The sequence below is a fragment of the Mycolicibacterium arseniciresistens genome (genome assembly GCF_030519285.1).
Taxonomy (GTDB): Bacteria; Actinomycetota; Actinomycetes; order Mycobacteriales; family Mycobacteriaceae; genus Mycobacterium; species Mycobacterium arseniciresistens.
This window is the reverse complement of record NZ_JAUMSQ010000046.1, coordinates 1-44404: the sequence shown is the minus strand read 5'-3', so window position 1 is coordinate 44404 and position 44404 is coordinate 1. Positions and strand designations below refer to the sequence as shown.

The following is a 44404-nucleotide window of genomic DNA, read 5'->3' as shown; positions in this document are numbered from 1 at the left end:
GGACGCGCGCTGGCCGGCCGCGCCGCCGACGCGGTGTTCAGCGCCGAACTCGACCTCGGCGCGGGCATCGAGCACTACCGGCATGTGCAGGATGTGGCCGCGGCGCACGGCCGTCCGCGTGGCGCGGTGCGGATCCTGCCCGGCTTGATCACCACGATCGGCAGCAGCCATGCCGAGGCCGAGCGCCGGTACGACGAGCAGAACGCACTGCTGCCCGACGGGCACGACCTCGACCGGCTGTCGCAGACGCTCGGCGAGGATCTGTCAAGCCTGGACCTCGACGCCCCGGTGCCCGCCCGCATCCTGGCGCCGGTCGGCGATCCCGCGACGTTCGGCGGCTCACTGGGATTCCGTGAATCGGTGGTGCGGCTCATCGACTCCCAGCGGTTGACACTGCGGCAGGCCATCCGCGAATTCAGCGGTGCAGGGCACCGGGTGATCGTCGGCACCCCGGTCGACGTCGCCGACACCATCGAGCGGTGGTTCCTGGCCGGAGCCGCCGACGGGTTCAACCTCATGCCGGACGTCTTCCCCGACGGCCTCGAGGTCTTCGTCGACGAGGTGGTGCCGCTGCTGCGGGCGCGGGGATTGTTCCGCACCGCCTACACCGAGTCGACACTGCGCGAGCGGTTCACCGGGGTGGCGGCGCCCGCGACCGCGACACCTCAGCGAGCGGTCGGCTGAGGCACACGCTCGGGTGGCCAGGTCAGTGCGACGGCAGGCCGAGGCGCTCGAGGTATCCGCGCAGCCGGTGCCTGCCGGACAGTGACTGCGGTCCTGCGAGGCGGCTGAGCACCCGGCCGCTCCAGTCGCCCGGCAGGCCGTACCGCAGGTTGTAGGCGGCGAGCGTCGAATCATATCCGGGCACATGGGAGTCGGCGGATTCCGCGTCGTAGCGCTCCCGGTGCAGCACGGCGCCCTGTGGCAGACGCGGTTTCACCGCTGCCTCCTCCGCCGGGTCTGCGGTCCCGACCGCCAGGCCGAACGCCGCCACCGCGTGCGGCGGCAGGCCGAGCTCCGCCGCCACCTCCTCCGGACGGTTGCGGACGGCCCCGACGAAAACCGTTCCAAGACCCAGTGACTCGGCGGCGACGGCGGCGTTCTGTGCGGCAAGCGCAGTGTCGACGAAGCCGATGACGGTGGTCTCCAGGTAATCCGCACCATCCAGTGGCGCACCGGCACGCTGCGCGATCCGGCGTGCCCGCCCCAGATCGGCGACCCACACCAGGAACAGCGGGGCCTCGTCGATGAACCGCTGGTTGTTCGCCAGCACCGCCAGCCGCGCCTTTCGCTGCGGATCGCGGACCGCGATCACGCTCCACGGCTGCAGGTTCGACGACGTGGGCGCCGACTGCGCAGCCGCGACCAGCGCCGTCAGCTCGTCGTCGGTGACAGGGTCGGGGAGGAACTTTCGCACCGAGCGGTGCGCGAGCTGCACCGCCAGTGTCTCGTTGACGACGCCCAGTGTGAGCTCGGGGTCCCCGTACCTGGCGGTGATGCTCACTAGCGGCCGACGCCCTGAACGGCGGGCGCCTCGGTGCCGAGGTTCTCCGGCCGGATGGACCGGTGCCCGGCGACGCGCGACGCGATGGTGTCGAGCCGGCCCAACTGCTCCGCGGTGAGCTCGACGCCGACCGCACCGACGTTCTCGCGCAGGTACTCGACGTGGCGGGTGCCGGGGATCGGCACCACGTCCTCGCCGCGGGCGAGCAGCCATGCGAGTGCGACCTGCCCGGGCTGCACCCCGATCTCGGCGGCGACCGCGGCGACGGTCCCGGCGAGCGTCAGGTTGTCCTCGAACGCGTCCGCGGCGAACCGGGGATGGCGCAACTGGACACCGCTGACGTCGTCGCGGCTGCGGACCCGGCCGGTCAGCCAGCCACGGCCCAACGGCGAGTAGGGCACGATGCCGATGCCGAGTTCCCTTGCAAGATCGACGATGCCGTCTTCGATGTCCCGGGTGAAGATTGACCACTCGTTCTGCAGCGCCGCGATCGGATGGACAGCGTGCGCCCGGCGAAGGGTCTCGGGCCCGGGTTCGGACAGCCCGATGTGGCGGATCTTGCCGGCCTCGACAAGTTCCTTCAGTGCGCCGACGGTGTCCTCGATGGGCACGGCCGGGTCCACCCGGTGCAGGTAGTACAGGTCGACGTGGTCGACGCCCAGCCGTCGCAGCGAGCCGTCGATGGCGCTGCGGACGTACTCGGGCCTGCCGTCGATCGGGCGGGCATTGGGATTGGTGTCCCGATCCAGGGCGTTGCCGAACTTCGTCGCGATGGTCAACGAACCGCGTCTGCCGCGGATGGCCCGGCCGAGCAGGGTCTCGCTGAACTCTGGGCCGTACACGTCGGCGGTGTCGAACAGAGTGACGCCGAGGTCGATCGCGGCGTCGACCAGATCCCTGGCCTGCTTCTCGTCCTCAACGCCGGCCGAGGTGCGAAAGCTCATGAAGCCGAGGCCGATCGCCGAGACCTGCGGTCCGTCGGCGCCGAGGCGGCGGGTGGTGAGTGTCGCGGTCATGTGGTCGTCCGTCCGTTCGAGGTTGTCAGGATCCGTAGAAGGGTGCGCCGGAGACCAGTTCGGACTCGCGGCCGTCCACGCCTCGCGGCACGTCACCTTCGAGCGTGACGCGGTAGAGAACCCGGTCGTAATCGAGGTGTCCGGCGTCGGCGATGGCCAGGTGCGCGGTCGCCCGGTTGTCCCAGAAGGCGACACTGCCCGGCGCCCAACGGAATCGGACGGTGTACTCGGTGCGGGTCGCCTCCTGCCACAGCAGCGCCAGCAGCGCCTCGCTCTGCGAGGGGGAGAACCCGCGGATCTCCCGGGCGCCGCGGGTGAAGCCCGGACTGACGAACAGCGCCCGCTCACCGGTCACGGGGTGCACCCGGACGGCGGGGTGGTAGGCGACGAGGTTGGCCTCGCGAACCTTGCGGTCCCGCTGGCTACCCGCCACAGCCCGCGGGCTGAACTGGTGCTTGATGTCGAGCCGGTCGACGAGGTCACGCAGCTCGGCAGGCAGGTTTTCATACGCTGCAACGAGATTGGTCCACGCGGTGTCGCCACCGTAGGGCGGTAGGATGTGCGCCCGCAGAATCGAGGCGGCGGGCGGATTCACCAGCGCCGTGACGTCGGTGTGCCAGCTGTTGTCGTACGACGTCCGCTTGCGGCCGAGGTGCCGTTCGTAGCGGCGGCTGTCGATCGGCAGGATCTCGGGGAAACCCTGGGGCGGCTCCTCCTCGTGCGGGTGCGCCGGGGTCACCTTGCCGAACAGCCGGGCGAACGCGATCTGCTCGGCGTGCCCGATCTCCTGGTCGCGGAAGAAGATCACCTTGTAGGTGTGCAGGGCGCCGCGGATCTCGTCGACGACGCCGGGGTCGAGGGGCTCACGCAGGTTGACGCCGCTGATCTCTGCGCCGATGTATCCGGCGAGCGGGACGATGTCGAGACCGATTCCGGTCTCCTTCAGTTCGGTCATCATCCGAGCGTGCGCATCCGGCCGTGTCGGAACAAGGCGGAACGGCTACGGATTACCTGCAGCAGTTCTTAATCCGGCGGGCGCCGTGGGGGGCGCCCCAGGCGTGAACACCGAGAAGTTTCGACCACACTGATTCTTGCGCCGTCGCGCCGAAATCCCAGCCCAGGGCGTCGGGCGGCCCAGACGGCGGGAAGCGCGCCGGTGCCGGGCCCCGACGTCTGCCACCATGACATGCGTGACCTCGGTGAACGACCGCCGCAACGGCTCCGCGTCGGCGCGGTGTTGTCGCTGACTCCGCCCTGTCCAGCCGCCCCTTCACCGCTACGAGGTCCCCGATGCTCGACCTACGCCGGATGATGCTGTTGAACGACCTCGCCGACCTCGGCACGGTGGCCGCTGTCGCCGAACGTCGTCACATCACCAGTTCTGCCGTCTCACAACAACTCCGGGTGCTCGAAGAGGAAGCCGGTGCGACCCTGTTCCGACGGGACGGCCGCACCCTGGGGTTGACCCGCAGCGGTCAGGTGCTGGCCGAGCACGTCCGGCGGGTGGTGGCCGCGGTGGACGAGGCCATGAGTGCGGTCGCCGCGAGCCGTGACCGCGTCTCCGGCCACGTCGCGGTCGCCGCATTCAACATGGGCATCCCGACGCTGGCCGCACCGATGATGCAGCGGATCAGTGCCGAAGAACCCGAGTTGGCCGTGCAGGTGCAGCAGCAAGACAGCGACGCCGCGCTGCGCCTGCTACGCCAGGGCGAGATCGACGTCGCCATCACCTGCCACTACGACTCCGTCGGTCAGCAGATTCCCGGTGGACTCGTCACCGAGGCACTGCTGTTCGAGCCACTCGTGCTGCTGGCGGCCTGTGAAGATCACACCAGGATCCGCACCGGCGGGCTGGCGGCACTCGCCGACGGCCCATGGGTGAGCGGGCCGCGGGATTCCGGACTCGACGCCGCGCTGCGGCGCGCGTGCGAGTCGGCCGGTTTCACCCCACACGTGGAGCATCGGCTCGTCGGCGCCCAGAACATCTGCGACCTGGCCGCGACCGGGACGGCTTCCGCGGTGGTGCCCGCGCTGTCGGTACCGGTGCCGCTACAGCCGCTCGTCGTCGCCGACCTCGATCTTGGTGGACGCACCATCAGCGCAGTCGTCCGCAACGGCAGGCAATACGACCCGAACGTCTCGGCCGTCCTGCGCGCGCTGCGATCGGTCGCCGCCGCCGCCCTGCCCAGCGCTGCCCCGGCCGAGCTCGGCGCCGCGTCGTGACCGTCAATTCAACGCGAAATTCCTGGTGAACCGCCCCATGGCGGCGTAACGTCGGAAGTGACCTGGAGCCCATCCGATCGGTTCTCCCTAGCACCGAGAAGAAGGGCTCCAGGCCCTTGTACGGCGACGGTTGGACGTCTGCGAACGCCCCCCATGGGCCACAATCTCGTATGCGCACCAACAAGGCCGTGTTCATCACCGGCGCCGCGGCGGGAATCGGACGCACCACAGCGCTGACGTTCGCCGCCCGCGGGTACACCGTCGGTGGCTACGACGTCGACGAGACGGGCCTCAAGGCGCTGGCCGACGAGATCGGCGGTCGCGGCGGCACCGTCGTGACCGGTCACCTCGACGTCACCGACCCCGACGAGATGGCGCAGCGGGTGGAGGAGTTCGTCGTCGCCGCCGGCGGACGGCTCGACGTGCTGATCAACAACGCCGGGGTGATGGCGGCCGGGCGCTTCGAGGACATCGACGTCGCGCGTCATCTCAAAGAGATCGACATCAACGCCAAGGGCGTCGTCAACGGCCTGCACGCGGCATTCCCGCACCTGCGCTTCACGCCGGGGGCGACGGTCGTCAACCTCGCGTCGGCCTCGGCGATCTACGGTCAGGCCGAACTCGCCAACTACAGCGCCACCAAGTTCTTCGTCCGCGGCCTGACCGAGGCGCTCGACCTGGAATGGAACCGCTACGGCATCCGGGTGATCGCGATGTGGCCGCTTTACGTGCAGACCGCGATGACCGACGACGTCACCACCGGCACCACCCGGTCACTCGGCATCCGGCTCACCGCCCAGGACATCGCCGACTCCATCGTCGAGGCCGTCGAACCACCGCTGCTGCGGCGGGCGATCCACCAGGTGCACTACGCCGTCGGTTCGCAGACCAAGGTGCTCGCCACCGGCGCACGGTTCTCGCCGGCGTGGCTGACGCGGCTGGTGAACAAGCGGCTGGCGGGCTCCTGAGGTGGAGCCGGCTCAGCAGCGGGTGCGGTCACGCGCGACAACAGGCGGCCGGCACGGCGGCGTCACCCGTGAGTGCGCCGATTCAGCGGAATCCACGATCGGTACCGACCGGCTCTGCGCACCCAAGTTCGTGTAGGGCCGCAGCGCCGGACCATCGACGATCACGCACTGCAACCCGGTCTCGCAGTACGTGTCGGCGACCGCGAACAGCGCCCGGAATGCCGAGACCCCGAGGAACTCGAGCCTGGTCAGATCGAGTATCAGCGGAGTGCGCATGGAGGTGAACCTGCGCAGAGTCGCGGCGACCTGATCGAGATTCGACGCGTCGACCCAGCCCGCCAGCTTCACGACGACCGCAGGACTCGACGCCTGGGTCTCGATCCGCGCACCGCCGCAGCAGAGCACGTGTGCCTGTCGCCGCCGAAGTATCGGACCCGTTCTCATCGCACCGTCGATACTCACCCAGGAGCCTCCTGACCACTCGTCGATGTCTCACACGGCACGACAGCGGGTCGTGAGGTGGGGGCCAACCCGGTGCTGACCATAGGTGGCGCTTTCCCCGACGTCAATTTAGCCGAACGCGGGGGCACAGGCAGGCTGACCGGATGGCGCAGGAATCCAGCTGCGGTGGTGTCCAGGTCTGTGCCACAACGTCATTGAGGATATCCGCCGCCGACGTCACCGGTCTGATCGTTCGCTCACTGACCTGTCCGACCACGATCCGCTTCGCGATCTGGCTACCGCGGCGCCGTTCACGCCGCTGGGTTGGATTCGCGCTGATCGCAACCGGTGTCGACCGCCCGGCGCACAGGTAGGTTGCCAACCCATGAATGAGGACTGGCTCGCCGTCATCGTCGGCCTGGCGCTGCTCGCGCTCGTGCTCGCCGGCGCGATCCCGGGCAGCGTGATCCCGTGACCGAGCAGGCCACCGAGGAGGAGTACGCGGGCGAGGAACGCCGCGACAACCGCGGCATCGGCTACGCCGTCGCCGGTGTGCTCGTGGTGCTGGCGCTGGGCGCCCTGACCCGCTTCTTCGAGGCGCAGGTGCCGCAGTGGGCGGACGGGACTCCGTTCGAGCGTGTCGCCAAGTCCATCGAATTCCCGGTGTACGCCATCGCATTCGGCCTGCTGGGCAATGCGGTGCTGAGCAGGCTGGCACTCCGTGACGCGCTGTCGGCCGGGTTCCGCACCGAGTTCTTCATCAAGACCGGGCTGGTACTGCTCGGCGCGTCGATCAACCTCAAACTCCTCGTCACCGCCGCGGGCCCGGCCATCATCCAGGCCCTGCTGCTGATCTCGATCGTCTTCGGCTTCACCTGGTGGCTCGGCGGCCGGCTCGGGCTGGAGGACAAGCTGCGGGCACTGCTCGCATCGGCCGTGTCGATCTGCGGGGTCAGCGCGGCGATCGCGGCGGCGGGTGCGGTGCAGGCCAAGCGCGAGCAACTCGCCTACGCCGCATCGCTGGTCATCGCCTTCGCGCTGCCGTCGATCTTCCTGCTGCCCTGGCTGGCCGGCGAGTTCGGGCTGTCCGACGCCGTCGCAGGCGCATGGATCGGCGGCAACATCGACACCACGGCCGCGGTGGCGGCCTCCGGTGCGATCGCCGGCGAGGACGCGTTGCAGATCGCCACCATCGTCAAGACCACACAGAACGCGCTCATCGGCATCGTCGCGATCGCCCTGACCGCCTACTTCGCACTCAAGGTCGAACGGCGCAGCGCCGAGGACGCCCGGCCCACCATCGGCCAGTTCTGGGAGCGGTTCCCCAAGTTCGTGCTCGGCTTCATCGCCGCGTCGGTGATCGGCACGCTGTACCTGCAGTGGGGCGGCGACAAGGCCGCCATCACCACGGTCAACGATCTGCGGACCTGGTTCCTGATCTTCGCGTTCGTCGCGATCGGCCTGGAGTTCTCGCTGAAGGGGCTGCGGGAAGCCGGATGGCGGCCGGTCGCGGTGTTCGCCTCGGCCACCGTGGTGAACATCGTCGTCGCGCTCGGCCTTGCGCTGGTGTTGTTCGGCAACTTCGAGGTCGGCTAGCGGTTAGGCTCGGCCGGTGCGCACGGCCTGGTCGAGGCGCGGCTTCCTGGCCTCCGCCGGGGTCGCGACACTGGTGGCCGCGTGCGGCTCCGACAAACCGGGCACCGTCGCGAAGGACGGGTCCGTCACCGTCACCCACGCCTTCGGCGAGACCCGCATCCCGGCCCCGCCCACCCGCGTCGTCAGCGCGGGCCTCACCGAACAGGACGACCTGCTCGCCCTCGGCGTGGTGCCCGTCGCGGTGACCGAGTGGTTCGGTGCGGAACCGTTCGCCGTCTGGCCGTGGGCCCGGCCCCGGCTCGGCGCCGCCCAGCCCGTGGTGCTCAGCCTCGCCGACGGCCTGCAGATCGAGCCGATCGCGGCACTGAAGCCCGACCTCATCGTGGCCACCAACGCCGGGCTCGACGCAGACACCTACACCCGGCTGTCCGAGATCGCACCGACCATCGCGCAGTCCGGACCGGCCGCATTCTTCGAGCCGTGGAAGGAGCAGGCCACCGTCATCGGCCAAGCCGTCTTCAAGGCCGACGACATGGCCGGCCAGATCGGCGCGGTCGACGAGAAGTTCACCGCCGCGGGGCAGAACAATCCCGAGTTCGGCGGCAAGAAGGCCATCCTGCTGCGCGGCACGCTGTACCGCGACAGCGCGCAGGCCACGGTGCCCGGCTGGCGCACCGAGTTCCTCACCGCACTCGGATTCACCGTCCCCGACGTGCCCGCCCTGATCCCGCGCGACCAGATGGCGTCCGTTCTCGACGCCGCGGACGTGCTGATCTGGACCACCGAGAGCGACGAGGAACAGGCCGCCCTGCTGGCCGACCCCGCGGTCGCGGGGCTGTCGGCGACGTCACGCAACCGCCACGTCTTCACCGGGCGGGAACTCGCAGGCGCCATCGCGTTCGCCTCCCCGCTGTCCTACCCGCTGGTCGCCGACCAGCTCCCACCGCGGCTGGCGGCCGCACTGTCCTGAGACACTGTTCGGGTGACCAGCACCGATCTCGACCACCGCGGTTCCGCCAGCATCGGCTCGGCCTACTACCCGACGCTGCTGGCCGTCTTCACCGGACTGGTGCTGATCTCGAACGTGGCCGCCACCAAGGGGGTGGCGTTCGGACCGCTGCTCACCGACGGGGGCTTCCTCGTCTTCCCCCTCACCTACGTCATCGGCGACGTGCTCAGCGAGGTGTACGGCTTCCGTGCGGCGCGCCGCGCGGTGTTCGTCGGCTTCGCGATGCAGGCCCTGGCCGTACTGGTGCTGTGGCTCACGGTGCGGCTGCCCGCCGCCCCCGACTACGCCAACCAGGACGCGCTGGCCAGCACCGTCGCGTCGATCACCGGACTGGCGATCGCCGGCCTCGGCGGATTCCTCGCCGGGCAGATGGTCAACGCCTACCTCGTCGTCTGGATCAAGCAGCGCACCAAGGAGAGCCACCTGTGGGCCCGGCTGCTCGGCTCGACGGTGGTGGGCCAGTTCTGCGACACCCTGGTGTTCTGTGCGATCGCGGCGCCGATCATCGGGTTCGGCAACATGAGTTCCTTCGCCGTGTACGCGGCGCTCGGCTGGCTGTACAAGACCGCGGTCGAGGCGGCGCTGCTGCCCGTCACCTACCGCGTCATCGCCGCCATCAAGCGCCGCGAGCCGACCTACCAGCCGGCCGTATGAGCGAGCGTTAAGGCTCTTCTGGCAACTTGTACAAAGTTCGCCCGCGAGACACTACTCGGCGGTAGCTTGTGCAAATGACAGTGGCAGCAGAGTCATATCAGCGGATGGCCATCGGCACCGTGCACGACTATGGCGATCGAGCACTTTTACTTGACTTCGACGATATCTCTGAGGTTTTGGCGTGGGCCGCCGCGATCCACCACGCCGATCTGCCCGGTGTCCTCGACGTCGTCCCCGGCGCACGCACCGTGCTGGTCACGCTCGCGGGGCCGCGGTACCAGGCCCCCACCCGGCAACGCCTCGCAACACTCCAGCCGGACCGGTCGGAGGTGGCAGCCGACGCTGCCGACCGGCGGGCCGACGTCCTCATCGACGTCGTCTACGACGGCCCCGATCTCGAGGAGGTGGCGCGCCTGACCGGGCTCGACACCGCTGCGGTGGTGGCGGCCCACACCGGCACGCTGTGGCGTGTCGGCTTCAGCGGTTTCGCGCCGGGATTCGCCTACCTCGTCGGCGGGGACGACCGGCTGCACGTACCGCGCCGGAGCGAGCCACGGACCAAGGTGCCCGCCGGGTCGGTCGGCCTGGCCGGCGAGTTCAGCGGCGTCTACCCGCGCCAGTCCCCCGGCGGCTGGCAGTTGATCGGCCGCACCGCCGAGGGTCAGGCCGCGCTCTGGGACATCGACCGCGACGAACCCGCCCTGCTGACGCCGGGCAAGTGGGTCGAGTTCCGGTCCGTCGACTAGGAGGCACGCGATGACCACCACGCTGGAAATCCTGCGAACAGGGCCGCTGGCACTGGTCGAGGACCTGGGCCGGCCCGGCATGTCCCACCTGGGCGTGTCGCGCTCCGGAGCCGCCGACCGCCGCTCCCACACCCTGGCCAACCGCCTGGTGGCCAACCCGAACGACCGGGCGACCGTCGAGATCACCCTCGGCGGCCTCACCGCCAGGGTGCACGGCGGCGACGTCGCCATCGCGGTGACGGGCGCCGACGCCGACCCGTCGGTGAACGGCAAGCCGTTCGGCACCAACAGCATTCACTATGCGCACGACGGCGACGTGATCTCGCTGGGCGTCCCGTACTGCGGCCTGCGCAGCTACCTCGCCGTGCGCGGCGGCATCGACGTCACGCCCGTGCTTGGCTCCCGGAGCTACGACGTGATGTCGGCGATCGGACCGACCCCGCTGCGACCCGGCGACGTGCTGCCGGTCGGCGAGCACACCGCCGACTTCCCCGAGCTGGACCAGGCGCCGGTCGCCGCGATCGACGACGACGTGCTCGAACTGAGGGTCGTGCCCGGCCCGCGTGACGACTGGTTCACCAACCCCGACGTGCTGGTGCGCACCAACTGGCAGGTCACCAAACACAGCGACCGGGTGGGGATCCGGCTCGTCGGCATGCCGCTCGAGTACCGCAACACCGACCGCCAGCTGCCCAGCGAGGGCGCGACCCGTGGTTCGATCCAGGTGCCGCCCAACGGTTTTCCCGTCATCCTCGGACCCGACCATCCGGTGACGGGTGGCTACCCCGTGATCGGCGTGGTGTGTGGCGACGACATCGACAAACTCGCGCAGATCCGGCCGGGCCAGACCCTGCGGCTGCACTGGGCGCGGCCACGCCTGCCGTTCGGCGCCGGGTGAACCGCTGACCCGTGTGCGCCGGCGCGCATCCTGGTAGAACAACTGTGTGCACACCGTGGTCCACACCGCACGCCTGGTCCACACCGCCGACCTCGACGCCGAGACGCGCGACCGCGCCCATCGCATGGTCGTGGACGCCTTCCGCGGCGATCCGGACGGTGACTTCGACGACGACGACTGGGAACACGCGCTCGGCGGGATGCACGCCCTCATCTGGCACCACGGCGCGATCGTCGCCCACGGCGCAGTGGTGCAGCGCAGGCTCATCTACCGCGACACCCCGCTGCGCTGCGGTTACGTCGAAGCGGTCGCGGTGCACGAGGACTGGCGGGGTCGCGGGCTGGGCAGCGCGGTGATGGACGCCGTCGAGCAGGTGATCCGGGGCGCCTACCAGGTCGGCGCGCTGGGTTCCTCGGACTTGGCCCGCGACATGTACGTCTCGCGCGGCTGGCTGCCGTGGCAGGGCCAGACGTCGGCCCTGACGCCGACCGGGACCGTCCGCACGCCCGATGACGACGACGGCGTGTTCGTACTCCCGGTGTCCGTCGAACTGGACCGCTCCGCCGACCTGACCTGCGACTGGCGCGCCGGCGACGTCTGGTGAGCCCGGGGTGACCTCACAGGGCCCGAACCCCCTGGGTGAGTGGAATTTCACGCACGAGTCATCACGGAGCGCTTTCGGGTAACGCAGTGTTCCTAGCGTGTGCGCCATGCCGCATCGCATCACCGACTGGGATCCCGAGGACGTCGTCGCCTGGGAGGCCGGCAACAAGCACATCGCCCGCCGCAACCTGATCTGGTCCGTCGCCGCCGAGCACATCGGCTTCTCGATCTGGTCCATCTGGTCGGTGATGGTGCTGTTCATGCCCGAGAGCGTCTACGGCTTCTCGGCCGGCGACAAATTCCTGCTCGGCGCCACCGCCACCCTCGTCGGCGCCTGCCTGCGCATCCCCTACACGCTGGCCACCTCGACGTTCGGCGGCCGCAACTGGACGGTGTTCTCCGCATTCGTGCTGCTGATCCCCACAGTCGGCACGATGCTGCTGCTGGCCAATCCCGGCCTTCCGCTGTGGCCCTACCTGCTGTGCGCGGCGCTGGCCGGTTTCGGCGGCGGCAACTTCGCCTCCTCGATGACCAACATCAACGCGTTCTACCCCCAGCGGCTCAAGGGCTGGGCGCTCGGGCTCAACGCAGGCGGCGGCAACATCGGCGTGCCGATGATCCAGCTGGTGGGCCTGCTCGTCATCGCCGCCGCAGGCAACCGCCAGCCGTACTGGGTGTGCGCGGTCTACCTGGTGGCGCTGGCGATCGCCGGCATCGGCGCCGCCAGGTACATGGACAACCTCGAGCAACACAAGATCGACTTCACCGCGATGAAAGACATTCTGCGCGAACGTGACACCTGGGTGATCTCGCTGCTCTACATCGGCACCTTCGGCTCGTTCATCGGTTTCGCCTTCGCGTTCGGCCAGGTGCTCCAGATCAACTTCGCCGAGGGCGGGCAGTCGCCGGCGGAGGCCTCGCTGCACGCCGCGCAGATCGCGTTCGTCGGCCCGCTGCTCGGCTCGCTGTCGCGGGTCTACGGCGGCAAGCTCGCCGACCGCATCGGCGGCGGACGGGTCACCCTGGCGGTGTTCGCCGGGATGATCCTGGCCGCCGGGCTGCTGGTGGCGATCAGCACGATGGACGACCACAGCGCCGGCGCGGCCACCGCGACCACCATGGCGGGCTATGTCGTCGGCTTCATCGCACTGTTCCTGCTGTCGGGAGTCGGCAACGGGTCGGTGTACAAGATGATCCCGTCGATCTTCGACGCCAGGAGCCGGTCGCTCGATCTCAGCGAAGCCGACCGGGTGAACTGGTCACGGGCGATGTCGGGCGCGCTGATCGGCTTCGCCGGCGCGGTCGGCGCGCTGGGCGGGGTGGGCATCAACCTCGCGCTGCGCCAGTCCTACCTCAGCAGTGGGTCGGCGACCTCGGCGTTCTGGATCTTCGCGGTGTTCTACGTGGTGGCCTCCGTGGTCACCTGGGCGCGCTACGTGCGGCGTCCCGGCATGGCCGAGATCACCACGGATCGCGACGAGCGACATACCTCGGCAATGGCCGGGTAACCGTCCCGAAACACGAGCTGAATAGACAGAGAGCATGAGTGAGCCTGACTGGGCGCCGCTCACCGGCTTCCGGGTAGCGGTGACCTCCGCCCGCCGAGCCGACGAACTGGCCACGCTACTGCGGCGGCGGGGCGCCACCGTGACGAGTGCGGCCGCCATCACGATGGTGCCGCTGCCCGACGACGACGAGCTGCGCTCGCACACCGAGGCGCTGATCGACGTACCGCCGGACATCGTCATCGCCACCACCGGCATCGGATTCCGCGGCTGGGTCGCGGCCGCCGACGGGTGGGGGCTGGCGAGCGAGCTCATCGCCTCGCTCGGCAAGGCCCGCATCGTCTCCCGCGGACCCAAGGCCACCGGGGCGCTGCGCGCGGCAGGACTGCCCGAGGAGTGGTCCCCGGAGTCGGAATCCTCCCGCGAACTGGTGCACTACCTGGTCGAGGGCGGCATCGCCGGCATGCGCATCGCCGTGCAGCTGCACGGCGCCACCAACGACTGGGACCCCTTCCCCGAGTTCCTCGACGAGTTGCGAGCCGCCGGCGCCGAGGTGGTGCCGATCATGGTGTACCGCTGGTACCCGGCTCCCCGCGACGGCGAGTTCGACCAGTTGGTGGCGGGCATCGCCGACGAGAAGTTCGACGCCGTCAGCTTCACCTCCGCCCCCGCGGTGGCCTCGGTGCTCATGCGGGCCACCGAACTGGGCATCGCCGACCGGGTGCTGTCGGCGCTGCGCACCGACGTGCACGCGATGTGCGTCGGACCCGTCACCGCCCGACCGCTGGTGCGCCTCGGCGTGCCCACCTCCGCGCCGGAACGGATGCGCCTGGGTGCGCTGGCCCGCCACATCACCGACGAGCTGCCACTTCTGCAGTCGCGCACCGTGAAGGTCGCCGGGCACGTGCTGGAGATCCGCGGCACCTGCGTGATGGTCGACGGCGTGGTCAAGTCACTCTCGCCCGCCGCCATGGCGACGATTCGCGCACTGGCACACCGGCCCGGAGACGTGGTGTCGCGCACCGACCTGCTCGACGCCCTGCCCGGCGGCGGCACCGACACCCACGCAGTGGAGACGGCCGTGCTGCGACTGCGAACTGCGTTGGGCGACAAGCACATCGTCTCGACCGTGGTGAAACGCGGGTACCGGCTGGCGGTCGACGAGGGAATGGCGGCAGCCCGGTGAACCCCGCGGCCCACCTGGTGCTGGTGGCGCACGGCACCCGCAAGCAGCGTGGTGTCGCTCTGGTGGGTGACATCGCCGAGCAGGTCGCCGCGACGCTGGGGCGTCGGGTGAACGTCGCGTTCGTCGACGTGCTGGGACCCACGCCGGCCGAGGTCCTCCGGAGGTTGCCCCACGCACCGGCACTCGTGGTGCCCGCGTTCCTGTCGCGGGGTTATCACGTCGGCGTCGACATCCCCGAACACGTGCATGCCAGCGGCCATCCGGACGTGACGGTCACCGACGCGCTGGGGCCCGATCCGCAGCTGATCCGTGTGCTGGCCGACCGCCTCATCGAATCAGGTTGGCAGCATGGCGATTCGGTGGTGCTGGCTGCGGCGGGCACCTCCGACCCTGCGGCGCAACGCGACCTGCACACCACCGCGACGTGGCTGTCGGCGCTGACCGGGTCCCGCGTCGAGCTGGCCTTCGCCGCCACCGGCGAGCCGAGGGTGGCCGACGCGGTCGCCGATCTGCGCCGGCGCGGCCGGCGCCGCGTGGTGGTGGCGTCCTACCTGCTGTCCGAGGGACTGTTCCAGGATCGACTGCGCGCCAGCGGCGCCGACGTCGTGACCGCCCCGCTGGGCACGCACCCGGGGCTGGTGCGCCTGATCGCCAGCCGGTTCCGGCGGGCGCGGGCGACGGTTCCGGCGTAGCGCTCGACCGGGGATGTCAGTTGACGTTGTCGGCGTCCTGCGGGCCGCCCGCGACGAGTAGCCGGGCCACCGACTCGATCGAGTCGTGCTGCTCCTTGGCCATCGCCACGAGCAACGAGTACGCCTGCGCGACGTCGGCGCCGAACTTCTCCATCAACAGCAGCTTCGCCTGGTTGATCACGTCCCTGCGGGCCGACCCGCGACGGGACTGCCCCGTCATCAGCAGCCCGATGTGCCGCGCGAGCAGTTCGGCGGTTCCCTCGAGGCCGTCCTCGAGTCCGCCTGCGTTGTCCGCGTAGAGGTTCAGCGCCGCCCGGACCTCGCCGCCGAGGCACACCGGAACCGCCACCACCGCTCGTACCGGCGTGCTCACCATGGCCTGCCGGGCGAACGCCGGCCACCGGGTGTCGTCGGTCAGGTCGTCGGCGCGGTACGGCCGGCCGTCGTAGGCCGCACTGAGACTCGGGCCCTCGCAGACGCGGCGGGTGATGTTGTCCAGGACGAGCGGATGGCCGTCGGTGGCGGCCATCGACCGGATGAGGATGCCTTCCCCGATACAGGTGATGCCCGCGTGGTCGACAGCCGGCAGCAGGCGCACCGCCAGCATGGTGATGTCACCCAGCCGCTCGGTGTTGGCGCGGCGCTGACCGGTGTCGGCCATGAGCGCGATCGCGTCATCGATGCGCCTGCCGATGTCGCGGCGCTCCAGCGAAGGTTCGTCGACGCATTCACCACCCGGCGACATGCGGCGGAAGTACCCGCGCAGCGCGCAGGCAAACGTCAGACTTGGCGCGACCGTCGCCAGGCCGGTGCGACCTCGACGAACCCGTCTGCGGTGATCCGGGCGCGGTACACCGGCAGGGACGCCGCCGGATCGTCCAGGCAGCTGCCGTCGTCGAACGCGAATGCCTGCTTCTTGATCGGGGACTGCACGGTGGCGCGGCCGGCCCGGTCGCCGACAATGCCGCGCGACATCACCGCGGCGCCCGAGAACGGGTCGATGTTGCCGACGGCTGCCAGCGTTCCGTCGTCCAGCCGGAAGAGTGCGACCTGGGAGCCGTCGGCAAGCAGCACGCCGACGCCCCGGTTCGGGATCAGGTAGTCGTACCGGCAGGCCGGCGTCCAGTCCGCGTCATGCTGCGGATCGCGTTCCCTGCGGTCGTCGATGAGCGTCATGTGGTCTCCTGCATGGGCTTGATCGTGGGCATTCCGATGGACACCGGCACCTTGCGACCGCCGTTCTCGGTGAACTCGACGGTCGGGTCGGGCACGTCCGGCGCGTTGACGAACGACACGAATCGCGACAGCTTGTCCGGGTCCTCGAGGACGCCCTTCCATTCGCAGGCGTAGCCGTCGACGTGGCGGGCGACGGCGTCCTCGAACTCGGCCGCCAGACCCAGCGAGTCCTCGCAGACCACCTCACGCAGGTGGTCCATCCCGCCGTCGAGCGCGTCGACCCACGGCGCGGTGCGCTGCAGCCGGTCGGCCGTGCGGATGTAGAACATCAGGAACCGGTCGATGTAGCGCACCAGGGTCTCGTCGTCGAGGTCTCCGGCGAGCAGTTGCGCGTGCTTGGGTGTCATGCCGCCGTTGCCGCCGACGTAGAGGTTCCATCCCGTCTCGGTGGCGATGACGCCGACGTCTTTGCCGCGCGCCTCCGCGCACTCGCGGGCACAGCCCGACACGCCCATCTTGATCTTGTGCGGGGACCGCAAGCCGCGGTAGCGGAGTTCGAGGTTGATGGCCATCTGCACCGAGTCCTGCTGGCCGTAGCGGCACCAGTCGCTGCCCACGCAGCTCTTCACCGTGCGCAGCGACTTGCCGTAGGCCTGCCCGGACTCCATCCCGCCCTCGACGAGCCTGCGCCAGATGTCGGGCAGCTGATCGACCCGGGCGCCGAACATGTCGATGCGCTGCCCGCCGGTGATCTTGGTGTAAAGGCCGAAGTCGCGGGCGATCTCACCGATCAGGATCAGGTGCTCGGGCGTGATGTCGCCGCCCGGCACCCGCGGCACCACCGAGTAGCTGCCGTTCTTCTGGATGTTGGCCAGGAAGTGGTCGTTGGAGTCCTGCAGCGACGCCTGCTCGCCGTCGAGGATGTGGTCGGAACTCGTCGACGCCAGGATCGAGGCGACCGTGGGTTTGCAGATGTCGCAACCCTTTCCGGTGCCGAAGCGTTCGATCAGGCCGGTGAAGGTGCGGATCGAGGTCGCGGAGACGATCTCGAAGAGCTCACTGCGCGACTGGCTGAAGTGCTCGCACAGCGCCTTGGACTGCTCGACGCCCTCGGCCTCCAGCAGCTGCTTGAGCAGCGGCACGCACGACCCGCACGACGTGCCCGCCTTGGTGCACGCCTTCAGCCCCGCGACGTCGCAGCAGCCGCCGGCGATGGCGCCGCTGATGTCGCCCTTGGTGACGTTGTTGCACGAGCAGATCTGCGCGGCAGGCGGCAGCGCGCCGACACCGAGTTGACCTGCGCCACCCTCGCTTCCGGCCGGTGCGATCAGGGCCATCGGGTCGCCGGGCAGCTCTTCGCCGACCATCGGCCGCAGCACCCCGTAGACCGACGCGTCGCCGACCAGGATCCCGCCGAGCAGCGTCTTGGCGTCGTCGGAGAGCACCAGCTTCGCGTAGGTCTGGTTCACCGCGTCGTTGACGACGACCTCGAGGGACTTCGGGGTGCGGCCCATCGCGTCGCCGAAGCTCGCCACGTCCACGCCGAGCAGCTTGAGCTTGGTGGACAGGTCGGCCTCCGGGAACTCGGCCGCACCGCCGAGCAGTCGGTCGGCGACCACCTCGGCGCTGGTGTAGCCGGGGCCGACGAGTCCGTAGCAGCGGCCCTCGATGGCGGCCACCTCGCCGATCGCGAAGATGGCGGGATCGCGGGTGGCACAGGACAGGTCGGTCAGCACGCCACCGCGCTCGGCGAGCTCCAGCCCGGCGTCGCGGGCCAGTTCGTCGCGCGGCCGCACACCTGCGGCGAAGATGACCACCGCGGCGTCGATGAAGCTCCCGTCGCTCAACGCCACCCGCATCGAGTCGTCCTCGGCGGAGCGCTTCAGCGGCCGGTTGCGCTGCGCCGGCCTGATCGACTCGGTGCCGACGTCGGTGTGCACCGTGATGCCCAGCTCGGTGATCATCCTGCCCAGCAGGGCGCCGCCCGCCTCGTCGAGCTGCTGCGCCATCAACCGCGGCGAGCGCTCCACGACATGGGCGTCCAGGCCGAAACCGCGCAGAGCGTTGGCAGCCTCGAGGCCCAGCAGACCGCCGCCGATCACCACACCCACCGGGGTGCGGCCGGTCTCGCGGGCCCGCACGGCGTCGGCGCGGATCGCGTCGAGGTCGTCGAGTGTGCGGTACACGTGGCAGGCGGGCAGATCGCGGCCGGGCACCGGCGGCACGAACGCGTAGGAGCCCGTCGCGAGCACCAGGGCGTCGTAGCCGATCGTGGCGCCGTCGGCGGTGGTGACCGTCCTGGCGTCCCGGTCGATGGCGGTGACCGGGCTGCCCAGCTTCAGCGTGACGCGGTCGTCGCCGGCGTAGTCGTTGCCGGGCAGCGCCAGCAGCGTGCGGTCCCAGTGTTCGGTGTAGGCGGTCAGCCCGACCCGGTCGTAGGCGGCGTCGGCCTCCTCGGCCACCACGGTGACCTGCCAGGTTCCTGCCTCGTCGCGCGCCCTCAGGGCCTCGACGAACCGGTGTCCGACCATGCCGTGGCCGACGACCACGACGTTCTTCGTTGACGGCATGTCCCGAGGCTAGGGAGCCGATATTGCCGCAATGTCGCCCTGTGTGACGCTGCCATCACGGTGTGCTCACGGGCAGCGGGGCGGGGGTGTGAGCCGCTTCGCCGACAGCCCCGAGTAGCCGCGAAAGCGAAGCCAGGGTCGTGAATCCAAGTGATTCACGACCCTGGCTGCTATCTGGGCGCGATCACTTCCAGCGGTCGAGCAACTCCTTGGCCCGCTTGGCCAGCGCGAACTGCAGGAACGGCCCGAAGCTGATCCGGGCGACGCCGAGCGGACCGAACGACGCCGGGTCGTCCTCGTCGGGCAGCCCGATCGCATTGACCGGCAGCGGCAGCTCTGAGGTGAGCCTGCGCAGCGTGTCCGCGTCGTGGCGGCCCACCGGATAGAGCACGTCGGCGCCCGCCTGCGCGGCCTCGGTCAACCGTGCGACGGCCCGTTCGACGCGGTCGGCGTCATCGCCGTCCTTGCGCAGGAACAGGTCCGTGCGGGCGTTCACGACGACGTGCACACCCGCGTCGTCGGCGGCCTTGCGCAGCGCGCCCACGAGTTCGGCGTGGTCGGCCGACGACCGCAGACGGCCACCCTCGGCGTGCACGGTGTCCTCGATGTTGAGTCCGACCGCGCCCACCCCGAGCAGTCCCTCGATCAGCCGCGTCGGCGCCTCCCCGTAACCGGACTCGATGTCCACCGACACCGGCACGTCGACGGCCTCGGTGATCTGCGCGACCCGGGTCAGCAGTTCATCGAACGTCATGCCCTCGTTGTCGGCCCTGCCGACCGAGTCGGCCACCGGATGGCTGCCCACGGTCAGCGCCGCGAACCCCGCGTCCACGGCCAGCTTCGCCGACCAGGCGTCCCACACCGTCGGCAGGATGACCGGGTCACCTGGGCGGTGCAACGCCAGCAGCGCGTCCGCCCGGGTCTTCAGAATTTGCTTGTCCACCACGAAATCACTCCATCTGACGTGATCTGTCTCACGCCGCAGTCGGTGATGTGGCTAGCATCAATTGCGTAATGTGATTCACGACACCCTTCAGCCCAAGGAGGTCACTTGTCCAGCACAACCGAGTTCAGCGAGCTGCACGAACTCATCGGCGGCCTGCGCCGATGCGTCGCTTCGCTGGCGTCGAAGTACGGCGACTCGCCAGCGATGCGTCGCATCGTCAATGATGCCGAACGCATCCTCAACGACGTCGACCGCCTCGACATCGACGCCGAGGAGCTCGAGCTCGGTCGCGGGGTGAGCCGCCACCACCACATCGGAGAGAAGATCGCCATCCCCGACACCCAGTACGACACCGATTTCTGGCGCGGCGTCGACGACGAGGGTCTCGGCGGCACCCGATGAGCCAGCGCTGGTGACATCTGCCCGCGCACCGCTTGAAACCCACCGCCGCGGGTAACCGCCCGGTTGGTCGACCTCGACAGATCTGCGAAAGGCAACAGTGAGCGCACCCACCGCCGACCGAGACGGCACCGGCGTCTTCTCATCGACACGCGCGGAGATCAAGCAGCGCACGCTGCGCACCGACCGCTGGTGGCAGTCACCGCTCGTCGTCGACCTGGGTTTCGCCGCATTCGTGATCTACGCGACGGTGCGGGCGTTCCTGCAGCGGGACTACTTCGTCCCCGAGTACCACTACCTGACGCCGTTCTACTCACCGTGCATCAGCACCGGCTGCCTGCCCGAGGCGAGCGGTTTCTGGCCGCAGTTCGTGCCGGACTGGCCAATCTTCCCGTACGCGCTGCTGTCGCTGCCGTTCCTGCTGCTGTTCCGGCTGACCTGCTACTACTACCGCGGCGCCTATTACCGGTCGGTGTGGCAGGCGCCAACCGCCTGCGCCGTCGCCGAACCGCACGCCAAGTACACCGGCGAGACCCGCTTCCCGCTGATCATCCAGAACACCCACCGCTACTTCTTCTACATCGCGGCCCTGATCTCGGTGATCAACACCTACGACGCGATCATCGCCTTCCACTCGCCCAGCGGCTTCGGATTCGGCCTGGGCAACATCATTCTCGTGGTCAACGTGGTGATGCTGTGGGTCTACACGATCTCCTGCCACTCCTGCCGCCACGTCGTGGGCGGACGTCTCAAGCACTTCTCGAAACATCCTGTGCGCTACTGGCTCTGGACGAAGGTCAGCGTGCTCAACACCCGGCACAAGCTGTACGCCTGGATCACCCTCGGCACGCTGATGCTCACCGACTTCTACGTCATGCTGGTGGCCAGCGGCACGATCTCGGACCTGAGGTTCATCGGCTGAGATCACCCGACCGACAGCGCAATTCGAGACAACAGGACATGGAAGACGAGTGAGGACACATGGCTGAGGCCGAGCTGGAACGGCACGAGTACGACGTCGTCGTGATCGGTGCCGGTGGCGCAGGACTGCGAGCGGTGATCGAGGCCCGCGAGCGCGGCCTGCGTGTCGCCGTGGTGACCAAGTCGCTGTTCGGCAAGGCGCACACCGTGATGGCCGAAGGCGGCTGCGCGGCGGCGATGAAGAACGCCAACCCCAAGGACACCTGGCAGATCCACTTCGCCGACACCATGCGCGGCGGCAAGTTCCTGAACAACTGGCGGATGGCCGAGCTGCACGCCCAGGAGGCGCCCGACCGGGTGTGGGAGCTGGAGACCTATGGCGCGCTGTTCGACCGCACCAAGGACGGCCGGATCAGCCAGCGCAACTTCGGTGGCCACACCTATCCGCGGCTCGCGCACGTCGGCGACCGCACCGGCCTGGAGATCATTCGCACCCTGCAGCAGAAGATCGTGTCGCTGCAGCAGGAGGACAAGCGCGAACTCGGTGACTACGAGGCCCGCATCCGGGTCTTCCACGAGTGCTCCATCACCGACCTCGTCCTGGACAAGGGGCCGAGCGACGATCCGAGCGCCGAGCACGAGGCGACCGGGGCGCAGGGCAAGAACGAGGGCAGGATCGCCGGCGCGTTCGGCTACTACCGCGAGACCGGGAACTTCGTGCTGTTCGAGGCGCCCGCCGTGGTGCTGGCGACCGGCGGCATCGGCAAGTCGTTCAAGGTGTCGTCGAACTCGTGGGAGTACACCGGTGACGGCCACGCGCTGGCACTGCGGGCGGGTTCGAGCCTGATCAACATGGAGTTCATCCAGTTCCACCCCACCGGCATGGTCTGGCCGCTGTCCGTCAAGGGCATCCTGGTCACCGAGGGCGTGCGCGGCGACGGCGGCGTGCTGAAGAACTCCGAGGGCAAGCGGTTCATGTTCGACTACATCCCGGACGTGTTCAAGGGCCAGTACGCCGAGTCCGAGGAAGAGGCCGACCAGTGGCTCAAGGACAACGACTCGGCCCGCCGCACCCCTGACCTGCTGCCCCGTGACGAGGTGGCCCGTGCCATCAACTCCGAGGTGAAGGCGGGCCGCGGCACGCCACACGGCGGCGTCTACCTCGACATCGCCTCGCGCATGCCGACCGAGGAGATTAAGCGGCGGCTGCCGTCGATGTACCACCAGTTCATCGAGCTGGCCGAGGTCGACATCACCAAGGACGAGATGGAGGTCGGACCGACCTGCCACTACGTGATGGGCGGCATCGAGGTCGACCCGGACACCGGGGGCGCCGCCACCGCCGGGCTGTTCGCCGCCGGTGAGTGCTCCGGCGGCATGCACGGCTCCAACCGTCTGGGCGGCAACTCGCTGTCGGACCTGCTGGTGTTCGGCCGTCGCGCCGGTCTCGGCGCCGCGGACTACGTGCGGGCCCTGTCCGACGAGCGGCCGAAGGTTTCGCAGGAGGCGGTCGACGAGGCCATCAAGATGGCACTGGCCCCGTACGACACCCACGAGAATCCGGAGAACCCGTACACCCTGCACGCCGAGCTGCAGGAGTCGATGAACGACCTGGTGGGCATCATCCGCAAGGAGGACGAGATCCAGTCCGCCCTCGACAAGCTCGACGAGCTGCGCGCCCGCGTGCAGAACGTCACCGTCGAAGGCGGCCGGGCGTTCAACCCCGGCTGGCACCTGGCCATCGACATGCGCAACATGCTGCTGGTCAGCGAGTGCGTGGCCAAGGCGGCAATGCAGCGCACGGAGAGCCGCGGCGGGCACACCCGCGACGACTATCCCGAGATGGACTCCAAGTGGCGCAACACGCTGCTGGTCTGCCGCACCGACGACGTCGCGACCGTGGACAAGATGGTGCCGGGCGTGACGGTGGAGGCCGAGGAGCAGGTGCCGATGCGTGAGGACCTGCTCGGCTGCTTCGAACTGTCCGAGCTGGAGAAGTACTACACCGACGGTGAACTCACCGCGCATCCCGAACGGAAGGGCTAGACATGGCTGCCTACACCGCAAACCTGCGTGTCTGGCGCGGCGACGTCAGCGGCGGTGAGCTGCGCGACTTCCAGGTCGAGGTGAACGAGGGCGAGGTGGTGCTCGACATCATCCACCGCCTGCAGGCCACCCAGACCCCCGACCTCGCCGTGCGCTGGAACTGCAAGGCGGGCAAGTGCGGGTCGTGCTCGGCCGAGATCAACGGCCGGCCGCGACTTCTGTGCATGACCCGGATGTCCACCTTCGGTGAGGACGAGACCGTCACCGTGACGCCCCTGCGGACGTTCCCGGTGATGCGCGACCTCGTCACCGACGTGAACTTCAACTACGAGAAGGCCCGGGAGATCCCGGCGTTCACGCCGCCGAAGGACCTGCAGCCCGGTGAGTACCGGATGCAGCAGGAGGACGTGAACCGCAGCCAGGAGTTCCGCAAGTGCATCGAGTGCTTCCTGTGTCAGAACGTGTGTCACGTGGTGCGCGACCACGAGGAGAATAAGGAGGCGTTCGCCGGGCCGCGGTTCCTGATGCGCATCGCCGAGCTCGACATGCATCCCCTCGACGTCGCCGACCGTCAGAACATGGCGCAGGAGGAGCACGGCCTCGGCTACTGCAACATCACCAAGTGCTGCACCGAGGTGTGCCCCGAGCACATCAAGATCACGGACAACGCGCTGATCCCGATGAAGGAGCGCGTCGCCGACCGCAAGTACGACCCGGTGGTGTGGCTGGGCAACAAGCTGTTCCGGCGGAGTTAGCAGCGCAGTCGTCGCCAGTGTGAAACGTGGGCGGAAATCCTCAGGGATTTCCGCCCACGTTTCACTTTCGCGGCCCACCGCCGGGGACTCATCGGCGTACCCTCGGCAACAGCGGCCAATCAACGACGAAAGGCAGCCAGTCCATGACTCAGATCCACAGCGTCAACGACATTCGCACCGCCATCCGCGAGCTGTCCGCCCGCGCAGCGCTGGCACGCAAAGAGGGCCGGCCCGGCGACGCGGACGAGATCGAGCAGCGGATCCAGCACTACCGCGAGGAACTCGCCGCCCGCCCCTGACGGGCATCAGTCACCCAGCCGCCGGAAGGCGCTGCGGTGGAACACGATCGGCGCCACGTCGTCGTGCACCCGGATGTCGTTGACCCGGAGCACGACAATCGTGTGGTCGCCGGCGGTCACCAGCTGTTCGATGGCGCTCTCCAGCCACACGCTGGTGCCCTCGATGAAGACGGCACCGGTCGCGGTCGAGACGGTCTGCAGGCCCGCGAAGCGGTCACCGGTCTTGGCGGCCAGGGTGCGGGCGGCGGCGTCGTGGGCCTCCCCCAGCACGCTGATCCCCAACGACGGCAGGCCCTTGAGCTTCGGCCAGGTGGTCGAGCTGTTCTGCACGCAGAACGACACCAGCGGCGGATCCAGCGACACCGGCACGAAGGTGCTGGCCGCCAGTCCGACCCGGGCGCCGTCCACCTCGGCGGCGATCGCGATGACACCGGTCGGGAAGTGTCCGAACGCTTCGCGCAGCAAGGCCGGACTCAGGTCTGTGGCGCTCATGTCCTTCCCATCTTCACACAGCGGTCGTCTGTCCATGATGGCCGTCGACGTCGGCGCCGACCACAGTCGCGATCGCCGTGAACACAAGCCCGCGCGACCGCCGCCGCCCAGCGGATCACGGGGGCGGGAGAAGTCGTCGCGCGGCCGGTAACGTGACGCCGACCATGTGGATACCGCTGCTGATGATGGCCGTAGCGGTCAGCCTGGAACCATTCCGGATCGGTATGACGGTGCTGATGGTCAACCGGCCCCGGCCGGGCCTGCAGCTGCTCGCCTTCCTCACCGGCGGGTTCGCGATGGGCATTGCGGTGGGCGTGGTGGTGCTGTTCGTCCTTCGGCCCGCGCTGGGCTCCGCGCACTTCACCCTGCCCCGGGTGCAGATCGCCATCGGCGTCCTGCTGCTGGCCAACGCGGCGCTGGTGACGGCCGGCCTGTGGGGCGGCCGGCGCGACGACGGGGCGCCGGGCCGATTCCGGGGACCGCTGGCGACACGGGCGCGTCAGCTGCTCACCGGCGGTTCGCTGTGGACGGCGGGCGTCGCGGGCCTCGGCATCGCGCTGCCGTCCGTCGACTATGTGGCGGCGCTGGCGCTCATCGTCGCCTCCGGCGCCACCGCCTCAGTCCAGGTCAGTGCCCTGGTGTTGTTCAACGTGGTGGCTTTCGCGCTGGTCGAGATCCCACTGCTGGCCTACGTGGTGGCCCCCGACCGCACCCGCGCCATGCTGGCGGCGCTGTACGACTGGCTGCGCTCTCACGGCCGCCTGGGCGTCGCCGCCCTGCTCGCCCTGGTCGGCTGTGTGTTGGTCGGCGCGGGGATCGCCGGACTGTAGGCCGCTACGGCTTCGGCGGGTTGTTCAGCACGAACTGCGCACCGGACAGCAGCTGCGAGATCGGATCGGTGCCGCCGCCGCCGAACGATGCGTCGGTGGACGGCGCGGTGACCTCCGCGGGGTCGTAGCCGTTGACCGGATCCACCGTGATCGGCGCGGTCGCCGGATCGTTGTTGCGCGAGTATCCGGCGTCGACCATGGGCAGCAGGACACTGTCCAGCCTGTTCAGCGTCGGCTCGTCGACCCCGAGGTACTTGAACGCCATCACCAGCGGCAGATGCTGCTCGGGCACCATGTACGACGTCGTCTTCGCACCCTTGGAGTTGACCGTCGTGCGGATGTTGCGCTCCGGCACCTTGATGTTGCTCGGGTCGGTGAACGCCACGGCGGTGTGGCCGGTCGCGAGACCCGCGATCGCGTTCACCACGCTCATCCAATTGTTGTCCGGCTGATCCGGCCAGTCCGCGATGCTGTCATAGGGCGAGATGAATTGGTGTGTGTCGTACTGACTTTCGACCGGCGCCGGGATGCGGTAGTCCAGTGACGGAACGACGGCGCCGACCGGGAACATCTGGGTCAGGAAGCCCTCGCCGAAGGCGTGCTTGCCCACCGGGTCGCCGAACATCGCGAAGCTGAGCTGATCCCGCGGTGGCGCATTCGGGTCGTTCGCGAGCTGCGCCTGCACCTCGTTGAGCACCATCGCGCCCTCGGACAGGCCCATCACCGTGCCCGGCCCGCCCGCCTTGATGGTCGCGATGGTGTGCGGCGCCCCCACGGTGACCGATTCACCGACGCTGGGACCGTCGAGACCCAGACCGGGCAGGATCTCCTCGCCGACCGCGCCGATCCCCGGGAAGAACCGTTCGAGCGTGTGGCCCTGCACCTGCCCCGCCGGGTAGCGGACGATCTGCTTCTGTTCCTGGTTGTCGGGGAACCACTTCTTGCCGGTGTCCATGATGTATTGGTCGTACGGGATGCCCAGCACGTGTGCGCCACCGAGCGCGTAGCCCTTGCCGGGCGTCCCGATCCCCGGCGGCGAAGGTGAGGTGTCGGGCGCCCCGCGATCGGCCGTCCAGCCGGGCTGCGGTTCTTCGGCCGCCGCGGTACCGGTGCCGCCGAAAACGCCTGTGGCACTTACCGCCATCAACGCAGTGACCGAGACGAGAAGCCTCCGCATTACCACTCCCGCCTCTGCGTGTGCACTGATCCGAACCCTACCTTGTCTTCCATTCGCCCAGGTCAGGCGTCGAGCCGGACGAACTCGTCCTGCCGGTACTGCTCGACGCACGCTGCGCGCCGGATCTTGCCGCTCGTCGTGGTGGGGATCGAGCCGGGAGGCACCAGGACGAGATCCCCGACGTTGAGGCCGTGGGCGTTGGAGATCGCGGAGGTGACGTCGCTCTTGACGTCGCTGAGCCAGTGCCCCGCCTCGACCGTCGACTCGCCGCGCTTCTTCACCTCGATGACGGTGACCAGCTTCTCGGTGCTGTTCACCGGGACCGCGATCGCGGCGACCCGGCCGCCGGTGATCTGTTGCACCGTCGCCTCGATGTCCTCGGGATAGTGGTTGCGCCCCCGGATGATCAGCAGGTCCTTGATGCGGCCGACGATGAAAAGCTGGCCACCGGAGACGAATCCGAGATCGCCGGTTCGCAGCCATGGCCCTTCGACGGTGCCCGGCGACGGGTCGACGATCGTCGCCCCGAAGCAGCGCTGCTCCTCCGGCGGCCTGCTCCAATAGCCGGACGCGACGTTGTCGCCGTGTACCCAGATCTCGCCGACCACGTCCTGCGCGCATTCCCGGTTGGTGTCGACATCGACGATCCGGACCACGGGTGACTGCGGCAGGATGTAGCTCGCCAACGCGGAGCCGGCTCTGGGCGCACACCGCTTGGCACGGCCCGCGGACAGTTCGTCGACGTCGAAGTGCGCGGCGTCCGCCGACTCACTCCAGGTGCCGGTGGCCACGAACACCGTCGCCTCCGCCAGCCCGTACGACGGCCGCAGCATGTGGTCCCGGAAGTCGAAGTGCGCGAACCGGTCTGCGAACCGTTCCAGGGTTGCCGGCTCGACGCGTTCGGCGCCGTTGATGATGCCCACCACCCCGCCGAGGTCGAGTCCGGCGAGGTCGCTGTCCTTGGTCTTGCGGGCGGCCAGGTCGAAGGCGAAGTTGGGCGCCGCGGAGAAGGCACGGGGGTTCTCCGCCAGCGCCCGCAGCCACCGGGACGGCTTCTCCAGGAACGCGACCGGGCTCATCAGCGCACCGGGATAGCCGCTCAGGATGGGGGCGCAGACACCGAGCACCAGACCCATGTCGTGGTAGAAGGGCAACCACGACACGAATGTGCCACCGGTGGCGGCGTTCTGAGCATCGGCGAAGAAGGTGCGCATCAGCTGCTCGAAATTCACCTGCAGGTTGCGGTGGGAGATGATGACACCGGTCGGCAACCGGGTCGAGCCCGAGCTGTACTGCAGGTAGGCCGTGCTGGGATACCCGGCCGCCTCGAGGCCCGGCCCGTCGGCGGCGACGTCGAGATTCAACGCGTCGACCGCGACGATCTTCGGTGCGGTGTCCATCTCGGACTGATCGACGTAGTCGCCGACGTCCTCGGCGGCAGCGGACGTCGTGAGCACGACCGCCGGACTGGTGTCGAGGAAGACCGAACTCACCCGCTCGTGGCTCGAGCCGCGATGCGGCAGCGGCAGCGGCACCGCGACGAGTCCGGCCTGCATGGAGCCCAGGAACGCAAGGATGTACTCCATGCCCTGCGGGGCGAGGATCACCGCCCGGTCACCCACCGAGGCGTGCAGCCGGATCTCGCGCGCTACGTTCATGGTTCGGCGCGAGAGCTGCGACCAGGTCACGGTCTCGGTGATCCCGGACGGGTCCTCGGCGTACTCGGTGAAGGTGAACGCGACGTCGTCGGGCCGCATGCTGGCGCGTCCGTGCAGCATCGACAGGATCGTGGATGCGGGGACATCCGTGCCGCTGAAATCCGTGGGGAGCTTCGTCATCCGTACTCCTGATCGCTCCGCTTCGTTCCGAAGCCTTGCATACATCGTGTGTGTGCGCTCGCCGCCCATGGCTAGGCACTCGGTTCCGGTGTTCGAGACACCGTCGGTTGCGCCGCAATTCGCGACGGCCAGAAGTTCGCCCGTCCCAGCAGTGCGGCGATGGCGGGCACCGTGATGGTGCGCACCACGAACGTGTCCAGCAGGATCCCCACCCCGATCACGAAACCGCCCTGGATGACGATGCCGATGCTGGAGAACAACAGACCGGCCATCGAGGCCGCGAAGATCAGACCCGCCGCGGTGATCACACCACCCGTCGAACCGAGGGTGCGGATGATGCCGTACCGCATGCTGTGTGGAGACTCGTCGCGCATTCGTGACACGAGCAGCATGTTGTAGTCGGCGCCCACCGCGACCAGCACCACGAACGCCAACGGCGGCACGCTCCAGTGCAATTGCTGGTCGAGGAAGAACTGGAACGTCAGCACGCCGACGCCGATCGCCGCGAAGTACGAGATCACCACGGAGCCGACCAGATACAGCGGTGCGACGACGGCGCGCAGCAGCACCATCAGCGTCAACAGCACCACGATGATGGTCGCGGCGATGATGAACCGGATGTCCTGCTGGTAGTAGTCGCGGGTGTCGCGCAGCGCGACCGGATAGCCGCCCATCGAGATGGTGGCGTCGGCGAGCGTGGTGTTCGGCTGGGCGTCCCTGGCGATGTCACCGATCTGGTTGACCTGGTCCATCGCCTCCGAACTGAACGGGTTCAGCTTGGTCTGCACGAGGTACCGCACCGAGCGGCCGTCCGGCGAGACGTACGCCGCGGCGGCCTTCTGGAAGTCCGGCAGACCCAGCACCTCGGCCGGGATGTTGAAGCCCGCCTGCGCCGGGTCCGCGGCGTTGTTCCTCATCGTCAGCAGGAATGTCGACGCCTCGTTGAGTCCGGCGGCGATCACCTTGAGCTGCTTGACCAGTTCGTCCACTCCGCCTGCCACCTCCCGGCTTCCGCCGGCCAGTTGGTTGGCGCCCTGCTGCAGGTCCTTCAGACCCGCCTGCGCACCTCCGGGGGAGTTCAGCCCCATCGCGTTGACCGCCCTGGTGACGTTCGAGAGGGCGCTGTTGAGCTTCTTCACCGTCGCATTGAGGGTCTGCTTGTCGTCGACGCCCTGGAGCTGGTGTGCGAGGTCGTTGATCTGGTCGAGCCTGCCGTCGTTGTTCGCGTCGTTCAGCCGCTGGAACTGGCTGCGGGTGGCGCTGCACGAGGGGTTCGTGTCACAGACCTGGTTGTTCTGCAGCGCGGCGAGGACGGGCCCGATCCAGGCGAACATGTCCCTGACGGCGGCGAAGTTGATGCCCATCGAGTTGGCGAGCACGTTGACGCTCTGCACCAGTTTCGCCGCGACCTCGACGTCGCGCACCAGCTTGTCGCCGCCGTAGTCGGTGCGCACCGAGGAGAACGTGTCGACCAGGCTCTGGATGCTCGGTGCGATCTGGTTGATCTGTCCGCGCACCTCGGCGAGCCTGTCGGCCAGTGTGTCGGCGCCGGCGGTCAGCCGGCCGAGATCGCCGCTGCGCTGGCCGATCTGCGCCGAGCCGTCGGCCAGCCGGTCACCGACCAGGCCGGCCTGATATGTGGCCCGGAACTCCGGTGGCACGTCGCCGAGGGGCCGGGTGACACCGCTGATCAGGCCGATGTCCGGCAGCTGTGCGACGCGCGACGCCAGCTGCTCGAGGTCAGCCAGCGCCCGCGGGTTGCGCAGGTCGTGCGGTGACTGGATGAGGATGTACTCGGGGATCGACTGGCTGATCGGGAAATGGCGTTCCAGCGCGGTGTACCCGATCGAGCTCGCGGCCGAGGCAGGCACGACCTTGCGGTCGTCGTAGTTGTAGTTCGCGAAGACGGCGATGCCGGCCAGCAGACCCAGCACGAGCACACTCGCCACGAGGTGCGGCACCGGCCTGCGCACGATGCGGATCCCGGAGCGCCGCCAGAACCGCGCGGTCAGTTCACGCCTCGGCTTGACCCAGCCGCGCGGACCGGCGAGCACCAGGATCGCGGGCAGCAGCGTCAGCCCGGCGAGGAATGCCACGGCGATGCCGATCGCGGCCGACACCCCGACCGTCCGGAACACCCCCATCTGCGTGAAGCTCAACAGCAGGAAGGTCAGGCCCACTGTGGTGGCGGACGCGGTGATCACCTTCCCGATCGAGATCATCGCCGCCTTGACCGCCTGGTCGTAGTCCTTACCCGACCGCAGGTAATCGTGATATCGGCTGATCAGGAACACCGCGTAGTCCGTGCCGGCGCCGGCCATGATCGCGCTCAGGAAGACGATGGACTGGTTCGAGACGCCCCAGCCGGTCAGCTGGGAGAACGACGCCACCACCGCCTGCGCGATCACCAGGGACGACCCGATGGTCACCAAGGGCAGCAGCATCGTGACCGCACTGCGGTAGACCAGCAGCAGCACGGCCAGGACCAGGACGGCGATGGCGATCTCGATCGGCAGCCGATCCTTCTCACCCGCGACGGTGAGGTCGGCGACCGTGGCGGCGGGGCCGGTGAGGTGCACGTCCACCGAACTGCCTGCGACGGCGGTCTTGATGACGTCGGCCACCCGGTTGAACGATTCGAACGCCCGCGGGGTGCCCAATTCGCCTGCGAGACCGACCGGCAGGACCCACGTCGTCTTGTCCTCACTGGTGAGGAACTGACGCAGTTGTGGGGTGCCGACGAAGTCCTGGACCGACACCACGTCCGTCACGTCGTCACGCAGCGCGTCGACGAGCTTTCGATAAGTCGCCTCGTCGGCGGGTTCCAGCCCGTCTTCGTTGATCAACGCCACCAGCAGCAGGTTGTCGTTGCCGGGTTCCTTGAAGGCCTCGGTCATCTTCGCCGCGGTGACGCTCGACGGCGCGTCGCTCGGCAGGATCGCGAGCGGATTCCTCTCCGCCATCTCGCCGAGGGACGGGGACGACAGCGGCAGGACGACCGCCAGTGCGATCCACACCCCGATCACCGCCCACGGCCAGCGCACAACGAGGTCCGCTAGCCGTCGCATGTCGCCCTCATCCTCGCGCCGAATTCGCGCATCGCCGATTTCCCATGGCCATCATTTGCCCGCCGCTATGCGACGCGCCCCCAGTGCCCGGTGTCAGCAACCCGGCTCGTCACCGAGCTCATCGCCTCCATGTATCGCGTCACCGACTTCTCGGCGACGGCGTTGTCCGGATGCATGATCGCCATGACCGTGCCCTCGCCGTACCGGAAGATGTAGATCGTCAACTGGTAGGAGAACCGGTTGTCGGGATACATACCGATGTTGTTCGCCAGGCCCATCTCGCCCGCCGCGAGAATGGCGTTCAGCGGTGCCGCGCCACCGTGCAGGAAGTTCGACACCGGGAAGTTCGGCCGCGGCCAGTTGAGCCACGGCGCCAGTTCCAGGACCCGGTAGTACGGCACCCTCGCCATGTCCAGGCCCGAGTCGAACGACGTCTGCGCTGCGCCCGCGGCATCGCTGAAGGAGGTCGCCGCGATCGGCACCGTGATCGGTATCAGGCCGGTGAACCAGCCCTGGGTCATGAAATTGTCGCCACCGGTGCGGGAATCCCTCGGGGTGAGCCCGTAGTACGTCAGCGCACCGGTGAATTCGTGCTCCACCAGGCCAAGGCAGGCGAACAGTCCGCCGACGAACCGGGCCCCCGCGGCGCCGCAGGCCGATTCGAACCGATCCGTCTGAGCCGCGTCCATCAAGACCTGAGAGGACCAGGCGCTGCTCATCGACTCGTTCGGATCACCGAGCGGCAGGGGGAATTCCGGGAAGCCGTCACTGTTGTCCTCGGCGAACTCGATCCACGCGCGCACGCCCGGCGAATCCAGCGTCAACGTCGAGGTGAACTCACGCTCGCGAACACAGAAATCGTCGAAGCTGCCGGCATCGGGCAGCGTGAGCGCCTGACCGGTGCCACTCATGGCGGAGTACATGCCGTTGGCTTCCATCATGGTTGTGCCGATCAAGGTGGCGTCTCCGTGCACGTGATCCATGGCGGCGAAGAACGTGAAGTGGTCTTCGTGCTGGACGATCCCGAACGTGAAGCAGGCCCACTCCAGCGGATTCGGGATTGCCACGACGTGGTCGCGGATCTCTTCGACCGTCATCTCGCCCTGATCGACCGGCATGAATTCGATGGCGTCCGGATTTTCGATAGCGTGCCTAACGAATTTGCCAGAATCGGCCTGCTCGAACCAGCTCCTGAAGGTGTCGTGTCGCCGGATGTAAGAGTTGACGGCATGGTCCATCGCGGCTATGTCGCACGTGCCCGCCACCTCGCAGCTGGCGATGATCTGCCGGGAGAAGTTGAGGCCCGCGGCCTCCCGTTCGCAGTAGTTGCGAAGGTGCTGGCTCTGCATGTAGCTAACCGGCACCGAGCTGACAGGAGCGCGGCTCGCTGTTTCCTGAGCGGCGGCCGTCGGATGCCAGGAAGTGACCGATCCCGGACTCAGTGACCATTCACCAAGTGCGCCAACAGTTATCTTCCCGATGCGCAAAACCCGGTCCCTTCGCTCACTTCTCCTCGGCCCGGTTTCCGGGCTCGGCAAATCGTGCCGCGGCATCAACGTACCCGAGGTTCGGCCGCACCCGCCGTGCACGACCGGAGCCGGGACACGGAAGCGCGCATACCTCGGGTAGGCGTGCCATAGTGTGCGTCGGAGTTCACTCGATCTTGGTTCACGCGGTCGTTACTACTGTCGAGTAGGTTAGCCTGACTGCTGCGTAAATTACCGCAAGGCCCCTCAAGGAGACAACCGCATGGGATCCGCTCAAAATCCGACCGAGCCGACTCAGCGGTTTGCCATCGTTGGCTATGCGGCGCGTTTTCCCGGCGCGCCGGACGCTGACGGCTTCTGGGACGTGCTGCGCGAGGGCCGCGACGCGGTGTCGGAGATCCCCGCCGACCGCTGGGATGCCGACGCGTTCTTCGACCCGGAGCCCGGAGCCCCCGGCAAGGTCGTGACCCGCCGTGCCGGGTTCGTCGACGACGTGACCGGCTTCGACGCGCCGTTCTTCGGCATGTCGACGCGCGAGGTCAGGATGATGGACCCGCAGCACCGGATCCTGCTCGAGACGGCGTGGCGCGCGGTGGAGCACTCGGGCACCGCACCCACGGCCCTCGCCGAGACCAACACCGGTGTGTTCGTCGGCCTGGCCACCCACGACTACCTGGGGATGGCGTCCGACGAACTGACCTACCCCGAGATCGAGGCCTACCTGGCCATCGGGACGTCGAATGCCGCGGCCGCCGGCCGGATCAGCTACCGCCTGGGACTGCAGGGTCCCTCGGTGGCCGTCGACACCGCCTGCAGTTCGTCGCTGGTCGCGATCCACCAGGCATGCCAGGCGCTGCGCCTCGGCGAGTGCGACCTCGCGCTGGCCGGCGGCGCCAACGTACTGCTCACTCCCGCAACGATGATCACCTTCTCGAACGCGCAGATGCTCGCGCCCGACGGTCGGTGCAAGACCTTCGACGCCGCCGCCGACGGCTACGTGCGTGGTGAGGGCTGCGGCGTCATCGTCATCAAGCGCCTCGAGGATGCGCTCCGCGACGGTGACCGCATCCGCGCGGTGATCCGTGGCAGCGCGATCAACCAGGACGGCGCATCGGGCGGCCTGACCGTGCCGAACGGTGTTGCGCAGCAACGGGTCATCACCGATGCGCTGAAGCGCGCCGGCCTCGAGCCCAGCGACGTCGGATACCTGGAGGCGCACGGCACCGGCACATCGCTCGGCGACCCGATCGAAGCGCAGGCCGCGGGTGCGGCGTTCGGCGCCGGGCGCGACCCCGGCCGGCCGCTGCTGATCGGTTCGGCGAAGACCAACATCGGGCACCTGGAGGCGGCCGCGGGCATCGCGGGTGTCATCAAGGTCGTCCTCTCGCTCGAGAACGAGACCCTGCCCAAGCACCTGCACTTCGAGAATCCGTCACCGCACATCCCCTGGGACCGGCTGCCCGTCGAGGTGGTCACCGAGACGATGCCCTGGAAGAGCAACGGCCGGCCGCGCATCGCGGGCGTCAGCTCATTCGGATTCGCCGGCACGAACGCCCACGTGATCCTTGAGGAGGCGCCCGAAGAAACAGCACGGATCTCCGCGGCTCCGGCGCCCGATGTCGCCGCCGGGGCGGCTCCGGCGCCCGATGTCGCCGCCGCGGGGGCGGCCCGGTTCAGCATCCTGCCGCTCTCCGCGCACACGCCCGCCGCACTGGTCCAGCTCGCCGACCGGTACCGCGGCTTCTTGAGCTCGCACCCCGAGGCCAACCTGGCCGACGTGTGCTTCACCGCCGGGGCGGCGCGGGCGCACCTCAAACACCGTGCCGCGCTGGTGGTCGACTCGAGGGAGTCCGCCGTCGAGCTGCTCGGCGCGCTGGCCGATGACCGCCCGGCACCGGGTCTGGTGCGCGGGGACTCCCAGGACGTTCCCAAGACGGCGTGGCTGTTCACCGGCCAGGGCAGCCAGTACCCCGGCATGGCCCGCGAACTGTTCGACACCGAACCGGTGTTCGCCGAGACGCTGAACAGGTGCGCGGCGGCAGTGGTCGAGGTTCTCGAAAAGCCCTTGCTCGACGTCGTTTTCGACCTCGACAGCCCCGACGCGGACGCGACGCTGCGGCAGACCTCGTACGCACAGCCCGCCCTGTTCGCGGTCGAGATGGGTCTGGCACGCCTCTGGCAGTCATGGGGATTCGACCCAGACGTGGTGCTGGGTCACAGCGTGGGCCAGTACTCCGCGGCGTGCGTGGCCGGCGTGTTCAGCCTCGAGGACGGCGCGCAGCTGATGGCCGAGCGGGGCCGGCTGTTCGGCAGCCTGCCCGCAGGCGGACGGATGGTCGCGGCGTTCGCCGCCGCCGAGCGGGTCGAGGCCATCACCGACGAGTTCCCGGCGCTGTCCGTCGCCGCCTACAACGGCGCCAACACCGTGCTGTCCGGACCCGCACAGGATCTGGAGAAGGCGGTGGCCGGACTCGCGGCCGACAACGTCCGGTGCGACTGGCTCGACACCAGCCACGCGTTCCACTCGGCGCTGCTCGACCCGATCCTCGACGACTTCGAGTCGTACGCCGAGCGGTTCACGTACGCGGCGCCGCAACGGATCCTGATCGACAACCGCACCGGCGCCGCGCTCGGCAGGAGCGTCAAGCTCGACGGCGCCTACTGGCGCCGCCACGCACGCCAACCGGTTGAGTTCGCAAAGAGTGTGCGCACCCTCGCAGGCCTCAACTGCAAGTTGCTGGTCGAGATCGGCCCGCGACCGGTGCTCACCGCCGCAGCGCTGAGCACCTGGCCCGACCCGGCCACCGCACCGCGCGTGGTCACCTCGTTGCGCCGGAACACCACCGACCACCGGCAGATCACCGAGGCCGTCGCCGACTCGTACGTGCTGGGCCATCTGCCCGACTTCGCCGCCATGGCGCAGCCGCACGCCCGCAAGCTCGACCTGCCCACCTACCCCTTCGAGCGTCGCCAGTACTGGTTCTCCGACGATCGGCCCGACAGCCGCACCGACGACGGGGACAGCACCAGCGACCAGCTCCCACCCGCCGCACGCACCCAGGCCGTCCGCCTCCTCGAGGACGGCCGGATCGACGAACTCGCCGCACTGCTGGACGGTCCCGGCGGGGATCAGCAGACCCTGCAGGTGCTGACCAGGCTTGCCGCACAACACAATCAGCAACGCTCGACGCAGTCCGTCGCCGACGGCCGCTACGAGTTCCGCTGGCAGGAATCCCCCGCGCCGGTCTCCGCCGCCGGGCCCGCCGGAGCCCACAGCTGGATCATCGTCGGCGACTCCGCCGACGCCGTCGCGCCCCTGGTCGCCGCACTCGATGCGCGCGGCCACCGGCACCGGACCGTCGGACTGCCGGTCTCCGATGCCGACTCCGAACAGCTCGTCGACGCGTTACGCGCCGCGGCAGCCGATGACTCCACGCTGCGCATCCTGCACGTCGCGGCACTCGACTCGGATTCCGACACCGGGCCGTCGATGCGGTCACTGCTGCGGATGCAGCATCGCATCCTGGTCGGGACGCGGCGCCTGTTCCGCGCCGCGGCCGCGGCCGAACTGCGCAGCCCCATCTGGCTGGTGACCCGTGGCGCGCAGCGCATCACCGACGGCGACACCGTCGCACCGGATCAGAGTGCGCTGTGGGGCTTCGGCCGCGCCGCGGCGCTGGAACTGCCGCACGTATGGGGCGGACTGGCCGACCTGTCGGCCGGCAGTGGCGACAAGGCCGGCGAATGGTCCCGGTTGGTCGACCGGATCACCTCGGCGCACGACCCGGCTTCCCGGGAGGACCAGCTCGCGCTCCGCGACGAGGCACTCTACGTCCCGCGGCTGGTGCGGCGGACGGAACCGGCGAGCGGCGCACCGCTGCAACTGCGCGCCGAGGCCACCTATCTGGTGACCGGTGGGCTGGGATCGATCGGACTGGAGACCGCCGGATACCTCGCTGCCAATGGCGCACGACATCTCGTGCTGACCAGTCGGCGCGCGCCCAGCGACGCCGCCCGGCAGCGGATCGACGCACTGAACGAACAGCACGGCTGCGAGGTCCGGGTCGTCACCGCCGACGTCGCCGACGCACACGACGTCGCGCGCCTGCTGGCCGGCATGCAGGCGGGGCTGCCCCCACTGGCCGGCATCGTCCATGCCGCAGGCGAGATCGGCACCACCCCGCTGAACGATCTGGACGACGCCGAAGTGGACCGCGTCTTCGCCGGAAAGGTCTGGGGTGCGTGGCATCTGAGTGAAGCCGCCGCCGACCTGAAGCTCGACTTCTTCATCAGCACCTCGTCGATCGCCTCGGTGTGGGGCGGATACGGTCAGACCGCCTACGGCGCGGCGAACGCCTTCCTCGACGGCCTGGCCTGGCGGATGCGCGAGCAGGGCGTCCCGGGGATCAGCGTCAACTTCGGACCGTGGTCGGCGGGTATGGCCGACGCGGACTCCCGTGCGCGGCTCGAGCAGCGCGGCGTCCGGACGTTGTCGCCAGCCGATGCACTGGCAGGTCTGGCCGACGTCGTGGCGGCCTCCTCGGCGAACGGTCCCGCGCAAGGGGTGGTCGCCCGGATCGACTGGGCCCGCTTCCTGCCCCTCTACCAGCAGGCGGGACGGCGGGCGTTCCTCGCCGAACTCGAGCGCGAGGTGCCCGCCCCGGCGGCCGACTCGGCGCCGGTCGTGACGACGTCGGGCAGGACCCCACTGGTCGAGCGGCTCACGAACGCGCCGCTGCAGCAGCGCAAGCGGCTGCTCACCGATTACCTGCGCGACGCGGTGGCGGAGGTGACGCGCGTCGACGCCGCCGAGATCCGTGAGGACGCCGGCTTCTTCGACCTCGGCATGGACTCGCTGATGGCCGTCGAACTCCGGCGCCGCATCGAGCAGGGCGTCGGCAAGGACATCCCCGTCACCCTCGTGATGGATCACCCCCGACTCTCCGACGCCGCCGACTGGCTGCTGGGAGACGTGCTCGGCCTCAGCGAGCAGGCGGCAGGCCCGTCCGAACCCCGTCCCGCGGCCCCGACGCGCGCGGACGACCCGATCGCGATCGTCGCCGTCTCGTGCCGCTTCCCCGGCGCGCCGAACCCGGAAGCGTTCTGGGAGGTGCTCTCCGGCGGTGTCGACGCGATCCGCGAGGTCCCCGAGGACCGGTTCGACATCGACGAGTTCTACGACCCCGACCCGGACGCCCCCGGCAAGACCTACACGCGCTTCGGCGGATTCCTCGACGGCATCGACGGCTTCGACCCCGAGTTCTTCGGCATCTCGCCGCGCGAAGCCGTGTGGATCGAGCCGCAGCAGCGACTGATGCTCGAAACCGCCTGGGAGGGACTGGAACGCGCCGGCTACTCGCCGGCATCGCTGCGCGGCAGCAAGACCGGCGTCTTCGTCGGCGTGGCCGCCAACGAGTACGCCCACCTGCTGTCGTCGGAATCCATCGACAAGATCGAACCCCACTTCATCACCGGCAACGCGCTCAACGCGATCTCCGGCCGGGTCGCCTTCGCGCTCGGGCTCGAAGGTCCGGCCGTGGCGGTCGACACCGCATGCAGCTCCTCGCTGGTGGCGGTCCACCAGGCCGTCCAGGCGCTGCGCTCCGGCGACTGCGACATGGCGTTGGCAGGCGGGGTGAACGTCCTGATCAGCCCGGTGACGGTGGTCGCCGCGTCGCGCGCCAGGATGCTGTCCCCCGTCGGGCGGTGCAAGACCTTCGACGCCTCCGCCGACGGCTACGTGCGCAGCGAAGGCTGCGGAGTGCTCGTGCTGAAACGGCTGAGCGACGCCCAACGCGACGGCGACCGGATCTGTGCCGTCATTCCCAGCACCGCGGTGAACCAGGACGGCGCCTCCAGCGGCCTGACGGTGCCCAACGGTGGCGCACAGCAACGGCTCATCGGCACGGCGCTCACGCGCGCCGGGCTGACCGGCGGCGACGTCGACTACCTCGAGGCGCACGGCACGGGCACCCCGCTCGGTGATCCGATCGAGGTCCAGGCCGCCGCGGCGGCCTACGGCGGCTCGCGGGACGCCGACCGGCCACTGCTGATGGGATCGGTCAAGACGAACATCGGTCACCTCGAATCCGCCTCCGGCGCAGCAGGTCTGATCAAGGTCGTGTTGTCCCTGCAGCACGAGCTGCTGCCGCAGAGCCTGCACTTCGACAACCCGTCGCCGCACATCCCGTGGGCTTCGCTGCCCGTGCGGGTCGTGGACAAGGCGATCCCGTGGCACGCCAACGGCAGGCCGCGGCGCGCCGGCGTGAGCTCCTTCGGGTTCACCGGCACCAACGCCCACGTGCTGATCGAGGAGGCGCCGCAGCCGGCCGCCGCCGACGTCTCTGCGGACGACGCCGAGGTTCCGGCGCCCGCCGGGCAGACCGCCCACGACGCACCCGTCGACGTGCTGGCGCTGTCCGCACGGTCACCGGAAGCGCTGGCGGCACTGGCCAGCCGGTACGAGGCCTGGTTGAGCATCCATCCGGACGCTGACCTCGCCGACGTCTGCGTCACCGCGGGCACCGGCCGTTCGCACTTCGAGCACCGGGCCGCCCTGGTGGTCGACTCGATCGCCTCGGCGCGCGACGGCCTGGCCGAACTGGTGCAGAACCGCCTGCGGCCCGGTGTCGTACGCGGTGAGCACACGCACAATCCGACAACGGCCTGGCTGTTCACCGGACAGGGCAGCCAGTATCCGGGTATGGCGCGTGAATTGTTCGACACCGAGCCGGTTTTCGCCGAGACCGTGACACGCTGCGCGGAGGCCGTCGAGGGCATCCTGCCCTACCCGCTGCTCGAGGTGCTGTTCGCGGCCGATCGCGAGACCGGAGAGCGGCTGCGGCACACGTCGTTCGCGCAGCCGGCGCTCTTCGCCGTCGAGATGGGCCTGGCCAGGCTGTGGCAGTCGTGGGGTATCAAGCCCGACGTGGTGCTCGGGCACAGCGTGGGCCAGTACGCGGCGGCATGCGTCGCCGGTGTCTTCAGCCTCGAGGACGGCGCACGACTGATGGCCGAACGCGGCCGGATGTTCGGCAGCCTTCCCGAAGGCGGTCGGATGGTGGCGGTGTTCGCCGACGCCAAGCAGGTCGAGCAGGTCGCCGGTGAGTACCCGCGCGTCTCGGTCGGCGCCTACAACGGACCCAACACGGTGCTGTCGGGACCGGCCGAGGATCTCGAGAAGATCGTCGCCACGTTCACCGACGACGCGATCCGCTGCACCTGGCTGCAGACCAGCCACGCCTTCCACTCGGAGCTGCTGGACCCGGTGCTCGACGAGTTCGAGTCCTATGCCGCCCAGTTGACGTTCGCCGCACCGACTCTCCCGCTGGTCTGCAACCGAACCGGCGCCGTGCTCACCGCCCAGACACCGCTCGACGCCCCGTACTGGCGGCGGCATTCCCGTCAGCCGGTGCAGTTCGCCGAGAGTGTGCGCACCGTGGCGGCCCTCGGATGCTCGGTGCTGATGGAGATCGGTCCGCAACCGGTGCTGACCGGCGCCGCCGTGCAGGTCTGGCCGGAGCACCTGGCCGCCCCGCGGGCGATCGTCTCGCTCCGCAAGGGTGTCGGCGACCGGCGGCAGATCGCCGACGCGCTGGCCGCCGCCTATGTCGGCGGCCACCAGCCCGACTTCGCGGCGCTGCACCGCGGGCTCCGCCGCAGGCTGGAACTGCCCACCTATCCCTTCCAGCACCGCCGTTTCTGGCCCAAGACGTCCGCGATCACCGGCTCCGACAGCAACGGCGCCGGCGTCTCCGGAATCCTGGGCAGTGCCAAGGACCTCGCCTCGGGCGACGTCGTCTACACGAGCAGGCTGTCGGTCAGATCACAGCCGTGGCTGTCCGATCACGTCATCTACGGCACCGTCGTCGTCCCCGGGGCGACGTACGCGGCGATGGCGCTGGCCGCCGTCGGTCCGCCGGCGCGGGTGAAGGAAGTCTTCTTCTACGAGCCGATCATCCTGCCGGAGAAGGCGTCTCGCGAGGTGCAGCTGACGCTGCACCCGGCAGGCGACGGCGGCGAGTCGAAGTTCCAGGTGCACAGCCGTCCGTACGGTGAGCGCGACGTCGAATGGTCGTTGAACGCCGAAGGCGCCGTGGTGACCGGTGTCTCCGGCGCCGGCGACGATCCGGATCCCGAGCAGGATCCGGTCGACGAGGCCATCGAGCGGTGCACCCGCATGCGTCCGCAGGAATTGTTCGAGACCTTCGCCGACCTGGAACTGGCCTGGGGGCCGACCTGGTCGGGTTCGCTGAAGTCGCTGTGGCTCGGTGACGGTGAGGCGATCGGCGACATCCTCGTCGGACAGGAACTCGCCGAGCACCTCGGAACCGAACCGATGCACCCGGTCCTGATGGACCTGTGCACCGGTGTCGCCTTCCCGGCATTCCCAGCACTTCTCGCCGCCGAACAGGGCGTCAACGACCTGTTCCTGCCGCTGCGGTACGGGCAGGTCACGCTGAAGGAGAAGATGCCCCGGCGGTTCTACTGCCGCGCGAGGTGGCACAACAGCGGCCTCGACAGTGAGACGCAGGTCTTCGATCTCGACTTCCTCGACCGCGACGGCAGCCTGCTCGGCGGGATCCGCGAGTTCACCGTCAAACGCGCACCGCGCGAGGCGCTGCTGCGCGGTCTCGGCGGCGACGCCACCCGGCTGCTCTACACCCTCGGCTGGCACGAGGTGCCGACACCGCCTGCCGACGCGGACGCTGTCGCGCCGAGTGGCACATGGCTGATCGCGGGGTTCGGCGAACTGGCAGCCGAGGTGCCGGGCTGCATCCCGTTCGACCGGCAGGCCGATCCGGAGCTCCTGGGACAGGTGCTGGCGCAGGCCGTCGAGCGCGGCATGCCGTTCTCCGGCGTCGTCTGGCGCAGCACCGGGCCGAGTGCGCAGGAGTCGAGCGCCGACGCGAGCGGGCGGCTCGAGGCCGAGCTGTCCAACCTGCTCAGCGCTGTGCACACGGTGCAGAACGACGGCGTGAAGCTGCCGGGCGGACTGTGGATCGTCACCGAGCGGGCCGTGGCCACCGAGTCCGGTGAACCGGTGGATGCGGTTCAGGCGGCGCTGTGGGGCTTCGGTCGCACCACGATCAACGAGGAACCGGCGCTACGCGCCAGGCTGGTCGACTGCGACGGGTCACCGGAGGCGGTGCGGGCACTGGCCGCGATGCTGGCCACCCCGGTCGAGGAGCCGGAGATCGCAGTGCGGCAGGGGAAGCTGCTGGCGTCCCGGTTGGTGCCGTGGGCGCGCAGCGGCAATCTCACCGTGCCGCGCGGGAGCGACTACGTGCTGGCCCCGACGGAGCGCGGCGCGATCGACAACCTGCGGATCACCGAGAAGGACGTGCCGCCGCCGGACGAGGGTTACGTGCAGGTCCGCGTCGAGGCCGCCGGCCTCAACTTCCGCGACGTGCTCAACGTTCTCGGTCTCTACCCGGGCGACCCCGGACCGATCGGCGGTGACTTCGCCGGTGTCGTCACGCAATTGGGCGAGGGTGTCGGCGACGTCGAGGTGGGGCAGCGGGTCTACGGCTCCATGCAGGGTGCGTTCTCCAGCCGGTTCAATGTGCCGTCGCAGTTCCTGGCGCCGATCCCGGACGGGGTGAGCGCGGTGCAGGCCGCGACGATTCCCGCCGCGGCGCTGACGGTCCGGCTGTCGTTCGACTGGGCGCAGCTGAAGCCCGGCGACAAGGTGCTGATCCACGCGGCCAGCGGCGGCGTGGGCCTTGCGGCGGTCCAGATGGCACAGCGGTGCGGTGCGACGGTCTTCGCCACGGCCAGCACCTTCAAGCGGGCCACGCTGCGCAAGCTGGGTGTGGAATATGTCTACGATTCGCGCACAACCGATTTCGCCGATCAGATCCTGGCGGACACCGGCGGTGCCGGCGTTGACGTGGTGCTCAACAGCCTGACCAGCGAAGGGTTCATCGAGGCGACGCTGAAGGCCACCGCCCGCAACGGCCGATTCGCCGAGATCGCCAAGCGCGACATCTGGTCGCCGGAGCAGATGACCGAGGCCCGACCCGACATCGACTACGAGATCGTCGCGTTGGACACGGTGATGCTGACCGACCCCGATCGCATCCGCGACCTGCTCACCGAGGTGTCGGACGGACTGGCCGACGGTGAGTGGACTCCGCTGCCCGCGGAGATCTACCCGCTGACCGAGTCCAGGGCGGCGTTCCGGCGCATGCAGCAGGCGCGCCACATCGGCAAGATCGTCGTGCAGATCCCGAACCCGTTGCAGCCGAAGCCAGATCGGAGCTACCTGATCACCGGTGGGCTCGGTGCGATCGGTCTTCACACGGCGTCGCATCTGGCCCAGCTCGGCGCCGGTGACATCGTGCTGACCAGCCGGCGTGCGCCGGATCCGGCGGCGCAGAAGGTGATCGAGGAGATCACCGAGCGCTACAAGTGCCGCGTGCACGTCTTCACCGCCGACGTCGGCGAGGAGTCCGACGTCGTCGCGCTGCTCGACCGGATCCGCGCGGAATTGCCGCCGCTGGCCGGTGTGGCGCATCTGGCGGGCGTGCTGGACGATGCGCTGCTGTCCCAGCAGAGCCTCGAGCGGTTCCGGACGACGCTGGCGCCCAAGGCGTACGGCGCGTACCACCTGGACCGTCTGACAGCCGACGACGATCTGGACTTCTTCATCGTGTCCTCGTCGGTGTCCAGCCTGTTCGGATCGCCCGGTCAGGCGAACTACGCCACGGCCAACGCGTGGCTGGACGGTCTCGTCGCGCAGCGACGGTCCCGGGGCCTGCCCGCCACCGGCATCAACTTCGGGCCGTGGGCACAGGGCGGCATGGCATCGTCGGAGGCCGCGACCGCCAACATCAGCGCCCAGGGTCTCGTCCCGCTGGATCCGGCGGCGGCGCTGAGCGCACTCGGCGAGGTCGTCGCGAACGGCACCGGCCAGGCGACCGTCATCCGGGCCAACTGGCAGCGTGCGGCGAAGGTGCTGGGCAGTTCGCGGCCACCGATCCTGGACCTGGTGCTGCCGAGCGCCGTCGGCGAGGTGACCGGTGACAGTGAGCTGCTCAAGCAGTTGCAGGAGATCCCCGTGCCGCAGCGTGCGGGCTTCGTGACGGAGTTCCTCCAGAAGGAGGTGCAGAACTTCCTGCGCCTGGCGTCGCCGCCCGCCGCGACGAGCCGGTTCCTGGACCTCGGCACGGACTCACTGATGGCGATCGAACTGCGCAACAGGTTGCACAGCCAGTTCGGCGGTGCGTTCACCATCAATGCGACGGCGGTGTTCGACTACCCGACCATCGGGGGGCTCGCCGAGTACCTGGTGGGTCAGCTGCCCGACGCGGAGGCGGCGGCAGAGCCGGCGGCCGACGAGGCACCGGCCGAGGCG

31 protein-coding genes and 1 pseudogene are annotated in these 44404 nt (G+C 69.2%); 19 read left to right on the top strand and 13 right to left on the bottom strand.

Annotated features, from left to right (window positions below):
- A pseudogene (locus tag Q2100_RS09305) lies at nucleotides 1-684 on the top strand (nitrilotriacetate monooxygenase); the annotation flags it as partial.
- A gap of 22 nt (nucleotides 685-706) precedes the next feature.
- Here the strand turns inward: Q2100_RS09305 and Q2100_RS09300 are convergent.
- From Q2100_RS09300 to Q2100_RS09290, 3 genes are read right to left on the bottom strand one after another with little or no spacing between them, the layout of a single operon-like run.
- A complete protein-coding gene (locus Q2100_RS09300) occupies nucleotides 707-1504 on the bottom strand; it encodes an NADPH-dependent oxidoreductase (RefSeq protein WP_302913794.1) in 798 nt (265 codons plus the stop codon).
- On the bottom strand, nucleotides 1504-2520 hold the full coding sequence (locus Q2100_RS09295) for an aldo/keto reductase (protein ID WP_302913793.1): 1017 nt from the start codon (nucleotides 2518-2520) through the stop codon (nucleotides 1504-1506). The genes Q2100_RS09300 and Q2100_RS09295 overlap by 1 nt, the downstream gene beginning before the upstream one ends.
- Before the next feature lie 25 nt (nucleotides 2521-2545).
- The gene (locus Q2100_RS09290; RefSeq protein WP_302913792.1) at nucleotides 2546-3475 is read right to left on the bottom strand and encodes a TauD/TfdA dioxygenase family protein; all 930 of its coding nucleotides are present in this window, start codon (nucleotides 3473-3475) and stop codon (nucleotides 2546-2548) included.
- Between the two features lie 335 nt (nucleotides 3476-3810).
- On the opposite strand from Q2100_RS09290, the gene Q2100_RS09285 reads away from it, so the two are divergent.
- Both Q2100_RS09285 and Q2100_RS09280 read left to right on the top strand, forming a co-directional pair.
- Nucleotides 3811-4743, top strand: coding sequence for a LysR family transcriptional regulator (locus Q2100_RS09285; protein ID WP_302913791.1), 933 nt, complete (start codon nucleotides 3811-3813; stop codon nucleotides 4741-4743).
- 170 nt (nucleotides 4744-4913) lie between these two features.
- A complete protein-coding gene (locus Q2100_RS09280) occupies nucleotides 4914-5711 on the top strand; it encodes an SDR family oxidoreductase (RefSeq protein ID WP_302913790.1) in 798 nt (265 codons plus the stop codon).
- 12 nt (nucleotides 5712-5723) lie between these two features.
- On the opposite strand, the gene Q2100_RS09275 is transcribed toward Q2100_RS09280, so the two are convergent.
- Complete coding sequence (locus tag Q2100_RS09275; RefSeq protein WP_302913789.1) at nucleotides 5724-6173, bottom strand: STAS domain-containing protein; 450 nt, start codon at nucleotides 6171-6173, stop codon at nucleotides 5724-5726.
- Between the two features lie 450 nt (nucleotides 6174-6623).
- Between Q2100_RS09275 and Q2100_RS09270 the strand changes: the two genes are divergently transcribed.
- The 9 genes from Q2100_RS09270 (at nucleotide 6624) to Q2100_RS09230 (ending at nucleotide 15041) form a co-directional block, all read left to right on the top strand.
- Nucleotides 6624-7748: a YeiH family protein gene (locus Q2100_RS09270; protein ID WP_302913788.1), complete on the top strand. Its 1125-nt coding sequence runs from the start codon at nucleotides 6624-6626 to the stop codon at nucleotides 7746-7748.
- Between the two features lie 16 nt (nucleotides 7749-7764).
- Nucleotides 7765-8718, top strand: a complete 954-nt coding sequence (locus tag Q2100_RS09265) for an ABC transporter substrate-binding protein (RefSeq protein WP_302913787.1) — start codon at nucleotides 7765-7767, stop codon at nucleotides 8716-8718.
- A gap of 12 nt (nucleotides 8719-8730) precedes the next feature.
- Nucleotides 8731-9411 carry a queuosine precursor transporter gene (locus tag Q2100_RS09260; RefSeq protein WP_302913786.1) on the top strand — a complete coding sequence of 227 codons (681 nt, stop codon included), beginning with the start codon at nucleotides 8731-8733 and terminating at the stop codon, nucleotides 9409-9411.
- A gap of 74 nt (nucleotides 9412-9485) precedes the next feature.
- Nucleotides 9486-10157, top strand: coding sequence for a 5-oxoprolinase subunit B family protein (locus Q2100_RS09255; protein ID WP_302913785.1), 672 nt, complete (start codon nucleotides 9486-9488; stop codon nucleotides 10155-10157).
- 10 nt (nucleotides 10158-10167) lie between these two features.
- Complete coding sequence (locus Q2100_RS09250) at nucleotides 10168-11055, top strand: 5-oxoprolinase/urea amidolyase family protein (RefSeq protein WP_264011455.1); 888 nt, start codon at nucleotides 10168-10170, stop codon at nucleotides 11053-11055.
- Nucleotides 11056-11101: 46 nt separating this feature from the next.
- Entirely contained in the window at nucleotides 11102-11659 is a 558-nt protein-coding gene (locus tag Q2100_RS09245) for a GNAT family N-acetyltransferase (protein WP_302913784.1), read from the top strand.
- A gap of 106 nt (nucleotides 11660-11765) precedes the next feature.
- Nucleotides 11766-13166 (top strand): nitrate/nitrite transporter, encoded by a 1401-nt coding sequence (locus Q2100_RS09240; protein WP_302913783.1) that lies wholly within the window; start codon nucleotides 11766-11768, stop codon nucleotides 13164-13166.
- Nucleotides 13167-13200: 34 nt separating this feature from the next.
- Nucleotides 13201-14349 carry a uroporphyrinogen-III synthase gene (locus tag Q2100_RS09235; RefSeq protein ID WP_302913782.1) on the top strand — a complete coding sequence of 383 codons (1149 nt, stop codon included), beginning with the start codon at nucleotides 13201-13203 and terminating at the stop codon, nucleotides 14347-14349.
- The gene (locus Q2100_RS09230) at nucleotides 14346-15041 is read left to right on the top strand and encodes a sirohydrochlorin chelatase (protein ID WP_302913781.1); all 696 of its coding nucleotides are present in this window, start codon (nucleotides 14346-14348) and stop codon (nucleotides 15039-15041) included. Before Q2100_RS09235 ends, Q2100_RS09230 begins: the two co-directional genes overlap by 4 nt.
- 16 nt (nucleotides 15042-15057) lie before the next feature.
- Here Q2100_RS09230 and Q2100_RS09225 read toward each other — a convergent pair whose 3' ends face one another.
- The 4 genes from Q2100_RS09225 to Q2100_RS09210 all read right to left on the bottom strand — a co-directional run bounded on the left by Q2100_RS09225 (nucleotide 15058) and on the right by Q2100_RS09210 (nucleotide 19730).
- Nucleotides 15058-15786 carry an ANTAR domain-containing protein gene (locus tag Q2100_RS09225; RefSeq protein ID WP_302913780.1) on the bottom strand — a complete coding sequence of 243 codons (729 nt, stop codon included), beginning with the start codon at nucleotides 15784-15786 and terminating at the stop codon, nucleotides 15058-15060.
- Nucleotides 15787-15821: 35 nt separating this feature from the next.
- A complete protein-coding gene (gene nirD, locus Q2100_RS09220) occupies nucleotides 15822-16217 on the bottom strand; it encodes a nitrite reductase small subunit NirD (protein WP_302913779.1) in 396 nt (131 codons plus the stop codon).
- Nucleotides 16214-18787: a nitrite reductase large subunit NirB gene (gene nirB / locus Q2100_RS09215; protein ID WP_302913778.1), complete on the bottom strand. Its 2574-nt coding sequence runs from the start codon at nucleotides 18785-18787 to the stop codon at nucleotides 16214-16216. Before nirB ends, nirD begins: the two co-directional genes overlap by 4 nt.
- Before the next feature lie 184 nt (nucleotides 18788-18971).
- The gene (locus Q2100_RS09210) at nucleotides 18972-19730 is read right to left on the bottom strand and encodes an isocitrate lyase/PEP mutase family protein (RefSeq protein ID WP_302913777.1); all 759 of its coding nucleotides are present in this window, start codon (nucleotides 19728-19730) and stop codon (nucleotides 18972-18974) included.
- A 108-nt stretch (nucleotides 19731-19838) separates the two neighbouring features.
- On the opposite strand from Q2100_RS09210, the gene Q2100_RS09205 reads away from it, so the two are divergent.
- The 5 genes from Q2100_RS09205 to Q2100_RS09185 all read left to right on the top strand — a co-directional run bounded on the left by Q2100_RS09205 (nucleotide 19839) and on the right by Q2100_RS09185 (nucleotide 24153).
- Nucleotides 19839-20135: an Rv0250c family protein gene (locus Q2100_RS09205; protein WP_269894590.1), complete on the top strand. Its 297-nt coding sequence runs from the start codon at nucleotides 19839-19841 to the stop codon at nucleotides 20133-20135.
- Nucleotides 20136-20232: 97 nt separating this feature from the next.
- Complete coding sequence (locus Q2100_RS09200) at nucleotides 20233-21054, top strand: succinate dehydrogenase subunit SdhC (RefSeq protein ID WP_264011465.1); 822 nt, start codon at nucleotides 20233-20235, stop codon at nucleotides 21052-21054.
- A gap of 59 nt (nucleotides 21055-21113) precedes the next feature.
- Nucleotides 21114-23099, top strand: coding sequence for a fumarate reductase/succinate dehydrogenase flavoprotein subunit (locus Q2100_RS09195; protein ID WP_264011466.1), 1986 nt, complete (start codon nucleotides 21114-21116; stop codon nucleotides 23097-23099).
- A gap of 2 nt (nucleotides 23100-23101) precedes the next feature.
- Nucleotides 23102-23854, top strand: a complete 753-nt coding sequence (locus tag Q2100_RS09190) for a succinate dehydrogenase/fumarate reductase iron-sulfur subunit (protein ID WP_302913776.1) — start codon at nucleotides 23102-23104, stop codon at nucleotides 23852-23854.
- Between the two features lie 143 nt (nucleotides 23855-23997).
- The gene (locus Q2100_RS09185; protein ID WP_264011468.1) at nucleotides 23998-24153 is read left to right on the top strand and encodes a hypothetical protein; all 156 of its coding nucleotides are present in this window, start codon (nucleotides 23998-24000) and stop codon (nucleotides 24151-24153) included.
- Nucleotides 24154-24159: 6 nt separating this feature from the next.
- On the opposite strand, the gene Q2100_RS09180 is transcribed toward Q2100_RS09185, so the two are convergent.
- Nucleotides 24160-24645 carry a flavin reductase family protein gene (locus Q2100_RS09180; RefSeq protein WP_302913775.1) on the bottom strand — a complete coding sequence of 162 codons (486 nt, stop codon included), beginning with the start codon at nucleotides 24643-24645 and terminating at the stop codon, nucleotides 24160-24162.
- Between the two features lie 164 nt (nucleotides 24646-24809).
- Between Q2100_RS09180 and Q2100_RS09175 the strand changes: the two genes are divergently transcribed.
- A complete protein-coding gene (locus Q2100_RS09175; RefSeq protein ID WP_302913797.1) occupies nucleotides 24810-25475 on the top strand; it encodes a GAP family protein in 666 nt (221 codons plus the stop codon).
- A gap of 4 nt (nucleotides 25476-25479) precedes the next feature.
- Here the strand turns inward: Q2100_RS09175 and pe are convergent, their stop codons facing one another.
- From pe to Q2100_RS09155, 4 genes are all read right to left on the bottom strand, one after another.
- Entirely contained in the window at nucleotides 25480-26652 is a 1173-nt protein-coding gene (gene pe / locus Q2100_RS09170) for an acyltransferase PE (RefSeq protein ID WP_264011470.1), read from the bottom strand.
- A gap of 62 nt (nucleotides 26653-26714) precedes the next feature.
- On the bottom strand, nucleotides 26715-28490 hold the full coding sequence (locus Q2100_RS09165) for an AMP-binding protein (RefSeq protein ID WP_302913774.1): 1776 nt from the start codon (nucleotides 28488-28490) through the stop codon (nucleotides 26715-26717).
- A 71-nt stretch (nucleotides 28491-28561) separates the two neighbouring features.
- The gene (locus Q2100_RS09160; protein WP_302913773.1) at nucleotides 28562-31558 is read right to left on the bottom strand and encodes an MMPL/RND family transporter; all 2997 of its coding nucleotides are present in this window, start codon (nucleotides 31556-31558) and stop codon (nucleotides 28562-28564) included.
- A 65-nt stretch (nucleotides 31559-31623) separates the two neighbouring features.
- On the bottom strand, nucleotides 31624-33045 hold the full coding sequence (locus Q2100_RS09155; protein WP_302913796.1) for a condensation domain-containing protein: 1422 nt from the start codon (nucleotides 33043-33045) through the stop codon (nucleotides 31624-31626).
- Nucleotides 33046-33307: 262 nt separating this feature from the next.
- Between Q2100_RS09155 and Q2100_RS09150 the strand changes: the two genes are divergently transcribed.
- Nucleotides 33308-44404, top strand: an 11097-nt coding sequence (locus tag Q2100_RS09150; RefSeq protein ID WP_302913772.1) for a type I polyketide synthase, incomplete at its 3' end; no start/stop codon positions are given.

Coding starts and splice junctions, on each gene's coding strand:
- Q2100_RS09295 (WP_302913793.1), bottom strand. CDS start 2,520: ATGACCGCGACACTCACCACCCGCCGCCTCGGCGCCGACGGACCGCAG.
- Q2100_RS09190 (WP_302913776.1), top strand. CDS start 23,102: ATGGCTGCCTACACCGCAAACCTGCGTGTCTGGCGCGGCGACGTCAGC.
- Q2100_RS09225 (WP_302913780.1), bottom strand. CDS start 15,786: ATGTCGCCGGGTGGTGAATGCGTCGACGAACCTTCGCTGGAGCGCCGC.
- Q2100_RS09285 (WP_302913791.1), top strand. CDS start 3,811: ATGCTCGACCTACGCCGGATGATGCTGTTGAACGACCTCGCCGACCTC.
- Q2100_RS09185 (WP_264011468.1), top strand. CDS start 23,998: ATGACTCAGATCCACAGCGTCAACGACATTCGCACCGCCATCCGCGAG.
- Q2100_RS09255 (WP_302913785.1), top strand. CDS start 9,486: ATGACAGTGGCAGCAGAGTCATATCAGCGGATGGCCATCGGCACCGTG.
- Q2100_RS09165 (WP_302913774.1), bottom strand. CDS start 28,490: ATGACGAAGCTCCCCACGGATTTCAGCGGCACGGATGTCCCCGCATCC.
- Q2100_RS09280 (WP_302913790.1), top strand. CDS start 4,914: ATGCGCACCAACAAGGCCGTGTTCATCACCGGCGCCGCGGCGGGAATC.
- Q2100_RS09175 (WP_302913797.1), top strand. CDS start 24,810: ATGTGGATACCGCTGCTGATGATGGCCGTAGCGGTCAGCCTGGAACCA.
- Q2100_RS09240 (WP_302913783.1), top strand. CDS start 11,766: ATGCCGCATCGCATCACCGACTGGGATCCCGAGGACGTCGTCGCCTGG.
- Q2100_RS09250 (WP_264011455.1), top strand. CDS start 10,168: ATGACCACCACGCTGGAAATCCTGCGAACAGGGCCGCTGGCACTGGTC.
- nirB (WP_302913778.1), bottom strand. CDS start 18,787: ATGCCGTCAACGAAGAACGTCGTGGTCGTCGGCCACGGCATGGTCGGA.
- Q2100_RS09180 (WP_302913775.1), bottom strand. CDS start 24,645: ATGAGCGCCACAGACCTGAGTCCGGCCTTGCTGCGCGAAGCGTTCGGA.
- pe (WP_264011470.1), bottom strand. CDS start 26,652: ATGCGGAGGCTTCTCGTCTCGGTCACTGCGTTGATGGCGGTAAGTGCC.
- nirD (WP_302913779.1), bottom strand. CDS start 16,217: ATGACGCTCATCGACGACCGCAGGGAACGCGATCCGCAGCATGACGCG.
- Q2100_RS09160 (WP_302913773.1), bottom strand. CDS start 31,558: ATGCGACGGCTAGCGGACCTCGTTGTGCGCTGGCCGTGGGCGGTGATC.
- Q2100_RS09290 (WP_302913792.1), bottom strand. CDS start 3,475: ATGACCGAACTGAAGGAGACCGGAATCGGTCTCGACATCGTCCCGCTC.
- Q2100_RS09235 (WP_302913782.1), top strand. CDS start 13,201: ATGAGTGAGCCTGACTGGGCGCCGCTCACCGGCTTCCGGGTAGCGGTG.
- Q2100_RS09195 (WP_264011466.1), top strand. CDS start 21,114: ATGGCTGAGGCCGAGCTGGAACGGCACGAGTACGACGTCGTCGTGATC.